Here is a 56,588-nt window from a genome sequence, read left to right on the forward strand (position 1 = left end):
CGGCCCCGTCGGCGCCGAACGCGCCCTCGGGGTCCTCGGTGATCGCGTGCAGGAGCGTGCGCCCGCCGGGCAGACGCGACGGATCGTCGACGTGCGCGCCGAACCACAGCTCGGCCTGCGGGTGCGGCGACGGGACCGGCTCGCCGAGCAGCGCCGGGATGTGGGTGCGCGACCCCCAGGCGTACGGCCGCACCGTCCCCTCGAGCAGTTCCACCGCTTCGTCCCCCTGAGTCGTTCCCTGTGCGCGTGTGGGTCGCGGGGGCCCGGGCCGGTCCGGCCCGCTCCCGCGTCGTGCCGCGGACGCCGCCGTCTCGGGCGTCCCCCGGTGTCGGTCCCGGTCGGGCCCACGGTCGGGCCGTCCGGTCCCGGGGTCAGGCGCCGATGCCCGGTACCGCGTCCGGATCCCGCTCGGCCTCGGGATCGGCCCCGAGCGAGCCGGTGGCGAGGCCGAGGTAGAGCGCCGCGAGGTCGAGTCGCAGCGCCAGCACCCCGGCCCGGACGGCGTCGCGTCCGACGCCGGGCCCGGCGAGCTCGAGGTCGTCGAGCTCCAGGCGGTCCGCGGCCGGCCAGCGCCGTTCGGCGTCCTGGGCCAGCCGCCGGGTCGGGACGTCCTCGGCGACGGTCACGACGACGAGCCGGGGCGGCGGACCGTCCGGGCCGGGGTCGTCGAACGGGTCGGCGAAGATCGAGTCGATGCCGGTGCCGCCGTCGAGGCGGGCGGCGAGGGCCGGCACCCCGACCGCGGCGCTCAGCCCGCCCGCGTGGGCGACGACGCCGGCGTGCGCGGCGAGGGCGACGGTCCCGTACCCCGCGACGGCGATCGCGGTCGGGTCGGTGCCCCAGAGCAGCGGGGTGTGCTCGGCCAGCCGGAGCGCGAGCGCCTTCGCGGGGGCGACGAACGCCTCGTGCCGCGGGCCGCTGCGCTCGGCCTCGTCGTCGAGCCGGTCGGCGAGGGCCTCCCCGTCGACGTCGAGGAGGTCCAGGGCGCGCGCGGTGGCGTAGGCGGCCGCGAGGTCGGTGGGCGCGGCCAGCCCGTCCATGACGGGGACCCGCGGGGCGACCTGGATGGCGCGACCGGCGGCGGCCGCGGGGGCCGGCCCGTCCGGCGGGCCGGTCAGCACCACGTGGGCGTTGCGGCGGACGGCGCGGTCCACGGCCTCCGCGATCGCCGCGTCCGCGGGATCGCGCTCCGAGCCGCGATGGGACACGACGACGACGTCGAGCGGCCCGAGCCACGGCGGCGCGGAGCCGGTCACGACCACCGGACAGGGGCAGGTGGGCTCGAGCAGCGCGGCGGTGATCGCCGCGACCGCCCGCTCGGGACCCGGCCGGGCGAGCAGGACCAGGGCGCGCGGGCGCAGCCCGGACAGGCCGGCGATCCCCGCCTCCTGCGCGGCCGCCCACGTCGCCCGCACCTGGGCGCCCGCCGTGGCCGCCCCGCGCAGGACCCCGACCCGGTCGGCGTCGAGCAGCCGGCCGGTGTCGTCGAGCAGCGCCTCGTCGAGCACCGGTCTCACCCGCCCGCGGTGTCGCTCGACCCGCCGTCGGGGCCGCCCGCGGCCTCGGAGAGCAGCAGCACCGGGATGCCGTCGCTGACCGGGTACTCCCGGCCGCAGACCTGGCAGGTGAGGGCGGGGGCACCCGCGTCGGCGGGGGTACCGGGCCGGAGCTCGCCGTGGTCGGGCGCGGGGCAGGCGAGGATCTCGAGCAGGGCCGGGTCGAGGCCGAGCGGGCCGGCGGTGCTCATCGGCGGACCACCGCGAGGACCTCGTCGCGCAGGGCGGCCACGGCATCGGCGTCGGAGGCCTCGACGTTCAGGCGCAGCAGCGGCTCGGTGTTCGACGGCCGCAGGTTGAACCAGTCGCCGTTCTCGAACATCACCGTCAGCCCGTCGAGGGTGTCGGTGGTGACATCGGGGCGGTCCCCGTAGAGCTGCTCCACCTCCGCCATCCTGGCCTGCGGGTCGGTCACCGTCGAGTTGACCTCGCCGGAGGCGGCGTAGCGCGAGTACGTGGCCATGAGCTCCGAGAGCGGCTTGTCCTGCTCCCCCAGCGCCGCCAGGACGTGGAGGGCCGCGAGCATCCCGGAGTCGGCGCGGAAGAAGTCACGGAAGTAGTAGTGGGCGGAGTGCTCGCCGCCGAAGATCGCGCCGGTCTGCGCCATCGTCGCCTTGATGAACGAGTGGCCCACCCGGGTGCGGACCGGCTTCCCGCCCGCCTCGGTGACGATCTCCGGCACCGCGCGCGAGGTGATCAGGTTGTGGATGATCGTCGACCCCGGCTCCTTGGCCAGCTCGCGGGAGGCGACGAGGGCGGTGATCGCGCTCGGGCTGACCGCCTCGCCGCGCTCGTCGACGAGGAAGACGCGGTCGGCGTCGCCGTCGAAGGCGAGCCCGGCGTCGGCGTGGCCGAGGTTCGAGACCTCCCGCTGCAGGTCGACCAGGTTGTCCGGGTCGAGCGGGTTGGCCTCGTGGTTGGGGAACGAGCCGTCGAGCTCGAAGTAGAGCGGGTGCACGTCGATCGGCAGCGGGTCGAGCACCGCCGGCACGGTGTAGCCGGCCATCCCGTTGCCGGCGTCGACCACCACGGACAGCGGGCGGATGCCCGACAGGTCGACCAGGCTGCGCAGGTACTCCGCGTAGCCCTCGCGCATGTCCTGCTGCGTGACGGTGCCCGTGGTGCCGGTGGAGCCGGGCACCTCGCCCGGCCCGCGGTCGAGCATCGCGGCGATCTCGTCGAGGCCGGTGTCCTGCCCGACGGGGCTCGCACCGGCCCGGCAGAGCTTGATGCCGTTGTAGGTGGCCGGGTTGTGGCTCGCGGTGAACATCGCGCCGGGGGCGTCGAGCACCCCGGAGGCGTAGTAGAGCATGTCCGTGCTGGCGAGTCCGATCTCGACGACGTCGACGCCGCGGCTGGTGACGCCCTCGGCGAACGCGGCGGCGAGCTCCGGCGAGGAGTCGCGCATGTCGTGGCCGATGACGATGCCGTTCGCGGGCGCGGCGCCGGCCTCGGAGGTCAACAGCTCGGCGAAGGCCGCCCCCACGTCCCGCACGAACGCCGCGTCGAGCTGCTCCCCGACCAGACCTCGCACGTCGTAGGCCTTGATCACCTGGCTGATGACGCGGGAGCGGGCGGCCTGCGCGGACTCGGTGGCTGCTGAACTGCTCACACCCGCAGCGTATCCGCCGGGTCCGACGGCATGCGGCTCGGCGGCCACCCGAAGGGGTGGCCGCGGGGACCTACGAGCCCGACGGGTCGGGCAGCACGCGTAGGTGGGCACGCCGACCGGTGCCGGCGACCGTGCCCTGACCGACGGCCTCCCCCGGGGGCTCCGCCCGGCCGGCCTCGCGCACGGCCTCGGCGAGCGCGGTCAGGTCGTCGGCGCTGGGCTCCGAGGGGAACTCGCCCTCGTAGCGCACGACCTCCCAGCCCCGGGGGGCGGTGAGGCGCAGGGCGTGGAACTCGCAGAGGTCGTACGAGTGCGGCTCCGCACTCCTCGCCAACGGACCCACGACGGCCGTCGAATCGGAATAGACGTACGTCAACGTGGCCACGGCCGCACGGCCGCACCCGGTCCGTGAGCACTTCCGTACTCCTCGCACGGGACGAGACGATAGACGCCTGCTCCGGCCCGCGTCGCGCAGGCTCGCTCGGCGCGTCGGGTGACGGCGTCGCGGACCCGTCCGGCGGTCGCCCGTGACCGAGGTGACCTCGGGCGACGGCCCCGGGGCGTAGGCTCGCCGCTCATGGCGAGGGGTGGTACCCGCACCGGCGGGCGCTCGGGTGGTGCACGGACCGGAGGCGCACTCCCGGGCCGGGCCCCGCGACGGCGCGACCGCCGCGGCCGCGGGATGCGGACGCCGCTCTACCCGGCCAGTGCGCCGGCGTCGCGGACGCGGGCGGAGCGCTTCGACGCGGTGGTGCTCGAGGCCCTCGAGCCGATCGAGGACCGGTGGGGCGCCGAGCTCGAGGATCTCGACGTCGCGGTGGACGACGTCCCCGACGTGTCGACCCCCGTGCCGGACGACGACGGCGTGGTGGGCGACGGCGACATCCCGCTCGCCCGGCTCGTGCCGGCGGGCGTGGACCGCCGGGGCGCCCCGACGCGGGCCCGCATCGTCCTCTACCGGCGCCCGCTCGAGGCGCGGGCACTCGACGGCGAGGACCTGGCCGACCTGCTCCACGACGTGCTGGTGGAGCAGATCGCCGAGTACCTCGGGGTGGAGCCCGACACCATCGACGACGGGTCGGACGAGGGTTCCTAGGAGCCGTCTAGAAGCCGTGGTGCACGGCCTCGACGTTGTGCCCGTCGGGGTCGCGGAGGAAGACGGCGTAGTAGCCGGGGTGGTACTCCGGCCACTCCCGCGGCGCGTGCAGCACCTCCACCCCGGCGGCCAGCGCGGCCTCGTGCACGGCGTCGACCGCCGCCCGGTCGGGCGCCGCGAACGCGACGTGCAGTTCCTGCGCGACCGGGCCGCCCGGGCTCAGCCAGAACTGCGGGATGCCGGCCGCCCCGGCGAGCCCGACGACGGCGCTCCCCTCGTGCGGGATGCGTATCGCCTCGACGAAGCCGAGCGGCGCGAAGACCTGCAGGTAGCGGGCCACGGCGGCGTCGACGTCGGCGACCGGGACCCCGAAGTGATCGAGCATGCCGCGACGCTAGCGGCGACCCCCGACAGTCTCGCCCGCGTCAGTCCAGCCGGGTGCGCGAGGGCAGGGCCGAGAGGGCGGTGAACAGCACGAGTGCGAGCTGCAGCAGGAGGAGCAGGCCGCGCAGCGTGGTGTCGCGGGTGACGACCACCGGGCCGCCGCCCGCCGGCACCGGCACCCCGACGAGGTGGCCCCAGGCCGGGACGATGTCGGCGGGCGCGCCGCCGACCGTCGCGGTCCACCCGGACTCCCGCTCGGCCGCGAGCACCATGAGCCGTCGGTCGGCGCCGGGCGAGATCAGCACCCCCACGTTCGGCGGACTCGCCGGCAGCACTCCGATGCCCTGCGGGCGGCGGGGGGCGGCCTTCGCGTCGGTGGCGTCGTCGGACACCGGCGGCTCGAGGAGGACGGCCCCCGCGACGGGCAGGCCGATGGTGAGGACCGACCGGCCGTCGGAGGTGGGTGCCGCGGGGCTCAGCAGCGGCGTCCCGGCGCTCACGGCGCGATCGGCGACCGCGGCGTCGGGCAGGACCACCGCCGCGGTGCCGGACGCCGCCAGCTCCGCCGCCCCGGCCTGCACGGTCGCGGGGTCGCCGGAGAGCAGGGCGGTGACGTCGCGGGTGAGCCGCGCGGGCGCGGCGCCGACCGGGACGAGGTCGTCGTCGCCGTAGCGGGGCAGCTCCGCACCGGCCCGGCGGGTGGTGTCGGTGTCGAGCGCGAAGCCCGGCCCGTCCGCCCGCGGGGCGAGCCCGATCGCGACCACGGTCGCCCCGGAGCCCGCCAGCCGGTCGGCCAGCTGGGCGTCGAGGACCGGGGCCGGACGCGTGGCGAGCGGGCCGCGGGGCCCGATGAGCACGGCGCAGACCGCGAGCGCGATCGCGGCGGCCGCGACGACCGGCACCGCGACGCCCCGGGCGCGCCCCGTGGAGGCCGCGCTCGACCGCACCCGCAGCCGGGACGAGAACGCGGTGCCCACCCGCGACGCCGCGGAGCGCGCGCCGCCGCCGACGCGGCTCAGCACGCCGTCGGGGCCGAGGTCGATCGCGGGATCGCCGAGCTGTCGCGGCGCGGGCCGGTGCCGCGGGCCCGAGCGGCCCGTGACGAGGGTGCCGAGCGGCGTCACCCGGGCCTCGGCCAGGAGCGCGAGCAGGCTCCACAGCGCCCCGCACGCGGCGAACGCGAGCGCCGGGCCGGTCCAGCCGGGCCGCGGCTCGCCGCCCGAGAGGGGGGCCAGCGCCACCGTGCCGACGATCCCCGCGGCGACGATCCCGAGCAGCATGATCCCGAGGCCGGGGACCATCGCGCGGCGCGGGGCGACCAGCGCCCCGCCGACGGCGACGACCAGCACGATCAGCCCGACGACGGGCAGCGACCCGGCGCCGCCGGGGTCCAGCGAGAGCACGTCGAGGGTGCCGGCGAACCGCTCGGTGACCGGCGACCCGGTGCCGTGCAGGAGCACCTGCGGCGCGCGCAGCAGCGTCGAGGGCCAGGGCAGGAGCAGCAGCACGGGCAGGACGACGACGGCGGCCAGGGCGACCGCCCGCCGCCGTGCCGCACCGGCCGGGGCGGGGACGGCGACGAACCCGACGACGACCACCACCAGCACCATGAGGTGCACCAGCGGCGCGAACGCCGACACGGCGGCGAGCAGCAGCGAGGTGCCGGCCGCGGCGCTCCACCACGAGGTCCGCCGGCCGCGGGTGCCCTCGTCGCCCGCCGCGGTGCGGCTGCCGCGCAGCACCGCGGCGACCCCGGCGAGCACGAGCGGCAGGAGCACGACGACCACGACCCCGTCGAGGCGGCCCTGCGCGACGGCGGCGCCGGTGATGCCGAGCAGCGCGTAGACCGACGCGGCGAGCGCCCGGAGCACCCGGCCCACCCGGACGGGGCGGGAGGCGACGTAGGCGGAGAGCCCCGCCAGCGGCAGGGCCCCGAGGAGCAGCAGGGACACCGCGACGGCGGGCCCGGACGACCCGGCGACCGGCCACAGCAGTCCGCCGAACAGCCCGATCACGGCGAGGGCGGCGGAGGCCGGCGCGGCCGTGCCCCCGGCGACGGGGTGCCACTCGGCGAGGTAGCTGCTCCAGAGCGGACCGAGCTCGGGCAGCGCGCGGAGGCGGCCGCCCGCGAGGTCGAGGCCGAGGCGGGAGCGCTGGGCGAGCAGCGACACCGCGGTGAGCGCCAGGACCATGAGCAGGGCCGGCGCGAGCAGCAGCTCCCGGAGCACGCGGCCGGGCGTGACGGGCACGACGACGAGCCGCGGGTCGGGCTCCGCCGGCGCCGCCTCGCGGGGATCGGGGATGCCGACGAGGGCGGTGGCCGCCTCCGGGTCCGGCGCGGCGGTGCGGTGCCGGCCGCTGCGGGCGCCGATCAGCTCGGTCGGTCCCGCCTCGCCGGACGTGGTGGGGCCCGCCAGGGAGACCGCGACGGACTCGCCGCCGGGGCGGCGCAGACCCGCCTTGCGGCGCGCGGTGCGCTTCGGTGCGGTGGCGCCGGCCGGCAGGGCGCCCTGCCCGACGAGCAGCGATCCCTCCTCGGGGCCCTCCGTGGCCGCGGCCGCGGACTGCGGGGCCCGCGACGGCCGGGCCGCCCAGTCCGGCAGCCGACCGAGGTCGAGGTCGTCGCGCACCCGGTTGCGGACGATGCTCGCGAGGCCACCGGAGACGGCGTTGCGCAGGCGGGTGGTGCGGCTGGTGAGCAGGCCGCGTACGTCCCCCGGCCCGGCGTCGGTGGTCCGACGGCGGCGCGCCTCCCGCAGGTCGCCGAGGTCGGCCAGGAGCCGCCCCATCGCGCCGAGCTCGGCGTTGGCGGCGCGGGGCCGGCGCAGCAGCAGGAAGCCGATCGCCCGCAGCACCGCGAGCAACGGCAGCCGCACCAGGCCGGTCGCGTAGGCGAACCCGGAGCCGTTGGCGAGGACCGTCGCCATGCCGTTGCGACGATCGGTGGTCCGCAGGCCGCCCTCGGTACCGCGTGCGTCGAGCCCGCGGGACCCGACGGTGACGGCCCGCGCGTGGTGCAGCCGGGCGGAGGGCACGCAGAGGACGAGCCCGCCGGCACGGTTGACCCGCCACCCGAGGTCGAGGTCCTCCCGCAGGAGCCCGTACCCCGAGTCGTACCCGCCGAGGGCGTCCCACTCCCGACGACGGATCAGCGCGCCGGCCGACCCGACGGCCAGCACCTCCGAGTTGGTGGCGAACTGCCCGAGGTCGAGCTCGTCGGAGCCGATACCGGTCTGGCGGTGGCCGGAGGCGTCGGTGGACAGGCCCGCCTCGACGACGAGGCGCGGATCGTCCCAGTCGAGCTGCAGCGGGCCGAGCATCGCCGCGGCGGGCGAGGTCTCGGCGACGGAGAGCAGGACGTCGAGACACGAGGGCTCGGGCGCCGCGTCGTCGTGCAGCACCCACAGCCAGTCGCCGGAGCTGCGCTCCCCGGACCGGCCCCACCGCCGGTCCGCGTCGGCCACGGCCGCCGCCACGGCGGTGCCGAACGGGGTGTCGCGCGGGAGGTCCAGCACGACGTCGACGCGGTTGGAGGACCGCAGCAGGTCGGGCGTGGAGTCCCGCGAGCCGGTGTCGACCGCGACGACCCGCCGCGGGCCGACCGAGAGCCGACCGAGTGCGCCGAGGGTCTCGGGCAGCCACGCCTCACCGTCGTGACAGACCAGGACCGCCAGCACGGGCGCCGTGGGGGCCACCGCCGTCCCTCCCGCCGTCGGGTCGTCCGGCTGTCGCCGGACGCGCCCGAGACTAGAAGGGGGGCCCGACAGCGTCGTCGGACAGGGTCACCACGCCCCGCGCCGGGGCCGTGGTGGGAGCGGACGGGTCAGACGACCCGGCGCTTGAGACGACGGCGCTCCCGCTCGGAGAGACCGCCCCAGATGCCGAAGCGCTCGTCGTGCCCGAGGGCGTACTCCAGGCACTCGGAACGCACCTCGCAGCTGTTGCAGATCTGCTTGGCCTCCCGGGTCGATCCGCCCTTCTCGGGGAAGAACGCCTCGGGATCGGTCTGCGCGCACAGGGCGCGTTCCTGCCATTCCTGCTCGTCCTCGTCCGTGACGGCGAACAGCTCCCCCAGGACGTCACGCGGCCTCCCGGCCCCGTGCGGTCCCCCTGCCGCCGTGGACGTCCCGTCGAACCTCACGCTGCCCAGCACCACCGACCCGCTCTCCGCACCGTTCACACGGCCTCCCTCACCGCTAGCACTCCCCAGCTGGCGGAGCGCCGGCCCCGCGCCGGCGTGTACGTCGGCAGGAATTACATCGGTGTCGTTCCATGTGGGTCAAGTCGGGTCCCACGGGTGGCCGCATGTCGCGACGGACGGTCGTCACGTGCGGTGAACGCGTTTTCGACGTTCATCGACGCTGCGTGGCCACCTCGCGGCCCCCGACCTGGGACACTGGGTCCGTGGCCAGCCTGCGCTCCGGTGGGAGCCTGACCCGGACCAGCCCCATCTTCCTGGGGCTCCTCGCCGCGACGGTGGCGGGGTGCGTCCTCACGCTCGTCTCCTCCGAGATCGCGATCACCGCCGGCGTGGTGATGATCATCCTGGCGGGCTGGTGCGTGTCGCTGTGCCTGCACGAGTTCGCCCACGCCCTGACCGCGCACCGCTGCGGCGACCCGTGGGTCAAGGCCCGCGGCTACCTCACGCTGGACATCACGAAGTACGCCAACCCCGGCCTGACCTTCGTGCTGCCGGTGCTGTTCCTGCTCATCGGCGGCATCCCGCTGCCCGGCGGCGCGGTCTACATCGCCCGCGGCACGCTGCGCGCCCGGTGGGCGATGAGCCTCGTCTCGCTCGCGGGCCCGCTGGTCAACCTCGTCCTCGCCGTGCTCCTGGCGCTCGTGGTCCCGCTGGTGCCGGTCTACCTCGGCGCCGGGCTGTCCTTCCTGGCCCTGATCCAGGTGCTCGCCTTCGTGCTGAACATCCTGCCGATCCCGGGACTGGACGGCTGGGGCGTCCTCGACCCCTACCTCTCCGAGCACACGCGGCAGCGGGTCGCCCCGTTCACCCCGTACGCCCCGCTGCTGCTGTTCGTGGTGCTGCTGCTGTTCTCCCCCGCCGCGCAGGCGCTGTTCGGGTTCGCCTCGTTCGTCTACTCCGGCACGGGCGGCGACCTGGCGCTCGCCGAGGCCGGCCGCTCGATCTTCTTCTTCTGGCAGCGCTAGGCGGGTCCCTTCGGAGACGCCGGGTCGTACCCCGACCCGGCACGCTGTCGGGGGCACGGGGCACGATCGTCGGCGTGAAGGTCACGGTTCTGGTCGGGGGCGTCGGCGGCGCACGGTTCCTGCAGGGGGTGCTGGCGGCCCTCGGGGACGGCGCGGACGTCTCGGCGGTGGTCAACGTCGGGGACGACATCTGGCTGCACGGGCTCCGGGTCTGTCCCGATCTCGACACCTGCATGTACACCCTCGGCGGCGGCATCGACACCGGGAAGGGCTGGGGCCGGGCCGCGGAGACGTGGTCGGTGAAGGCCGAGCTGGAGGCCTACGGCGCCGACCCGACGTGGTTCGGGCTGGGCGACCGGGACGTCGCCACCCACCTCGTGCGCACCCGCATGCTGCGCGCCGGCTACCCGCTCTCGCAGGTCACCGAGGCCCTGTGCAACCGGTGGCGGCCCGGGGTCGCGCTCATCCCCTCGAGCGACGACCGGATCGAGACCCACGTGGTGATCGACGACCCGGACTCCGGCGAGCGGCGCGCGGTCCACTTCCAGGAGTGGTGGGTCCGCTACCGCGCCGTCCCGCCCGCCCACGGGTTCGCCTCGGTGGGCCGGGACGCGGCGACGGCCGCCCCGGCCGCCCTCGCGGCGATCGCCGACGCCGACCTGGTGCTGCTCGCCCCGTCCAACCCCGTCGTCAGCGTCGGGACGATCGTCGACGTCCCGGGTCTCCGCGCGGCCCTCGCCGCGGCACGCGCACCCGTCGTCGGGATCAGCCCGATCATCGGCGGGCGCGCCGTCCGCGGGATGGCCGAGGCGTGCCTGGACGCGGTGGGCGTCGAGGTCTCCGCGGAGGGCGTCGGGCGGCACTACGGGGCGCGCTCCGCCGGTGGCCTGCTCGACGGGTGGCTCGTGCACTCCGACGACACCGCTGACCTGCCCGGGGTGGCCGTCCGCTCCGTCCCGCTGCTGATGACCGACCCGGAGGCCACCGCCGCGATGGTCCGGGCGGCGATGGACCTGGTGGGGCTCGGTGTCTGAGGTCCGGGCCGACCACGCCGCCACCGGGGGCATCACCGCCTGGGGCGTCCCGGGGCTGCCCGAGTTCCGCCCGGGGGACGACCTCGCCGCGGCGCTCACCGACGCCCTGCGGGGGCAGGTGGCCGACGGCGACGTCGTCGTCGTCACCTCCAAGGTGTTCTCGAAGGTCGAGGGACGGCTCGTCACCGTTCCGAGCGACCCGGAGGAGCGCGACGCGGCCCGCCGCCGGCTGATCGACGGCGAGTCGGTGCGGCTGCTCGCGACCAAGGGCCGCACGAAGATCGTCACCAACCGGCTGGGGATCGTGCAGGCCGCCGCCGGGGTCGACGGCTCCAACGTCGAGACCGACGAGGTCGCGCTGCTCCCGGTCGACCCCGACGGGTCCGCGGCGCGGCTGCGGCAGGACCTGTCGACCGCGCTGGGGGTCGACGTCGCGGTGGTCGTCACCGACACGATGGGCCGCTGCTGGCGGCTCGGGCAGACCGACGCCGCCATCGGCTCGGCCGGGCTCGTCGCGCTGCACGGCTACGGCGGCGCGGTCGACCGGCAGGGCAACGAACTGCTCGTCACCGAGGTCGCGGTCGCCGACGAGATCGCGGCGGCCGCCGACCTGGTCAAGGGCAAGCTGGGCGGCGTCCCGGTCGCGGTGGTCCGGGGCCTCGGGGCCCTGCACGGCGACGGCCCGACGGCGGGCGCGCTGGTCCGCCCCGTCGAGGAGGACCTGTTCTGGCTCGGCGCGAACGAGGCGATCGCCCGGGGCCGTCGGGAGGCGGTCCCCGCCCGCCGCTCGGTGCGTGCGTTCAGCGGGGACCCCGTCGACCCGGACGCGGTGCGCCGCGCCGTCGCCGCCGGCCTCACCGCGCCCGCGCCGCACCACTCCCGGCCCGTGCGGTTCGTCTGGCTGCGCGACCCGGCCCGGCGTCGGGAGCTCCTCGACGCGATGGCCACCGCCTGGCGCGCCGACCTCTCCGACGACGGGTTCACCGCCGCCCAGGTCGAGAAGCGCCTCGCCCGCGGTGACCTGCTGTACCGCGCGCCGGAGCTGGTCCTGCCCTTCCTGGTCCGGGGTCCCGACGGCGGGTCGCACGACTACCCCGACGCCCGGCGGTCCGCGTGCGAGGACACGATGTTCACCGTCGCCGGCGGGGCGGCGGTGCAGGGCCTGCTCGTCGCGCTCGCCGCGGAGGACCTGGGCTCGTGCTGGGTGGGCTCGACGATCTTCGCCGCCGACCTCGTGCGGTCGGTGCTGGACCTGCCGGAGACGTGGGAGCCGCTCGGCGCGGTCGCCGTCGGCCACCCCGCGGAGCCGCCCGCACCGCGTGGCGAGCCGACCGTCGACGACCGGTTGGTGGAGCGGTGAGCCCGGTGCACGACGACGCCGTGGCGGTGCTCGGGGCGTGGGACGCACCGAGCGCCGACCAGTCGGCGATCCGGTACGCCCTGCTCGCGTTCCTGGCCGCGCGCGAGGACGCGTGCGCCCGGGCGTGCGTCCCGGGGCACCTCACGGCGTCGGCGCTCGTGGTCGACGCCGCCGGGGAGCACACCCTGCTCACGCTGCACCCGCGGGTGGGTCGCTGGCTGCAGCTCGGCGGGCACATCGAGGCCGACGACCCGACGCTGCGTGCCGCGGCGCTCCGGGAGGCGACCGAGGAGTCCGGCATCGACGGCCTGGAGATCTCGGCCGCGCCGGTGCACCTCGACGTGCACCCGGTGACCTGCTCGCTCGGCGTGCCCACCCGCCACCTCGACGTCCGCTACCTGGTCCGCGCTCCGGAGGGGGCGACCGCGGTGCGCAGCGAGGAGTCGGTCGACCTGCGGTGGTGGCCCCTCGCGGAGCTGCCCGACGACGTGGCGTTCGCATGGTCGGTGCTCACGCCGCCGGGGCCGTCAGCACGCCCGTGAGGCTGCGCGTCACCCTGTCCGCCGCCACCGCTGTTCAGCCGGCGACGGCGAGCGCGTCCCGGGCGTAGGCGGCCACGCCGGCCGCGTGCCGGTCGAGGACGGCGGCGAGGGTCTCGCTGACGTCCGGGCCGGCGAGCGCGCGGTGCCGGTCGGCCACCGACCGGGCCGCCGGGGAGTCGACCGGCTCGCCCGCGGTCCAGGTCCGGGCCCACGCGAGCCCGAGCTCGTCGAGGTCGCGGTCCACCCGCAGCCGCTCACCGAAGCCCTCGAGGATCTCCTCGGGGGTGTCCCGCCGTCCCTCGGCCGTGCCGCGGACGCCCGCGATCTGCCGGTCGACCCGGTCGCGGACCGCCTCGAGCAGCGGCAGGAGCTCCACGGCGGAGCCGCACCCGTCGTCGGGAAGACCGAGCTCGCGGCACAGGAGCGTGCGTTGCAGGTCGACGACGTCCTCGCGGGACCAGAGGCCGGGGCGCAGCGCGGCGAGCGGCAGGCCGCTCGCCCGGGCGACCTCGCCGGCGCTGAAGCCGGTCATCACCACTCCCGGAAGTCGCGCGGGGAGTACCGCGGCCCGAAGCGGGGGCGGCGGAAGCCGGACGCCTCGATGTAGCGGACCGCGCGCTGGCGCTGCGGCGCGTAGCAGGCCAGCACCTCCATCATCCCGGCGTCGTCGAGCTTCCGGCCGACGAGCGCGTAGCCGACCGTGCTCGGGATGTGGAAGTCGCCGATGGAGACGGCGTCGGGGTCGCCCCACGCCCGCTGGGCGACCTCGGCCGCGGTCCAGACGCCGATGCCGGGGACCTTGCGCAGCAGCGAGCGTCCCTCGACCCCGCGGAGCTCCACCGCCTTCTCGAGCCGGTGGGCGACCGTGGCGCAGGCCAGGATCGCGCGGCGCCGGGACTGGTCGACCCCCGCCTTGTGCCACTCCCAGTCGGGGATCGCCTTCGTGTCCCGCGGCGTCGGCGGCACGCGCATGCCGCGCGGCGCCGGGCCGGGCGCGGGCCCGCCGAAGCGCCAGCACAGCTCGCGCCAGGAGCGGTGGGCCTCGGTGCCGGTGACCTTCTGCTCCAGGATCGCGGCGAACAGCTGGTCCCACACCGCGCCGCAGGCCCCGAGCCGCAACCCGGGTAGGCGGTGCCGGGCGTCGGCGACGAGCGGGTGGTGGCCGACGAACCCGGCGTCGTCGTCGTCCGCGCCGAGCAGCGCGGGCAGCCCGTCGAGCACCCAGTCGGCGCCCTCACCCCAGGCGTCGGCCACGACCTCGGCGCCGACGCGGCGGATCCGGGTGGTCGCCGGGCCCGCCGGGGTCGAGCCGACGCGCCAGACGACGCCGGTCTCGTCGATGCGGCACGTCGGGTCGCCCCGGCCGTGCCGCAGCGGCCCGACCAGGGCCGGGATGTCGAGGACGTAGTCCGGCTCCCACCGGCGGGTGCGATCGGGCTGCGCGTCCGCCCGCCCCGCCTCCAGTACCGCCTCAGCCACTCCCCGAGAATCGCAGACCGCCGTCGGGAATGCTCAGACCGGGCCAGAGCCGCACGCCCTCGCGCAGCTCGCAGTTCGCACCGATGGTGACGTCGTCCCCGACCACCGCGTCGCTGACCACGGTCTCGTCGCCGATCACGGCGCGCGGCCCGATGACGGAGCGGGTGACGACGACGTTGTCGCCGATGCGGGCGCCGTCCATCACGACCGACCCGATGACGCGGGAGCCGTCCCCGACGACGACGTCGCGGCCGAGGGTGGTGCCGTCGGACACCGACGCCGTCGCGGCCGTCTTGGCGCCGTCGAGCAGCAGGGAGGTGCCGATCGGGCCGGGCAGCGCCGACGTCGGGGCGATGCCCTGCACGAGGTCGGCGCAGCCGCGCACGAACGCGGCGGGCGTGCCGAGGTCGAGCCAGTAGGAGGACTCGACGTGGCCCTGCAGCCGGCGCCCCTCGCGCAGGAGGCCGGGGAAGGTCTCGCGCTCGACGCTGACCGGCCGCCCCTCGGGGATCGCGTCGATCACCGCCCGCCGGAACACGTAGCACCCGGCGTTGACCTGGTCGGTCGGCGGGTTGAGCGTCTTCTCCAGGAAGGCCTCGACCCGGCCGCTCGCGTCCGTCGGCACGCACCCGAAGGCGGTGGGGTCGGGCACGCGCACGAGGTGCAGCGTGGCGTCCGCGTCCGCCGCCCGGTGCTCGGCGAGCACGGCGCCCAGGTCCACCCCGGACAGGATGTCGCCGTTGAAGACCATGACCTCCTCGAACGCCGGGTCGAGCGCGGCCGCGGCGTGGCGGATGCCGCCGCCGGTGCCGAGCGGCTCGGGCTCCGGCACGCACTCGAGATCGAGCCCGAAGGCCGAGCCGTCGCCCAGGTAGTCGGCGAACACCTCGGCCCGGTAGCTGGTGCCCAGCACCACCCGGCGGATGCCGGCGGCGGCGATCCGCGAGAGGAGGTGGCCGATGAACGGCACCCCCGCGGTCGGCAGCATCGGCTTCGGCGTCGAGGACGTCAGCGGGCGCAACCGGCTGCCCTGCCCGCCGACGAGCACCACCGCCGCGGTGCCCTCGGCCGTTCCCCCCGTACTCGTCACGTTCGTGCCCTCCTGGGTACGTCCCGCGCCCCGGCGTGACGACGGCGTCGCGTCCGGGCGCTAGTCTGAGCTCCACTCGGATGTCACCGGTCCGGGTCCGTCGGGGCCCACCGGACGCCCTATCCGTCGCCGGGAGCAGGGCAGGAGAAGCGTGGTGGAGCCGTCGAACGCGTGGGACCGCGCCCAGGAGGCTATCGCCCGGGCGCAGCAGCGCAACGCCACCGTGGTGACTCCTGACAGCGCGCAGTCACCCTTCGACGCGTCGGCCACGCAGATGATCCCCCAGTCGGCCCTCCGTTCGAGCGACGATGCGGTGACGCAGCGCCACACCAGGCCGTCTCCCGGGGCACTGCACCACCAGGACGGGCGGCACCGCCAACCCCCCGGCTGGACTCCGCGGGAACCGGAGACCACCCCGGTGGAGATGTCCGATCCCGTCTCCCTGCGCCCGGTCCCGGCCGAGGCACCGACCGTCCGCACCTCCGCGACCCGGCCGCCCACGGCGCCGTTCCCCGCGCAGGACCGACCCCGCGGCGACCAGCCACGGCCGGACGACTCCCCCACCACCCCGCCGGTGGGCGTCAAGCTCCCGTTCTGGAAGCGCCTCTTCCGCCGCTGACCGGCCCTCCCCTCGTGACAGGAAAGCGTCGTTGCCGTCACTGGGTGACAGCAACGACGCTTTCCTGCCCCAGCGGGGCGGCGATCAGGCCGCGTGGCGGGTGCTCCAGCGCGCCCGGACCCCGAGGGCCGCGCGCAGCACGCCCCGCAGCGGCGCCCACCGGCGGCCCCGGTAGCGGTCGGCGAGGAACCGGTAGGCGCTGCGGTGGTGCTCGCGGAGCATGCGGGCCGAGGTCGGCACGTCGGCCTCCGTCGCGTGCCCGCCGGTGTGCACCACCTCGGCGTCCGGGACGTACACGTTCAGCCAGCCGGCGCGGCCGAGCCGGTCCCCGAGGTCGACGTCCTCGAAGTACATGAAGAAGCGCGGGTCGAACCCGTCCACCGACTCCCAGGCCTCGCGCCGCAGGAGCACGCACGAGCCCGAGAGCCATCCGGCGGTCCGTTCGGCGACCGACCCCTCCTGACGGTAGGAGCGGGTCCAGGGGTTGGCGGGCCACACGGTGCCGAACACGGCGTGCCCCACGCCCCGCCCCAGCGACGGGACCAGGCGCGCCGACGGGTAGACCTCGTCGTCGGTGCGGATGAGCGGGCCGAACGCTCCCCCACGGGGCCACCGGTCGGCCGCGGCGAGGAGCCGGTCGAGCGCCTCGGGGCCGAGGACGATGTCGGGGTTGGACACCAGGACCCACCCGACGTCCGGCGGCAGGCCGGCGACCGCACGGTTCGCGGCGGCGCCGTACCCGAGGTTCTCCCCCATCGGCAGCAGCTGCGCCCGGCCCGCCGCGGCCGCCGCCTCGGGCGCGCCGTCCACCGAGCCGTTGTCGGCCAGCACCACGGTGGGGCGACGCGTGGTCGCCCCGGCCAGGGAGTCGAGGAACGCGGGGAGCGAGTCACCCGGCGAGTAGGTCACGACGACGACGGCGAGGCCGTCCCCGGAGGTCGAGGTCGGGCTCGGCATGCGGCCCATCCTGGCCGCCGGCTACCGACGGGCCCGCGGGAGGGTCTAGCGACGCGTCTCGTCGGTCGCCGGCAGGGCGACCGGCCAGTACTGCCACGAGCCCGGGCCGAGGCCGCCGGTGTTGGGCGCCGGGCGCGCGGGCGGGGCGACGCGCGGAGGCGGCGGGGCGACGACCCGGCGCGTGGCGCGGTCCATCCGGGCGCGCAGCCGGTGCCGCTCCCGGCCCGCGTCGATCACGAGCCCGACCGCGACCACGCCCAGGAGGGCGAGCAGCACCGTCTCCAACGCCATACGAGCTCAACGCGTGTCGCGCCGAGAGGTGACGCCCCGTCGCCGACAGGCCCGGAAAAATCTTCGGTCCGCGCCCGAACGATCACCGTCACTCCGTGACTGCGCCGGGCGGGCTTCCCTGCTCCGTCAGCGGCTGAGCAGCTCCGGATGGCGCTCGACGGCGGTGTGCAGCGCGTCGCGCCAGTCGGGCAACGGCGCGAGTCCGGCGGCCGTCCAGGCGGCCGGGGAGAGCACGGACCAGGCCGGACGCGGCGCGGGCCGGGGGAACTGGTCGGTGCTGCACCCGTGCACGCGCTCCGGGTCGGCCCCGAGCTCGGCGAACACGGCCCGCGCGAAGCCGCACCAGGTGGTGGCGCCGCCGCCGGTCGCGTGGAGGGTGCCGAACGGTGCGTCGGAGCGCCCCAGCGCCACGAGGCCGGCCGCCAGGTCCGCCGACCACGTCGGCGACCCGTGCTGGTCGTCGACGACGTCGAGGGTGTCGCGCTGCCCGGCCAGGCGGACCATCGCCGCGACGAAGTTGCTGCCGGTGTCGCCGTAGACCCAGGCCGTCCGGACCACGTGGTGGGCGTCGAGGGCGTCGCGCACCCGCTGCTCGCCGAGCTCCTTCGTGCGTCCGTAGACGCTGCGGGCGCCGGTCCGGTCGTCGGGCTCGTAGCCCGCGCCGGGTCGGCCCTCCGGCCCGCTCCCGTCGAACACGTAGTCGGTGGAGACGTGCACCAGCCGTGCGCCGTGCCGGGCGCAGGCCGCGGCGAGCAGGCCGGGGGCGTCGGCGTTCACCGCGTGCGCGGCCCGGGCCGCGTCCGCGTCGGTCTCGGCGAGGTCGACCGCGGTGAAGGCGGCCGCGTTGAGCAGGACGGCGGGTTCGTCGACGCCGCCGGCCCAGTCGCCGACCGCGGCCTCGACCGCCCCGGCGTCGGTGATGTCGAGGTCGGCCCGCACGAACGCCCGGAACCGCTCACCGCTCGCGGTCAGCTCCCGGACGAGGTCCGTGCCGAGCGCCCCGCCCGCTCCCGTCACCATCCACCGCATCCGCAGCCTCCGAAGATCGATCCCGACCGCTCCGGCCGGGTGATGGTGTGTCATCCTCCGACGCGCCGTGGCGGGTCCGAACGGGTGGTGCCCGCGAAAGCCGGGTGAGCCCGTCTAGCCTGCCCTTGAGCCGGGCACCGGAGACGTCGATGTCTCCGACGAGGCCCCATCGACCGCCGCCGTGACCGACACTCGACACCGCCGCTGACTTCAGACCGTGAGGGGAGGCGCCACGTGGATGACCGTGACCGCCCCCGTCGCGATCCCGCGCGCCGGTTCGGGCCCTCCGCGGGACGTCCCGACGGCGAGCGGCGCCGCGAGTCCCCGCCGTCCCGCCCGGCCCCGCCCCCTCCGGCAGGCCCGGGGGCGCGTCTGCGCCGCGGCGACCTCCGCGAGATGCGCCCGTCCGGCGGAGCGCCGGCCGGCGGCGCAGCCGCCGCTGCTCCCGGCATCGGACGGCCCCCGTCGTCGGTGGCCCTGCGCGAGGGCCCGGCCCGGGCCCCGGGCGGGCGACCGCCCGGACCGCCCCCGGCCCGCCCGCGCCCGGCTCCGGCCCGCCCCGGCCCGCCGTCGCGCCCCGGTCCCCCGCCCACCGGGGCCGACCGCCGCCGTCCCTGGCGCATGCTGCGCATCGCGGTCACCGTCGCGTCGGTGCTGATCCTCGCCGTGAGCGGGACCGCCTGGGCGGCGCTGTCGGGCAGCTTCGCGACCTCGGGCGCCCTCGCGATGAAGGGCACCGCCGCCGACGGCGCCACCGACGTGCTGCTCGTCGGCACCGACAGCCGCAACGACGCCCAGGGCAACCCGCTCCCGCGCGACGTGCTCGCGGAGCTCGACGCCGGGTCGGCCGACGGCGAGCTGAACACCGACTCGATGATCCTGGTGCGGGTGCCCAACGACGGCAGCCGCGCGGTCGCCTTCTCCCTGCCCCGCGACAGCTACGTGTCGATCCCCGGGCAGTTCGCCAAGGGCAAGCTGAACTCGGTCTACCCGGGTGCGAAGGCCGCGATGGCCCAGCAGCTGGTCAACGGCGGCGACTCCGACCCGCGCGACGTCGACGTCCGCTCCTCCGAGGCCGGCCGCGCGGCGCTCATCGAGACCGTGCAGGAGCTCACGGGCATCGGGGTCGACCACTACGCCGAGATCAACCTGCTCGGCTTCTTCAACCTGACCAACGCGATCGGCGGCGTCGACGTCTGTCTCAAGAACGCGGTGGACGACGACTTCTCCGGCGCCCACTTCGCGGCCGGCCCGCGCTCGGTGAGCGGGCGTGACGCGCTCGCCTTCGTGCGCCAACGGCACGGCCTGCCGATGGGCGACCTCGACCGCGTGCGCCGCCAGCAGGCCTTCCTCGCCGGGCTCTCGCACAAGGTGCTCTCCGCGGGCACCCTCGCCGACCCGATCACCCTCGGTCGGCTGCTCGAGTCGGTGAAGCAGTCGGTGGTCCTCGACGGCGGCTGGGACCTGCTGGGCTTCGCGCAGCAGATGCAGGGCGTCAGCGGCGGCTCCGTCACCTTCATGACGATCCCCACCGAGGGCGGGGTGAGCACCGCCGTCGGGGACGCGCTGAAGGTGAACCAGAGCGAGGTCCGCCGGTTCGTCGCCGACGCGATCGGCCCGGAGGACGCCCCGGTCGTCCCGACCGGTCCCGCCCCGGCCCAGATCCCGGTCGACGTCCGCAACGCCTCGGGCACCGGCGGAGCGGCCGCCCGGGTGGTGCAGATCCTCGGCGCCCAGGGCTACACGCAGCTGCGCTCCGGCAACGCGGACCAGACGGCGACCACCTCGACCGTGCTCTTCGGGCCGGGCGGGGACGCCGGGGCCGGGGTCGTCGCCCGCGCGCTGGGCGGCCTGCCCACGCGGGCGGACCCCTCGGTCGCGCCGAACTCCACGCAGGTGGTCCTCGCCTCCGACTACCGCGGACCGGGTGCGGTCGTCGCGCCGTCCGACAGCGCGAACAGCGCGCCGCCGCCGCCCCCGCAGCCGCCCATCAGCGCGGACGGGATCCCCTGCGTCAACTGAGCGCCGACTAGGCTCGCCGCCCGATGACCGTCACCGACGCCCTACTGGCCCCCGTCCTCGCCGCCGACGCCCGCCGTCCGCTGATCACGTTCTACGACGACGCGACCGGCGAGCGTCTCGAGTTCTCCGGCGAGACCCTCGCGAACTGGGTGGCGAAGACCGCGAACCTGCTGCGCGACGAGTGCGACGTCGAGCCGGGGACGCGGGTGTCGGTGGCGCTGCCCGCGCACTGGCAGAAGGCTGTCGCGCTGCTGGGCGCGTGGTGGTGCGGGGCGCGGCTCGTCGACGCCGACGCGGCGGTCGCCCTCGTCGACGCCGAGCACCTCGACGTCCCCGCCGACCTGGTCGTCGGGTTCTCCCTCGACGCCTTCGGACGCCCGCTCGCGGACCTGCCGGCCGATGCGGTCGACTACGCGAGCGAGGTCCGGATGCACGGCGACCACTTCACGCCGGAGCCGGTGCCCGGGACCGATCCGGCGCTCGGCGACGTGACCGTCGACGAGCTCGTGGAGCTGTCCCGACGGCGGGCGGCGGAGCTCGGCTACGGCTCCGACACGCGGCTGCTGTCCACGGCCGACTGGCCGGTGACGGCCGACGGCGGCCTGGTGGACGGTCTGCTCGCCGTCCTCGCGGCCGGCGGGTCCCTCGTGCAGGTGCGCCACGCCGACCTCTCGGCCCTCGACCGGCGGGCCGGGGCCGAGAAGGTCAGCGGGCGGCTCTGACTCAGCCGCGCAGGACCTGGCGGCCCATGACCATGCGCTGGATCTGGTTCGTGCCCTCGTAGATCTGCGTGATCTTGGCGTCGCGCATCATGCGCTCGACCGGGAAGTCGGTGGTGTAGCCGGCGCCGCCGAACAGCTGCACGGCGTCCGTCGTCACCTCCATCGCGACGTCCGAGGCGAAGCACTTCGAGGCGGACGCGACGAGCCCGATGTTCTTCTCGCCGCGCTCGGCCTTGGCCGCGGCGACGTAGACGAGGTGACGGGCCGCCTCGATCTTCATCGCCATGTCGGCGAGCATGAACTGGACGCCCTGGAACTCGGCGACGGCCTTGCCGAACTGCTTGCGGTCCTTGACGTACTCGACGGCCGCGTCGAGCGCGCCCTGCGCGATGCCGACGGCCTGCGCGCCGATGGTCGGGCGGGTGTGGTCCAGGGTCGCGAACGCGGTCTTCAGACCGGTGCCGGGCTCGCCGATGATGCGACTACCGGGGATGCGGCAGTTCTCGAAGTAGATCTCGGTGGTGGGCGAGCCCTTGATGCCGAGCTTGTGCTCCTTCGGGCCGACCGAGAAGCCGGGGTCGTCCTTGTGGACCACGAAGGCCGAGATGCCGTTGGCGCCCTTGTCGGGGTCGGTCTTCGCCATCACCGTGTACCAGTCGGAGATGCCGCCGTTGGTGATCCAGCACTTGGTGCCGTTGAGGACCCAGTCGTCCCCGTCCTGCTGGGCCCGGGTGCGCATGGAGACCGTGTCGGAGCCGGCCTCGCGCTCGGAGAGCGCGTAGCTGATCATCGCCTGGCCGCCCGCGATGGTCGGCAGGACCTCCTGCTTCAGCTCCTCGGAGCCGGACAGGATGATCGGCATCGAGCCGAGCTTGTTCACCGCGGGGATCAGCGAGGCCGACGCGTCGACGCGCGCGACCTCCTCGATCACCATGCAGGCGACGATCGAGTCGGCGCCCTCGCCGGAGTAGCGCTCGGGGATGTGGATGGCGTGGAAGCCGGACGCGGTCAGCGCGTCACGGGCCTCCTGCGGGAACCGGGCCTGCTGGTCGACCTCCGCCGCGAACGGCGCGATCTCCTTCTCGCTCAGCGCGCGGATCGCCTCCCGCAGCGCAGCGCGCTCCTCGCCCAGGTCGTAGACGTCGAACTCCGGGTTCACCGCGTACTCCTCCCAACCGAAACTCACTCGTGACCCACGGTACAACTCGATGGTTGGACGTCCTACCGTTCGTGGGATGGCTCTCGCGCCCGAGGTCGGGCGCCGGGCGCTGACCGCGAGGTGCACGCCAGGCAGGTCCGCCGGCCCGCGCGCCTGCCCCATGTCACTCTCGCGACGACGGACCGGGTCGACGACGTGGCGGACCTGCCACGGGATGACAGCGACGACGCTCCGCTGCCACGGGGTGAGGGGACCGACCCGCCGTCAGGACGAGGAAGAACCCGGCCCGAGCTTGCGGACCGCCTCGTCCTTCCCCGCGACCGAGGTGCGCAGGTCGGCCTGGAAGTCGGCCATGCGCGCGGCGAGCCCGGCGTCGGCCGCGGCGAGGATGCGGACGGCGAGCAGGCCGCCGTTGCGGGCGCCGCCGATCGAGACCGTCGCGACCGGGACGCCCGCCGGCATCTGCACGATGGAGAGCAGCGAGTCCATGCCGTCGAGGTGCTTGAGCGGCACGGGCACGCCGATCACCGGGAGCACCGTCGCCGCCGCGACCATGCCCGGCAGGTGCGCCGCCCCGCCCGCGCCCGCGACGACCACGCGCAGCCCGCGCGACGCCGCCGACTCCGACCACTCGAGCATCGCCCGCGGGGTGCGGTGGGCCGAGAGCACGCGCGCCTCCCACGGCACCCCGAACTCGTCGAGGGCCGTCGCGGCGGCCTGCATCGTCGGCCAGTCGGAGTCCGACCCCATGACGATGCCCACGAGCGGGGGCAGCCGCGCGTCCGAGACCTGCGCGGAATCCGTCGTCGCGACGGCCTGACCGGGAACGAGCTCGGCAGAAGACATCTAGTGCGCACTCCATCCGTCGGTCCAGATCCCGGTGGCGAGGTGGTCGGCGGCCAGCCGGGCGCGCCGGCGGACCTCGGCCATGTCGTCACCGGTGATCGTCACGTGCCCGAGCTTGCGGCCCGGCCGTTCGGACTTGCCGTAGAGGTGCACCCGCGCCTCGGGGAACCGGGCGAAGGTGTGGTGCAGGCGCTCGTCGGGACCGGTGGACGGCACCGGGTCACCGCCCAGCACGTTCGCCATCACGCACGCCGGGCGCAGGGTCGCCGTGGAGCCCAGCGGGTAGTCGAGCACGGCCCGCAGGTGCTGCTCGAACTGCCCGGTGACGGCCCCGTCCATCGACCAGTGCGCCGAGTTGTGCGGTCGCATGGCGAGCTCGTTGACCAGCACCTCGCCGGCGGGGGTCTCGAAGAGCTCGACGGCGAGCAGGCCCACGACCCCCGTGGCGGCGGCGATCCGGAGTGCGAGCTCCTCGATCTCCTCCGCGAGGTCCTCGGACAGCCCGGGCGCGGGCGCGAGGACCTCGGTGTTGATGCCGTCCTGCTGCACGGTCTCGACGGCGGGGTAGACCGCGGCCTGCCCGAACGGCGACCGGGCCAGCACGACGGCGAGCTCGCGCGCCAGCTCGACCTTCACCTCGGCGAGCAGCGGCGTGCCCGCCCCGAGCAGCTCGGCCACCAACGGCCCGGCCTCCGCGGCGGAGTCGACGACCCACACCCCGCGGCCGTCGTACCCCCCGCGGGCGGCCTTGAGCACCACGGGCCAGCCGTGCTCGGCGGCGAACGCCTCGAGGTCGGCGGCCGAGGTCACCTCCGCGAACGGCGGGATCGGCTCGCCGAGCTCGGCGAGGCGGCGGCGCATCACGAGCTTGTCCTGGGCGTGGAGCAGCGCCTCCGGCCCGGGGTGCACCGTGACGCCGTCGGCGGCGAGCGCGGCGAGCAGCTCGCCGGGGACGTGCTCGTGGTCGAACGTCAGCGCCTCGGCGCCCTCGGCCACACGGCGCAGCGCCCCGAGGTCGCGGTGGTCGCCGATCTGCACCTCGGGGGTGACCATCGCCGCGGCCTCGTCGGGCGAGGTGGCCAGCACCCGCAGGGTCTGGCCGAGCGCGATCGCGGCCTGGTGGGTCATGCGGGCGAGCTGGCCGCCGCCGACCATGGCGACGACGGGCAGGCCGGTGCGCTCCTCCACGGCCGGGAAATCTAGTCGTCGACCCCGTCGGGGTCGCCCTCCGGGGCGATCACCGGGACGTCGAACCCGAGGATCCGGTCCCGCCGCGGCACGGCGGGTTCCGCGTCGCGCAGCTTGGCGAGGGTGTCGCCCACCCCGTCGAGGGAGGCGGGCAGGGCGACGATGCGGGCGCTCGGTGCGCCCATGACCCCGGAGGCGCCCGCGAGCCGGCGCGCCAGCATCCCGCGCAGCACCCGGACGCGGGCGGCGAGGCCCTCGCGCGGCGCGAGCACCACGACGGTGGACCGGCCGACCACCGCGATCGTCTCCCCGGCGTCGAACACGACCGCGGCCGCGTCCCCGGCTACGGTCAGCGGCGCGACCCGCGACCAGCCGGCGACCTGCAGCGTGACGACGACGAGGGCGTACCGGTCCCCCACCGACGTCCCGTGCGCGCGGGCCGCCCGGTAGACCTCGGCGAGCCGGGTCCGCAGGTAGCGGGCACTGGCCAGGCCCGAGAGCGGGTCGAGGGCGGCCGCCTCGGAGAGATCCCCGCAGGCCACGTCGGTCCAGCCCAGCGACACCACGCGGACCAGCCGCGAGCCCTCGGCCCCCGGCAGGCCCAGGCGGCGACGCTCCCCGAGAGCCCCCAGGGCACCGCTCACCGCGGTGTGCAGGGCCGCGAGATCGGACAGCGTCTCGTCGAGCCCGATCCCGGCGGCGGCGCGGGCCCCCGCCCAGCGGGTCAGGGCACGCTCCAGCGGCGGGCCGACCCGGCCGGAGAGGACGACGTCGCAGACCTCGTCGACCGCCGGGTCGGGCCACTCGCTCGCCACCGACCACCCGAGGGCGTTGCTGCACGCGAACCAGCGCTCCCGGAGCGCCGCGTGCCCGGGTCCCGGGCGACCGACGCCGGCGCCGCGGGCGAGGGGCTCGGGATCGGCGCCGACGGGTACGTCGTCGACCGCCTCGTCCCTGCGCTCGTCCGCGAGCGTCATCCCACGCACCTCCACCGTCGTTCGTGCCGCCGATCCACCGTCGGGTCGTCCGGTGACCGACGGTGTCGATCCGCCCGGTCGTCGTCGGCTCTCCCCCTGGCGACGCGCGAGACGGTCATCCGTGACGGTGACACTGCCGGGATCCTCCCCGAATCGGCCGCAGACTCGTCGCGGAGGGGGGAGGTGCGCCCAGATGGCCGATGTCGGCGATGTCGCGGCGGGCTCCGGCCTGCCCGGGCCCAGTGACGCCGACCTCCTCGCCGTCATCCGCGGCCGCCCCGCCGACACCGAGTCGACCGTCGCCTTCGGCACCCTCTACGACCGCCACCGCGACGCCGCACGCGCCCTCGCCCGGCAGCTGGCGCGCTCCCCCGCCGACGCCGACGACCTGGTCTCCGCCGCGTTCGCCCGCCTCCTCGAGATCCTGCGCGCGGGCGGTGGCCCCACCGAGGCGTTCCGTGCCTACCTGCTGACCTCGCTGCGCCACCTCGCCTACGACCGCACCCGCGCCGAGCGCCGCCTCGACCTCACCGAGGACATGGGCGAGGTCGTCGGCGTGGACCCCGCACGCACGGTCGTGCCGTTCGCCGACCCCGCCGTCGCCGGCCTCGAACGCTCGCTCGCCGCCCGCGCCTTCGCGACCCTCCCCGAACGCTGGCAGGCCGTCCTCTGGCACCTCGAGGTCGAGGGCGACTCGCCCGCCGACATCGCCCCGCTGTTCGGCCTCACCCCGAACGCCGTCTCCGCCCTCGGGTACCGCGCCCGCGAGGGGCTGCGCCAGGCCTACCTGCAGGAACACCTCTCCGGCGGTGGGCCCGGGGCGCCGCCGAAGGACCGCAGGCACCGGGAGACCGAGGAGAAGCTCGGCGCCTGGACCCGCGGCGGGCTCTCCAAGCGGGACGCCGTGAAGGTCGAGGAGCACCTGCGCGAGTGCGCCGAGTGCCGGGCCCTCGCGGCGGAACTGCGCGAGGTGAACTCCGGGATCGTGCGCACGGCGATCGCGCCCATGGTCCTCGGGGCGGCCCTCGTCGGGTACCTCGCCGCACGGCAGGGCGTGTGGGTCCCGGGCACCGCCGAGCTGGTCGTCGCCGGGAGCGGCGTCGTCGGGGTGCTCGGCGCGCTCGGCGGCCTCACCCGCACCGCGGAGGTCCCGCGCTCCCGGCGCCTCGGGGCGGCCGTCGTCGGCCTCGCGGGACTCGGCATCGCCACCGCGACCGCGCTCACCGCGGTCGGCCCGGACACCCCCGTCGCCGCTCCCCCCGCGGTCCTCCTTCCCGACGTCGGGTCGGTGCCGGTCCCGCCGCCCGCTCCCGCGCCCGTTCCCGACGGCGGGTCGGCGCCGGGCCCGGGGTCCGGCGCTGCGGGGACGGGCTCCGCGAGGTCGCCCGGCATGGGGTCGGGCGTCCGCGCGGGGTCGGCCGACGCGGGGTCGGGCGCCCGTGCGGGGTCGGCCGACGCGGCCGGTCGGGACCCCGGTGCGAGATGGTCCGAGGGGTCCCCTCGCCCTGACGGGTCGCCCGGCTCCGACGGTCCCCCGCGCTCCGACGGTCCCCCGCGCTCACACGGTTCCCCGGGCTCCGGCGGGTCGCCCGGCTCCGGCGGAACCCCGGGCCGGGGGTCGTCGCGCCCGACCACCACCGTCCCGTCGTCGGGAACGGTGACCTCGGGCCACTGGGGCACCGACGGGAGCAGCCTCACCGCCGGCGGCCGGCTCGTGGACCTGGACGCCCTCGAGCGGGACCTCGTCAGCGACCGCCTCCCCCGCAAGGGCCTGCTGGAACCGGTCCTGGACGTGCTCCTCCACTGATCACCGGATGTCCGGTGCCGTCGGGCCCCCGACGCAACCGCACTGGGCACCCGCTCGACCGGCCCGCCCCGCCCGGGACCTGGATCCGCGACGTTCCGGTGATCGCGGTCGACCAGCCGTGCGTCGATGGCGCCATCGACGCGTCCGGTGACACGGATCGGCCACCGACGCCGGAGCGAGCGTGGCGGGCTGCTGACACTCGACGTCAGCGGTGGCACGCGGCTGACAAAGCGGTCGGCGGCGCGGGAGAGTGCACGCCATGAGCGACCCGACCCCTGCCGTCCGCGCGTCGGACGTCGAACGCGAGCAGGTGGCCGACCTCGTCCGGCGGGCCGTCGGGGACGGACGGCTCACGATGGTCGAGGGTGACGAGCGGCAGCGGGCCGCCTACGCCGCGACCTTCCGGCACGAGTTGGCGCCGATCACGGCGGACCTGGAGCCGACCAGGGAAGCCGCCCGACCCGCCGTCGGGAAGGAGCTCGTGCAGCGGCCGGACTCGACCGGGTCGATCGCCGTGATGAGCGGGGCCGACCGGGCCGGGACGTGGACGCCGGGGCTCACGCACCGCGCGGTGAGCGTGATGGGCGGGACGAACCTCGACCTGCGGCACGCGCAGCTGGACGGCCGCGGCGTGACGCTGCAGATCGTGTCGATCATGGGCGGGGCGAACGTCGACCTGCGCGGGGTCGGTCAGGACGTCACGGTGCAGGCGTTCGCGCTGATGGGCGGGTGCGAGGTCGTCGTCGACCCGGACACCGTCGTGGAGGTCACGGGCGTGGGGTTCATGGGCGGCTTCGCCGACCAGGCCGGCGCGCCCGCGCGGCCGGGAGGGCCCCGTGTCCGGGTCACCGGCTTCGCGATGATGGGCGGCGTCTCGGTCTCCCGCCGCCCGCTCGCCGTCGAGGGCGCTCAGTAGCGGCGCCCCACCTCCAGCTCCGAGGCGCGGGAGGCCCCGGCCAGCCCGACGGTGAGGTCGAGCTCGGCGAGCACGTCCGCGACCACCTGCTCGACGCCGTCCGCGCCGGCGAGGGCGAGCCCCCAGACGAAGGGCCGCCCGAGGCACACCGCGCGGGCCCCGAGGGCCAGGGCGACCGCGACGTCCGCGCCGGTGCGCACCCCCGAGTCGAGCAGCACCGGCAGCCGGTCGGCCACCGCCCCGACCACACCGGGCAGCGCGTCGAGCGCGGCGACCGCGTGGTCGACCTGCCGCCCTCCGTGGTTGGACACCAGCACCGCGTCGACCCCGGCGTCGACCGCCCGTCGGGCGTCGTCGGGGTGCAGGACGCCCTTGAGCACCACCGGGAGCGAGGTCCGCGACCGGAGTGTCGCGACGTCGGCCCAGCTCAGGTGCGGGCGGGAGTAGACGTCGAGGAACGTCTCGACGGCGGCCCGGGGCAGCGGGGAGCGCAGGTTCTCCAGCGGCGACCCCGGGAAGTTCCGCGTGATCTCCAGCAGCGTCCGGACGGCCTGAGGGGTGACGCGCGGGGCCGGACCCGACCGCGGGGCCGCCGCCCGCTCCCGCGCGAGCCGCGAGAACACCGGGTCGGACGTGTACTGCGCGATGCCGAGCCCGCGACTGAACGGCAGGTGCCCGAGGTCGAGGTCCCGCGGGCGCCAGCCGAGCATCGTCGTGTCGAGGGTGACGACGACGGCCTCGCACCCGGTCGCCTCGGCCCGCGCGAGGAAGCTGTCGACGAGGTCGTCGGAGGTCGACCAGTAGAGCTGGAACCACCGCCGTCCGATCCCGGCGAGCGACTCCATCGAGGCGCCCGCCTGATTGCTGACGATCATCGGCACCCCCGCGGCGGCCGCACCCCGGGCCACCGCGAGGTCCGCGCCCCGGCGCACGAGGTCGAGGGCGCCGATCGGCGCGAGCAGCAGCGGGTGCTCGAGACGGCGACCGAACAGCTCGACGGAGAGGTCCCGGGACCCGACGTCGCGCAGGACCCGCGGGACGGTCTGCCACCGCTCGAAGGCCGCCCGGTTGGCCCGGACCGTGGCCTCGGCGCCCGCCCCACCGGTCACGTACGCGTCGGCGCGCCGCGACATCGCCCGCCGTGCGCGCTGCTCGAGCTCGCCCGTCGTCGTCGGGACCCGGGGCCGGGCGCCCGAGACGCCGTCGCGGTAGACCTGCTCCTGGCGGGCGCGGCCCGCGCCGATCGTCATGGCACGGTCGTCTAGCACGAACCGCGGCCCGATGCCGTGCGAGCACGGACGGTGTCGGACCTCTCACGCTCCGCTTGTGCGGGACCCGGGGTCCCGCGATGCTGATTGTTGACGCTAACAATCGGTTCTCGAGGAGGCGGACGTGACGGACAGCCGTTTCGAGCAGTGGGACGTGGTGTCGAGCGTGGGTCTGACGGCGCTGGTCGTCGCGGCGGGACGGGCGGTCGACACGCACCGGCCCGACGGCCTCATCTCCGACCCGTACGCCGAGGCGTTCGTGCACGCCGCGAACCCGCCGCAGCCGCTCGCGACCCGGCCGACCGAGCCGACCGACGACTCCGAGGACCAGCTCTGGCAGATGATGTCGGGCTACATGGGGACGCGGACCCGGTTCTTCGACGAGTTCTTCGCCGGCGCCGGGCAGCGGGGTCTCCGCCAGGTCGTCGTGCTCGCGTCGGGCCTGGACACCCGCGCCCAGCGGCTCGACTGGCCCGCCGGGACCGTGCTCTACGAGGTCGACCAGGCCAAGATGATCGAGTTCAAGGACGCCGTGCTCGACCAGGAGGGCGCCACCCCGCGCTGCGACCGCCGCACGGTGCTCGCCGACCTGCGCGACGACTGGCCCGCCGCCCTGGCCGCGGCCGGGTTCGACCGGGACACCCCGACCGCCTGGCTCACCGAGGGCCTGCTCCCCTACCTGCCCGCCGAGGCCCAGACCGCTCTCGTGGACGCGATCGACGAGCTCTCGGTCCCGGGCTCGGAGTGGGCGATCGAGGACTTCACGAACATCACCCAGCAGTTCGACGACCCCGCCTTCCGCCGGGTCGCGGCCACGATGGGTGTCGACATGCGGCAGTTGCTCTACAGCGACGAGCGCCCCGACCCTGCGGCGACGCTGCGGTCCCGGGGGTGGACCACCGAGTCGTTCGTGGCCACCGAGGTCGCGAAGTCCTACGGCCGCACCCTCGATCCGCTCACCCAGCGCCTCAACGGGCAGAGCTCGCTGGTCACGGCGACGAAGGGACGGTGATCGCGGTCAGCACGTCCTCGTCGCCGGCGAACACGCCCTCGCGGCGTGGCCACGCGACGGCGACGTCGGTGAAGCCGAGCTCGCCCGCCCGACCCACCACGTCGTCGAACAGGCCTGCCGAGGACAGCGGGTAGACCGGTGCGCCGTCGGTGTTGAGGACGCGCCGTCCGGACGCCGGGTCGTGCCCGGCCCGCGCGCGGGCCTCGCCGTACGCCGTGCCGAGGTCCGCGACACCGGCCCACCACCCGTCGAGGTCGTCCCCGCCGCGCCCCGTGGTCACCCAGCCCTCGCCGAGCCGGGCGGCGAGGTCGACGGTCCGCGGCCCGTCGGCGGCGAGGACGAAGGGCACCCGCGGCCGCTGCACACAGCCCGGAGCGGTGCGGGCCTCGACCGCCTCGTAGTACGTCCCGTGGTGGGTGACCCGCTCCTCGGTGAGCAGGCGGTCGAGCAGCACCGTGAACTCCTCGAACCGGGCGAGCCGGCTGCCCGGCCGCGGCAGGCCGAGCACCTCGGTGTCGTAGCCGCGCGGGGTCCCCGCGCCCAGCGCTGCGGTGAAGCGCCCCCGGGAGAGGTCGTCCAGGGTGATCACGTCGCGGGCGAACGGGACCGGCGAGCGCACGTTCGGGCTCACGACGAACGGCCCGATCTCGATCCGCTCGGTGACCAGCGCGGCCAGCGCCAGGGTCGGGACCGCCCCGTACCAGGGCCCGTCGACGAGGGTGCGCCAGCCGAGGTGGTCGTAGGTCCAGCCGGTGGCGAAGCCGAGCTCCTCGACCGCGCGCCAGCGCCGGGTCGCCTCGTCGCGCGGGTGCTCGGGCAGGACGGTCAGGCCGATGCGCACGACGCGGGAGTCTGCCCGGACGTGAACAGCAGGTGAGGACGGGGGCAAGGGCCGATCGGGCGAAGGTCAGGCACGCCTTGGTCACGGCGGTCGGGGCGATGACCCGATCCGGTGACACATGTCGCGATCGAGTCCGCCGCCCACGGTCGCGGCGGGTCCTCCGGCGCTATCACCGCAGGTCAGGGCCGCGTCTTCCCGACGGCAGGTGGAGGTGAGTGGAGCCTTCGCTTGCTGTTGGGACCCGGGAGAACCGGACATCCTGACCACATGACTTCGATGCGCGAGTTGCCGACCGTCCAGTCCTGCGCCGCGACCAGCTGTTCGTACAACGAGGGCTCCTCCTGCCACGCCGGCGCCATCACCGTGGGCGGCTCGGCCTGCGGCACCTTCGTCGAGATCTCGTTCCGTGGCGGCGTCGAGGCCGGTGGCCTCGTCGGTGCCTGCCACCGGTCCGAGTGCAAGTTCAACGACAAGCTCGAGTGCACCGCCTCGTCGGTCGAGATCGGCCAGGGCGCCGACGTCGCCGACTGCCTGACCTACGAGGCCAGGTAGGACTCGCCCAGGCGTTCCAGGGCGAGGGCGCCGGTCCGGTCGGCCCGCAGCGCCCCGTCCGCCACCGCGACCGCCGCGACCGGGTCGACGTCGTCCACGAGGACGGCGGCCCCGGTCGCGGCCAGGTCGCGCAGACCGGCGAGCACCGTGCGTCGGTCCGCCGCGTCGAGGCCGTCGGTGAGCCGGTCCGCGAGCACGATCGCGGCGCCGGCCGCCGAGGCCACGGTCGCCCGTCGCGCCTCCGGCGACTCGTCCTTCGCGGCCGTCAGCCGCACCACGCCGGGGACGCACCCGTCGTCGAGCGCCGCCATCACCCGGCGCCGGACCAGACCCGGACCGAGCAGGGTGGTCACCTCGCCCACCGGCAGCCGCAGCGACATCGCGTCCTCCCTCGATCGTGACTGAGGTGAGCCTAAGCTTGCCTTCTCGACCTGTCGATCCCCCGGTCTCCGTCGTCGGCGAGGTCCTAGACTCGGCCCCGATGAGCCCTGCCGCCGGGTCCCGCCTGTCGCGCCTGTCCCTGGCGTGGCACCGGCACGGCGAGCTGGTGCGCTTCGCCCTCGTCGGGGCGAGCACCTTCGTGGTGGACACCGCAGTGTTCGTGCTGCTCAAGAGCACGGTGCTGGAGCCGAAGCCGGTCACCGCGAAGATCCTGGCCGTGCTCGTGGCCACGGTCGTCGGCTACGTCGCGAACCGCGAGTGGTCGTTCCGCGCCCGGGGCGGGTTGGCCCGTCGTCGGGAAGCGGTCCTGTACTTCCTCGTGAGCGGCGCCGCCCTCGCGGTCAACGCCGCCCCGCTCGGGGTGTCGCGCTACGTCCTCGACCTCGCCACCCCGGCCGTCACGCCGTTCACCGAGCAGGTCGCCGACCTCGTGAGCGCGCAGGTCGTGGGCACCCTGCTCGCGATGGGCTTCCGCTGGTGGGCCTTCCGCCGCTGGGTCTTCCCGACGGCGCTGTCGGGCTGACGGCCCCTCCCCTCGTGGCAGGAAAGCATCGATGCTGTCTCCGGGCGACAGCAACGACGCTCTCCTGCCATGGGGAGGGCCGTCGGCGCGGGGTAGGTCGATCAGCGCGGCCCGGTCGCGGGCAACGGGCGCGGTGCGGCCACCGCCTGGTCGGTGCGGGGCACCGGCAGGAACAGGGCGAACACGGCGGGCTTCGTGCGGGCCAGCTCGAGGCGCCCGCCGTCGGCCTCGACGAGGGCCCGGGCGAGAGCCAGCCCGACCCCGGTGGACGCGGCTCCGGACACCCCGCGGTCGAACACGTGCGGGGCGAGCTCGGACGGTACGCCGTCGCCGTGGTCGGAGACCTCCACGACGATCGTGTCGTGGTCGGAGTGCCGGGCCGCGATCGTGATGGTGCCGCCGCCGTGGCGCAGGGCGTTGTCCACCAGGACGCCGAGGGCCTCCCGGAGCCGCGCGGAGGTCGCCCGCGCCACGAGGCCGTCCGCGACCCGCACCCGCAGGGCGCGCCCCTGACCGGCGGCCGCGTCCTGCCACTCGTCGGCCACGGCCGCGAGCTCGCCGTCGAGTTCCAGGGGCGACGCGCTCGCCGCGCGGGCGGCCCGGGCCGAGCTCAACAGCTCGTCGAGGACCTCGGCGAGCCGTTCGGCCTGCTCCAGGGCGGCGCCGCCCTCCGCCGAGACCTCGGGGTCGGGGTGCGAGGACAGCTCGTCGAGCCGCAGCTGCAGGGCCGTGAGCCGGCTCCGCAGCTGGTGGGAGACGTCGCCGACGAGGTCCCGTTCGCGTTGCACGAGCTCGGCCAGCGCCACCGCGGACGAGTCGAGGACGTCGGCGACCCGGTCCAGCTCCGGGATGCCGTGCCGCAGCGGCGCCTGCCGGAAGTCGCCGGCGCCGAGCCGCGCGGCCCGGCCCGCCACCTGCTGCAGCGGGTCGGCGAGCCGCCGGGCGGTGAGCGTCGCGACCACCGCCCCGACCGCCACCGACAGCACGATCGCCGTGAGCACGAGGGCCGTCGCCTGCAGCTGCCGCGAGCGCATCTCGGCCGCGGGTTCGGCGATCACCGCGGAGCCGTTGATGCCGAACGAGGCGCTCTCGGCGATCTGGCCGGGGTCGGCGGTGTCGCCGATCGCGCTCGTCCCGCGGGGCGTGCGCACCACCAGTGAGCCGCCCGGCGGCACGGCGATCGCGACCGCCGACAGGTCCACCGGCCGGTCGGTCTGCAGCTGCGAGTCGAGCGTGGCCACCACCTGGCGGAGCCGTCCGGCGAGCTCGGCGTGGGTGAAGTCCTCCACGAGCCGCCAGGTGGTCAGGGCCAGCGGGCCGCCGAGGACGGTGACGGTGATCGCGACGACGAGCAGCGTCGAGATCAGGATGCGGCGCCTCACGGGGGTCCAGGCCTACGTGTTGAAGCGGAACCCGACCCCGCGCACCGTCGAGATGCGCTTGCCACCCGACGGTCCGCCGTCGGTGTCGCCGAGCTTGCGGCGCAGCCACGACATGTGCATGTCGAGGGTCTTGGAGGTCTTCATCTCCGGGTCGTTCCAGACCTCGCGCAGGATCTCCTCCCGCGACACCACCTGGCCGGCGTGGGCGAGCAGCACCCGGAGGAGCTCGAACTCCTTGTTGGCCAGGCCGACCTCGGTGCCGTCCACCAGCACGCGGCGGGCCGAGGGCTCCATCCGCACGCCCCCGGCGTCGAGGATCTCCGGGGCCCGACGGCGGAGGAGCGCCCGCACCCGCGCCAGCAGCTCGGCCAGGCGGAAGGGCTTGCCGACGTAGTCGTCGGCGCCCGCGTCGAGACCGACGACGAAGTCGACCTCGTCGGTGCGGGCGGTGAGCATCAGCACCGGCAGGTCCGGCTTCCCGGCACGCACCCGGCGGCAGACCTCGAGACCGTCCATCCCGGGGAGCCCGAGGTCGAGGACCATGAGGTCGACCTCGCCCTCGCCGGCGCGGGTCACCGCGGTCGGGCCGTCGTCCACCACGGCCACCTCGTACCCCTCGCGGGTGAGGGCCCGGGACAGCGGCCCGGCGATCGCCGCATCGTCCTCGACGAGGAGCACCGTGGTCATGAACGACCAGCGTAGACCGCCCCGTGCACGATCCGTGTAGGACGTTCACCCGGCAGGATGGGCGGGTGACCGATGACCTCGAAGCGGACCTCGACCTCGCCCGGCGGATCGCCGACGCCGCCGACCGTGTGACCCTGTCCCGGTTCCGCGCGAGCGACCTGCAGGTGGACCGCAAGCCGGACCGGACCCCCGTCACCGACGCCGACGTCGCGTGCGAGGACGAGGTCCGCCGCCTCATCGCCGCGGAGCGTCCCGACGACGCGGTGCTCGGCGAGGAGCGCGGGTCGTCGGTGGAGGACCCCGCCGCCCGGCACTGGATCGTCGACCCCATCGACGGCACGAAGAACTACTCCCGCGGCGTGCCCGTGTTCGCGACCCTGCTCGCGCTGATGAGCGGCAGGGAGCCCGTCGTCGGGGTGGTGAGCGCCCCCGCCCTCGGGCGTCGGTGGTGGGCCGCGCGCGGGCAGGGCGCGTTCACTTCCGACGTGGCGCGCGGGATCACCGCGGCTCCGCTGTCGGTCTCGGGCGTGGCCGACCTGGCGGACGCCTACGTCTCCACCACCGACCTCGACTACTGGCGCGAGATCGGCACCCGCGACCGCTGGCTCGCCCTCACCGAGGCCACCTGGGAGAGCCGCGCGTTCGGCGACTTCCACCACCACATGCTCGTCGCCGAGGGCCTGATGGACGCGGCCGTCGAGCCCGGGGCGAGCGCCTGGGACCTGGCCGCCCCCGCGATCGTCGTCCGCGAGGCCGGCGGGCGGCTCACCGACTTCTCCGGTGGCGAGCGCATCGACGGCGGCGAGGCGCTGTCGACCAACGGCGTGCTGCACGACGCGGTACTGGGGATCATCCGACCCTGAGCGACCCCCGCATCATCTGCGTCCACGCCAGCCGGCCGAAGACGTGGAAGCAGGCCGCGGACTCCTCCTCGAACCGCGTCCACGAGTACCGCTCGCCGCCCTCGAACCAGTAGACCTCCCACGTGCGCTCCGGGCCGGGGTGGACCACCCACACCCGGTCGACCCGGCCCGGCGTCCCGACCACGACCGTGCCCGGGGCCAGCCCGAGCGCCTCGATCCACCCCGGCAACGCGTCCACTCCCACACGGGTGCTGACGGTGCCGGGCGGTGATCGGTTCCGTCGCCGTCCCCGCGTTCCGAGCGAGAGTGCCGTTCGCAGCATCTATGTGCGCGAGAGTGCCGTTCGCTCAGAACGGGGCGAGTGCGCGAGAGTGCCGTTCGCAGCATCTATGTGCGCGAGAGTGCCGTTCGCTCAGAACGGGAGCGCCTCAGCGGCCGGCGGGGAGTTCCCGACGACGGGAGGAGAGGCGCCGCAGGCGCGGGAAGCGTTCCGGTTCCGGCTCGTCGTCCCACTCGGCGTCCTCGACGTCGTCGGAGTCGTGGTCGGCCCCGTCCCGGTCGTCCCACTCGTCGTCGAGGTCGGTCGCGGTCCAGTCGTCGGCCTCGTCGTCGGGGTCGGCATCGTCGTCGTCCCAGCCGCCCCAGCGGTCGGGGTCGAGGCCGCCGCGCCGCTCGGCCATGCGTTCGACCTCGGCCGCCACCCGCTCGACCCGGCCGAGCCCGTCGAAGCGCCACGGCTCCCGGGTGTCGTCGACGCCGACCACGAGCGTGCCCGCGCCGAGCAGCCGGTCGATGCCGGTCCGGACGGTGCGCACGGTCGTGATGCTGCGCCCGACGACCACGATCCCGGAGCGCGAGAAGACGCCCTCGCGCACCAGCACCCGTCGGTCGGTGACGACGAAGTGCGTGGCCCGCCAGCGGGCGACCGGGGCCACCGAGAACCACCCGAGCAGCCCCACCGCGACGACCCCGACCGCGATGAGCACGGCCGTCGACCACGACGTCGGGCGCGCGACCGCGACCAGCCACGCGCCGACGAACGCCACCACGGGCGGCAGGAGCGCGGGGACCACGAGCATCCGCCAGTGCGGCCGGACGTGGCGCACGACGCGCTCACCGGCGACGAGCAGCCGTTCCGGGTACGCCACGGCGCTCCCCCTCCCGCCGTCGGTGCGCCGATCGAGGGTATCCGCGCGACGGCCGGTGTTCGAGGTCCCGCGCCGCGACCGGGCCCCGGACGGGTGAGCTCAGGCGGCGCGGACGTGCACCACGTCGCCGGCGGCGACGGTGGTCGTGCCGCCGCCGGGCTCGCGGACCACGAGGCGGCCGTCGTCGTCGACGTCCTCGGCCACCCCGAGCAGCTCGCGGTCGCCGGGCAGCAGCACCCGCACCTCGCGGCCCAGCGTCGCGCACCGGCTCCGGTAGCCCGAGAGCAGGCCGGAGCGGGCGGCGTCGCCGCGGGCGGCCCGCCAGTCGTCCTCCAGCGAGGCGAACACCGCGAGCACGTCCCCGAGGACGTCCGGCCGGGTCCGCCGCACGCTCTGCGCGAGCAGCGAGGTGCCGCCCTCGGGCAGCTCGGCCTCCGGGGTGGACACGTTCAGACCGATCCCGACGACGAGCGCGTTGCCGGCCTCGCCGCCGGGCACGACCTCGGAGAGGATGCCCGCACCCTTGCGCTGGTCGGGGCCGAGGAGCAGGTCGTTCGGCCACTTCAGGGCGGCCTCGAGGGTCGCGACGGACGCCGGGGCGCGGTAGTCCTCCAGGGCCACCACGAGCGCGAGGCCCGCGAGCAGCGGCGCCCAGCCCCAGTGCTCGGCGGGGACCTGCGTGGGCCGCAGCAGCAGCGAGAAGGTCAGCCCCTCCGCCGGGCCCGACTCCCACGTGCGCGACCGGCGACCCCGACCCGCCGTCTGGTGGTGGGCGACGAGGACCGACCGGTCGGGGGCCCCCGCCGCGGCGGCCGCGGCGAGGTCGGCGTTGGTCGAGCCCGTGGCGTCCACCACGTCGAGGCGCGCCCACGCGCCGACGGGGGCGACGGCGGTGGTCTGCAGCGCCTTCCAGGCGGCGGCGTCCTTCACTCCCGGGATCACCCCGAGCACGGTAGAGGAGTGCCCCGAATCACCCCCGCGCACCAGTGGGTGCGGCACCGTGGACCTCGCTATGGTCCGGCCCATGACCGCCGCGACGAAGCCGCCCCCCGAGCCCGACGAGGCCGCGGACGAGCCCGACGTCCACACCTCCGCCGGCAAGCTCGCGGACTGGCACCGGCGCCAGGACGACGTCGTCCACGCCGGCTCGGAGCGGGCCGTCGAGCGGCAGCACGCCAAGGGCCGCAAGACCGCCCGCGAGCGCCTGGAGCTGCTGCTCGACGAGGGCAGCTTCCTCGAGTTCGACGCGATGGCCCGCCACCGCTCCACCAACTTCGGCCTCGAGGCCAACCGGCCCTACGGCGACGGCGTGGTCACCGGCCAGGGCACCGTCGACGGCCGCCCGGTGTGCGTGTTCTCCCAGGACGCGACCGTCTTCGGCGGGGCGCTCGGCGAGGTCTACGGCGAGAAGATCGTCAAGGTCATGGACGTGGCCATGAAGATCGGCTGCCCCGTCGTCGGGATCAACGACGGCGGCGGCGCGCGCATCCAGGAGGGTGTCGTCGCGCTCGGGCTCTACGGCGAGATCTTCCGCCGCAACTCGCACGCCTCCGGCGTCGTCCCGCAGATCTCCCTGGTGATGGGTCCGGCGGCCGGCGGTGCGGTGTACTCCCCCGCGCTCACCGACTTCACGGTGATGGTCGACGAGACCTCGTTCATGTTCATCACCGGGCCCGACGTCATCAAGACCGTCACCGGCGAGGACGTCGAGTTCGAGACCCTCGGCGGCGCCCGGACCCACAACACCACCTCCGGCAACGCGCACTACCTCGCCTCCGACGAGGACGACGCGATCGCCTACGTGCAGGAGCTCCTGGGCTACCTGCCGTCGAACAACCTCTCCGAGCCGCCGCGGCTGCCCGCCGACGAGGAGTCGGGCGCGATCGAGGAGAGCCTCTCCGAGGCCGACCTCGAGCTGGACGCGCTGGTGCCGGACTCCCCGAACCAGCCCTACGACATCCGCGAGGTCATCCGCCGGGTCGTCGACGACGAGGAGTTCCTGGAGGTCCAGGAGCTCTACGCGGCGAACATCGTGGTCGGCTACGGCCGCATCGAGGGCCGCCCGGTCGGCTTCGTCGCGAACCAGCCCTCCCAGCTCGCCGGCTGCCTGGACATCGGCGCCAGCGAGAAGGCCGCACGCTTCGTGCGCACCTGCGACGCGTTCAACGTGCCCGTGGTGACCTTCGTCGACGTGCCGGGCTTCCTGCCCGGGACCGACCAGGAGTACAACGGCATCATCCGGCGCGGCGCGAAGCTGATCTACGCGTACGCCGAGGCGACCGTCCCGCTGATCACCGTCATCTGCCGCAAGGCCTACGGCGGGGCCTACGACGTCATGGGGTCCAAGCACCTCGGCGCCGACCTCAACCTCGCCTGGCCGACCGCCCAGATCGCCGTCACCGGCGCGTCCGGCGCCGTGAGCATCCTGTACCGCAAGGAGCTCAAGAAGGTCGAGGACTCCGGCGGGGACGTCGCGGCCCGCCGGGCGGAGCTGCAGCAGGAGTACGAGGACACCCTCGCCAACCCCTACGTCGCCGCCGAGCGCGGGTACGTCGACGCGGTCGTCCCGCCGTCGTGGACCCGCGGCTACATCGCCCGCGCGCTGCGCTCGTTCTCGACCAAGCGCGAGACGCTGCCGGCCAAGAAGCACGGGAACATCCCGCTGTGACGGGCCCTGAGGACGAGGTTCCGGACGACGGGCCGCAGCGGCCCGTGCTGCGCATCGTCCGGGGCGACCCGTCGCCCGAGGAGGTGGCCGCGCTCGCCGTCGTGCTGGCGGCCGCCTCCGGGGGCGGCGGCGCGGAGGAGGACACCGGCCCCCGCTCGGTGTGGACCGAGCGGTCGGCCCTGGTGCGCCGCCCGCTGCACCCGGGTCCGGGCGCCTGGCAGGCGTCGGCGCTGCCGCGCTGAGGCCTGAGTAGCACCACGGATCCTGCTTCTACCCGTCGTCGGGAAGCCTCGGCGGCATGACGGGACACGTGGCGCGGACGGTCGGTCGACAGCTGTACGGGATCACGCTGCTGGTGCTGAGCCCGGTGCTCGTCCTCCTGCTGGTCCTCCGGGCCCTGGTGCGGCCGCCGAAGCGCAGGGTGGCGATGAACGCGCAGGCCGCCGCCGACCGGGTCCTCCCGGGCGTCGTGCGCGTGCTGGGAGTGCAGGGCATGGGCGAGGCGGGCGGTTTCGGGGTGCGCGCCGTCCTGGTCGAGGACCCCGACGTCGCCGTCTCCTGGGGCTGCGACCACTGGTCCAGGCCGGGTTCGCCGTACGAACGGGCCATCGTCCCCGCCGTCGCGGCGGCGCGGGCGGCGACGGCCGGGCCTGCCGGGCCTGCCGGGACGCAGCCCGGCCCCTAGGGTCGCGCCCCGTGCGTCTCGTCCTCGGTTCCGCGTCCCCCGCCCGCCTCGGTGTGCTGCGCTCGGCGGGCGTGGAGCCCGACGTCATCGTCTCGGAGGTCGACGAGGACGCCCTGCTCGCCCAGCTCGACGACGCGACCTCGGCGGAGAAGGTCACCGCCCTCGCGCTGGCGAAGGCGCGGGCGGTGGCCGGTCAGGTGCCGGTCGAGGAGGGCGACGTCGTCGTCATCGGGTGCGACTCGATGCTCGACATCGACGGCGAGCTGGTCGGCAAGCCGCACACCGTGGAGAACGCCCGCGCCCGCTGGGAGCGGATGGCGGGCCGGCACGGCGAGCTCGTCACCGGGCACGCCCTCGTGCGGCTGCGCGCCGGCGTGGTCGAGGCCGAGATCTCGGGGCACGCGACGACGTTCGTGACCTTCGCCGAGCCCACCCCGGCCCAGCTGGAGGCCTACCTGGCGTCGGGTGAACCGCTGGCGGTCGCAGGGGCGTTCACCCTCGACGGCCTCGGGGGGTGGCTCGTGGAGGGCATCCAGGGCGACCCGTCGAACGTGATCGGCATCAGCCTGCCGCTCGTCCGCAAGCTCCTGGCGGAGCTCGGCGTCGAGGTCAGCGACCTGTGGCGGGTGCCGACGTCGGGCTGACCCGGGCACCCGGCGTGGGCGAGGCCGGCGGGGTGCTCGTCCGTCCGCTCGTCGCGCCCGTCGAGGAGAGCGACCGGACGATGCGGTCGGCGGCGGTCGCGTCCGCGCCCTGGGTGCGGCCCGGAGTCGCCACCGCCAGGAGCGCCAGCCCGGGCCCCCCGCGGGCGCCGGCGACCGTCGTGACGCGCACGAGCGTGCCGTCCGGGGTGCGCCGGACGGAGGTGAAGGCGTCGCGGCCGTCGAGGGACGACGCGGTGTCCGAGACCGTGGCGATGCGGCCGGTCCCGTCGCCGCGGATGCCGTCGGCGAACGCCCCGACCAGCCGCCGGGCCTCGTCGGCCAGCGCGTCCTCGCCGAACCCACGCGCCGGGTCGAGCCGGCCCACGAGCACGGCAGCCCGGGTCCGGTCCCCGCCCAGGGTCAGCACGGTCGGGAACCGGCCCGGCGTCACGGGGACGAGGTCCTGGTCGCGGGCGGACGCCCAGCCCGGCTCCGTCGCGACCGTGGCGCCCAGCGTCGGGTCGCCGACCCGTCCGGGCCGGGTGGTCACCGCGGGAGCGGTGGGGGTCGCGGCGGCCGGCGCGGCCACCGGGGAGACCGGCCCTCCGGACGCGCTCGTGGCCCGCTCGTCCCGCTGGGCGGCATCGGCGTCCGCACCGGCGGCGGTCGCGACCGCCGCCACCGTCCCGGCCAGGGCCGCGACGGACGCGCACACCGCGGCCGCGGGGCCCCACCATCGTCCGCGTCGGCTCATCGGGAGACGACGGTAGCGACCGGCCCACGCGGGCCGGTCACCGCCCGTCGTCGGGAAGGTCCGCGCTGTGGCCATGACCACGCGCGACGCGGTGTCGCGGGGCCGTGAGGTGCGGGAGAGTCGCCGAGAACGGTCACGCCCGACCGTTCCCGCACCACTCGATCGATCTTCCGTGCGCGGCAGCCCTACACTGCGCCCGATTCCCCTGCCCGACTCCACCGCCGCGACGACGCGACCGCCCCCCGGGAGGCTCCTCCGATGGCTCCGCAGGCTCAGCAGGACGCCCTGCACACCGTGCTCATCGCCAACCGGGGTGAGATCGCGGTCCGTGTGGCGCGGGCGTGCAAGGACGCAGGCCTGACGAGTGTCGCGGTGTACGCCGACCCGGACCGGGACGCCCCGCACGTGCGGATCGCCGACCAGGCCTTCGGCCTCGGCGGGGAGTCCGCCGCGGACTCCTACCTGAACATCGAGAAGCTCCTCGACGCCGCGAAGCAGTCCGGCGCGAACGGCATCCACCCCGGCTACGGGTTCCTCTCGGAGAACTCCGACTTCGCCCAGGCCGTCATCGACGCCGGGCTGATCTGGATCGGCCCGTCCCCGCAGGCCATCCGCGACCTCGGTGACAAGGTCACCGCCCGCAAGATCGCCGAACGCGCCGGCGCGCCGCTGGTCCCGGGCACCAAGGACCCCGTCGCCGACGCCGACGAGGTCATCGCCTTCGCCGACGAGCACGGCCTGCCGGTCGCGATCAAGGCCGCGTTCGGCGGCGGCGGGCGCGGCATGCGCGTCGCCCGGGAGCGCTCCGAGATCGCCGAGATGTTCGACGCCGCCGTCCGCGAGGCGGTCTCGGCATTCGGGCGCGGCGAGTCGTTCGTGGAGCGCTATCTCGACCGGCCCCGCCACGTCGAGGCCCAGGTCCTGGCCGACCAGCACGGCAACTGCATCGTCGTCGGCACCCGGGACTGCTCGCTGCAGCGGCGCCACCAGAAGCTGGTCGAGGAGGCCCCCGCGCCGTTCCTGTCCGACGAGCAGCGCAAGCGCATCCACACCTCCGCCCGCGACATCTGCCTCGAGGCCGGTTACTCCGGCGCCGGGACCGTGGAGTTCCTCGTCGGCGAGGACGGCACGATCTCCTTCCTGGAGGTCAACACCCGCCTGCAGGTCGAACACCCCGTCTCCGAGGAGACCTCCGGCCTCGACCTCGTGCGCGAGCAGTTCCGGATCGCCAACGGTGAACACCTGCGGATCACCGAGGACCCCGAGCCGCGCGGGCACTCCATCGAGTTCCGGCTCAACGGCGAGGACGCCGGCCGCGGGTTCCTGCCCGCGCCGGGCACCGTGACCCGCTTCGTCGCCCCCTCCGGGCCCGGCGTGCGCGTCGACGCCGGCGTCGAGAACGGCTCGGTCATCGGCGGGAACTTCGACTCCATGGTCGGCAAGCTGATCGTCACCGGCGAGGACCGCCAGCAGGCCCTCGAGCGCTCCCGCCGCGCCCTCGACGAGATCGTCGTCGACGGCCTCCCCACCGTCATCCCCTTCCACCGCCTCGTCGTCACCGACCCCGCCTTCACCGCCCCCGACGGCGCCTCCTCGTTCACCGTCCACACCCGCTGGATCGAGACCGAGTGGGACAACACCGTCGAGCCCTACGTCTTCGAGGGTGCCGACGACGACGAGGACGAGGCCGCCCCGCGGCAGACCGTCGTCGTCGAGGTCGGCGGCAAGCGCCTCGAGGTCTCGCTGCCGGGTGACCTGGCCATCGGCGGCGGGGGCGGCGGCGCCGCGGCCCCGGCCGCGAAGAAGAAGTCGCGCAAGCGGGCCGGCGGCGGCGCGAAGGTCTCCGGCGACGCCGTGACCTCGCCGATGCAGGGCACCGTCGTCAAGGTCGCGGTCTCCGAGGGCGACACCGTCTCCGCGGGCGACCAGATCGTCGTCGTCGAGGCCATGAAGATGGAGAACCCGGTGACCGCGCACAAGGACGGCACCGTGACCGGCCTGTCGGTCGAGGCGGGCGCCTCGGTGAACCAGGGCGCCGTGATCTGCGAGATCGCCGACTGAGTCCTCGCCCTGGTGGCAGGAAAGCGTCGTTGCTGTCATCCGGCGCCAGGAAAGCCACATCGTCGGGCGCGGCCTATCGTGGATCCGTGGGCGAACTGCGGATCGGCAACCGCGAGCGCGAGCTCGCGATGGCCGCGCTCGACGAGCACCTCCGCGAGGGCCGGCTCGAGCCCGGCGAGTACGCCGAGCGTTCGGCCGTCGCCTCGACCGCCCGGTTCCGTTCGGAGCTCGACGGGCTGTTCACCGACCTCCCCGAGCCGCGCCCGGCCTTCCCCCGCTCTCTTCCCGACGCCGGGTCGGTGCCGGTGGGCGGCCCTGCCCCACCTCCGGCCGCCGCTCCCGCGCGGGACGACCTGCCCGAGCTCGTCGCCCCGATCGGGGCCAGGCTCGGGCGGCACGCGGGGTTGTTGTCCGCCCTCGCCCCGGCGATCGCCCTCGTCCTGTTCCTCGTGACCGGGCTGCGGTTCCCGCAGGTCTTCCTGCTGGTCCCCGTGGCGATCGGGGTCCTCGCCTACCTCGGACACCGCCACGGCGGGTGATTCCTCTCCCGACCGCCGGTAAAGCGGTCGGACGTCGTCAGGGGTCCGTGGTTACCTGGTGACACGGCATCGACGCCGGCCGCCCCGAAGCCCGCCCTTGGAAAGGTGCGTCACCCATGGCCACGGCCCCGACCACACCGGACGCCCCCGCGGCGGCCGACGACGCCGCCGCGCCCGATCCCGGGAGCACGCGCGCGGGCGTGGTGATCGCGGTACTCGTCGTGTCCGCGTTCGTCATGATCCTCAACGAGACGATCCTGTCGGTCGCGCTGAACGACCTGACGCGGGACCTCGGCGTCTCCACCACCACGGTGCAGTGGCTGACCAGCGGGTTCCTCCTCACGATGGCCGTCGTCATCCCGACGACGGGCTTCCTGCTCGAGCGGTTCACCCCGCGGCAGGTGTTCCTCGCGTCGCTGACGCTGTTCAGCATCGGCACGCTGGTCAGTGCGCTCGCGCCCGGCTTCGGCGTGCTCCTCGTCGGGCGCGTGGTGCAGGCGTGCGGGACGGCGCTGATCATCCCGCTGCTGATGACCTCGGTGATGCGGCTCGTGCCGGAGCACAAGCGCGGCTCGATGATGGGGACGATCTCGATCGTCATCGCCGTGGCGCCGGCCATCGGCCCCACGATCGGCGGCGCCGTCCTGGCCTCGCTCGGCTGGCGCTGGATGTTCTGGATCGTCCTGCCGCTCGCGATCCTGGCGCTCCTGCTCGGCGCGGCCCTCATGCGGCTGCCCTCGCAGACCCGCTCGGTCCCGCTCGACGTGCTCTCGGTCCTGCTGTCGGCGCTCGGCTTCGGCGGCATCCTCTACGGGTTCTCCGCGATCGGGGAGTCCGGCGGCTCCGGCCCGCACGTGGCGCCGTGGATCCCGCTGGTCGTCGGCGCGGTGAGCCTCGTGCTGTTCGTGCTGCGCCAGCTCTCCCTGCAGAAGCGGCACGCCGCCCTGCTCGACCTGCGGCCGTTCACCCACCGCACCTTCGTGGTGTCGCTGATCCTCGCCGCGCTGCTGTTCATGGCGCTGCTCGGCGCGGCCGCGATCCTGCTGCCCCTCTACCTGCAGACGGTGCTGCAGCAGGGCACCTTCGTCACCGGACTCGCGGTGTTGCCCGGTGGTCTCGTGCTCGGTCTGCTGGGCCGGCCGGTCGGGGCGCTCTTCGACCGCTACGGCGCGCGGCCGCTGGTCATCCCGGGTGCCCTGGCGATGGCCGCCTCGCTCTGGGGCTTCGCCTCGCTGAGCGCTGCGTCGCCGCTGTGGCTCGTGATCGTCATCCACATGGTGCTCATGGCGGGCCTCGGGCTGATGATGACGCCGCTGATGACGTCGTCGCTGGCGGTCCTCCCGGGGCCGCTCTACTCCCACGGCAGCGCGATCCTGGCCACGCTGCAGCAGGTGGCGGGCGCGTTCGGCACGGCCGCGTTCGTCACGATCTCGGCGATCGCGTCGGCCACGGCGGGTGGCTCGCCCGACGCGCAGGGCCTGCGGACCGGGTTCATGGCGGCCGGTGTCGTCGGTGTCCTCGCGCTGATCGTGTCGTTCTTCCTGCCCCGCCGGATCGTCGCGGCGTCCGATGCCGACGCGCCCGACGCCGGGACGGCCGAGGTCGAGACGGCCGCCGACGCCCCGGAGGTCGACCCGCGCGCCGGGTCCGCCTCCGCGGTCGAACCCGGCGACGCCGCCGACCGAGCCACCGACACGGGCCCGGTGCCCGTCGCGGCGGGTGCCTCGAACGGCTCCGCGCACGGGGCGAAGGTCGTCGGGCAGGTCACGTTGGCCCGCCGCGGCGAGGCGGTCGTGACGCTCGTCGACGAGCACGGCGTCCAGCACGGGCGGGCCGAGACGTCGGACGGGTCCTACGACCTCGCGCTCCCCGGCTCGGGCGCGTGGCTCGTCGTCATCAGCGCGCCGGGGCACGCCCCGCGCGCCGACCGGGTCGTGGTCGGCGGGCACACGCCGGAGCTGCGACACGACGTGACGCTCCTCGGCTCGGAGCCGCTCGCCGACGACGCCCTCTCCCCGGAGCCGCTGACCTCGCAGAGCTGACGGTGTCCAGGACGACAGAACGGCCCCACCCGACTCGGGTGGGGCCGTTCTGTCGTTCGGTCCGTCCGCCGCGAGGGTGACACCAGGCAGGCCCACGGGGCTCCCGGGCTGCCTCACGTACATCTCGCGGTCGGACGCCTCGAGCCCGTCGTCGCAAGGGTGACACCAGGCAGGCCAGCGGGCCTCGCGGGCTGCCTGATGTACCCCTCGCGGGGGGCTCAGCCCGTTCCGAGCGGCTCGAGCTGCTCGCGCCGAGGGTCGGGCGCGGCGAGCCGGAGCTTGTCGGCCTCCTCGTCGCTCTCCACCGTCTGCGACCGCCGCTCCGCCTCGACCCGCTCGACGTAGGAGCGAACCTCCTCGTCGCGGGTCTCGGTGCTCCAGCCGAGCAGCGGCGCCATCTGGTCGGCCACCGACTCCGCCGAGTCGACGCCGCGGTGGGCGTACTCGATGGAGATGCGGGTGCGGCGGGTCAGCACGTCGTCGAGGTGCAGCGCGCCCTCGTAGGCCACCGCGTAGGCGATCTCCACGCGCAGGTAGTCGGGCGAGCCCGGGACCGGCTCGCGCAACGTCGGGTCGTCCTCGGTCATCGCGAGCAGTCCGTGCAGCAGCGAGCCGTACCGGTCGAGCAGGTGCCGCACGCGGTGCGGGTGGAGGTCGTACTGCCGCCCGATGTGCTCGGCCTGGTTGACCAGCGCGAAGTAGCCGTCCGCGCCGATCAGCGGGACCCGGTCGGTGATCGACGGCGCGACCCGGGCCGGGATGTCCTGGACGGCGAGGTCGAGGGCGTCCTTGGCCATGACGCGGTAGGTCGTGTACTTGCCGCCGGCGATCGACACCATGCCCGGCATCACCCGCGACACGGCGTGCTCGCGGGAGAGCTTCGAGGTCTCCTCGCTCTCGCCGGCGAGCAGGGGCCGCAGCCCGGCGTAGACGCCCTCGATGTCGTCGTGGGACAGCGGGGTGACCAGCACGGCGTTGATGTGCTCGAGCAGGTAGTCGATGTCGTGGCGGGTCGCCGCCGGGTGGGCGAGGTCGAGCCGCCAGGTGGTGTCGGTGGTCCCGACGATCCAGTGGTTGCGCCACGGGATGACGAACAGCACCGACTTCTCGGTCCGCAGGATCATGCCCACGTCCGACGGGATCTTGTCGCGGGCGACCAGGAAGTGCACGCCCTTCGAGGCGTTCACCTTGAACCGGCCGCGGGTGCCCGCGGCGTGCTGCATCTGGTCGGTCCACACCCCGGTGCAGTTCACGACGACGTGCGCGCGCACGTCGGTCTGCCGCCCGGTCTCGACGTCGCGGACCCGCACCCCGGCGATCCGGTCGACCTCGTGGATGAAGTCGACGACCTGGGTGGACGTGCGGACGACCGCGCCGTACTGGGCGGCGGTGCGGCCCACCATCATCGTGTGGCGGGCGTCGTCGGCCTGGGCGTCGTAGTAGCGCACCGCGCCGACGAGCGCGTCGCGCTTGAGCGCCGGCGCCATCCGCAGGGCGCCCGAGCGGGTCAGCTGCTTCTGCTTGGGCAGCGAGCTCTTGCCGCCCATCGTGTCGTAGAGCGTGATGCCGGCGGTGACGTACGGGCGCTCCCACACGTGATGGGTCAGCGGGTACAGGAACGGCACCGGCTTGATCAGGTGCGGGGCGAGCCGGGTCATGTTCAGCTCACGCTCGAACAGCGCCTCACGGACCAGCCCGAAGTCGAGCTGCTCGAGGTAGCGCAGACCGCCGTGGAAGAGCTTCGACGACCGGCTCGACGTCCCGGCCGCCAGGTCGCGCGCCTCGACGAGGGCGACCGAGAGACCACGGGTGGCGGCGTCGAGCGCGGCACCCACGCCGACCACTCCCCCGCCCACGACGACGACGTCGAACAGCTCGTTCTGCAGGCGGTCCCACGACCGCTCGCGCTCGGCCGGGCCGAGCCGGGCGGGTTCGGTGACGGCGTCCAGCGACTCGGCCTCCGGCGTGCGGGCGCCGGCCGCCGTGGGCTCGCTCGCACCGTTCTCGGCGGACTTGGCAGCCACGTCGGGCCTCCTCGTACGTTCGGTGTCAGGCCTCTGCTCCGTGCGGCGCAACAGGGGCTCACCCCGTCGTCACCTGCGGCAACGCACCCGGGGTCCCCCGCCGCGGCACCTCTCACGCTACCCGCGCGAGGGTGTCCCCGAGGGTGATCGACCCGCCGTCGGGAAAGCGCTTTCGTCCTGATCCAAGACCATAGACACATGTGACGTGCACGACTAGCGTCCGCCGCGCTCATCGACGCCGAACGGGCTGCGTCGAGGGCACGACGGGGGAGGTCGACGTGACTCCGGTCCTCAGTGGCGGCGAGATCATCCTGTGGGAGTTCCTCGGCACGGCGGTCCTGCTGCTCTTCGGCGTCGGGGTGGTCGCGAACGTGATCCTGCCCCGGTCGAACCAGGACGGGGACACGGCGCCGTGGGTGCTGATCGTCATCGGCTGGGGCGTCGGTGTCTTCGCCGGCGCGAGCATCGCCAACCCCACCGGGGGACACATCAACCCCGCCGTCACCCTCGGCCTCGCGATCGCCGGGAAGACGCCGTGGGCCGAGGTGCCCTTCTACCTGATCGGCCAGTTCCTCGGTGCGTTCGTCGGCGCGGGGCTGGCCTGGCTGCTCTACAAGCTGCAGTTCGACCACAACCGGGAGCACAACGCCGAGACGGTCGGCATCTTCGCGACCAACCCGCCGATCAAGAAGCCGATCTGGAACCTGATCAGCGAGACGATCGCGACCTTCGTGCTGCTGCTGTTCCTCCTCGAGGCGCCCTACGACTCCCCCGCGAACTACGCGGCGGTGACCGCCCTCGTCGTCGGGATCGGCGCGGCCCTCGGTGGCCCGACCGGCTACGCCATCAACCCCGCCCGTGACCTCGGGCCGCGCGCCGCGTACGCGGTCCTGCCCATCCCCGGCAAGGGCACCGCCGACTGGGGCTACTCCTGGGTGCCGATCGTCGGCCCTTTCCTCGGCGCGGCGCTCGCCGCCCTGGTGGCCCTCGTCCTGCCCGCCTCCAGCTGACACGATCGCGTCCCCCCCACCCCGAACAGGAGCAGGCTCGATGACCCAGTACGTCGCGGCGATCGACCAGGGCACCACCTCGACGCGGTGCATGATCTTCGACCACTCGGGTCGGGTCGTGGCCGTCGACCAGCTCGAGCACCAGCAGATCTTCCCGAGGGCCGGCTGGGTGGAGCACGACGCCGCCGAGATCTGGGGCAACACGCGCCAGGTCTGCGGCGGTGCGCTCGCCCGGGCCGACCTCGACGCCTCGAGCATCGCCGCCGTCGGCATCACCAACCAGCGCGAGACCACGGTCATCTGGGACAAGGCCACCGGCGAGCCGATCTACAACGCGATCGTCTGGCAGGACACCCGCACCCAGGAGATCTGCGACGAGCTCGGCGCCCTCGGCGGCGGCGCCGAGCGGTACCGCGCCAAGACCGGCCTCCCGCTGGCGACCTACTTCGCCGGCCCGAAGGCCCGCTGGATCCTCGACCACGTCGAGGGCGCCCGGGAGCGGGCGGAGCGCGGCGAGCTCGCCTTCGGGACGATGGACACCTGGGTCCTGTGGAACGCCACCGGCGGCAGCGACGGCGGCCTGCACGTCACGGACCCGACCAACGCGTCGCGCACGCTGCTGATGAACATCGACACCCTGGAGTGGGACCCGGAACTCTGCGAGGAGATCGGGGTGCCGATGGCGATGCTGCCGGAGATCCGGTCGTCGTCGGAGAGCTACGGCAACATCCGGGCCCGCGGCACGTTCCGGGACGTCCCGGTCGCCGGGATCCTCGGCGACCAGCAGGCCGCGACGTTCGGGCAGGCGTGCCTGGAGGTCGGCGAGGCCAAGAACACCTACGGCACCGGCAACTTCGTCCTGCTGAACACGGGCACGGAGAAGGTCGAGTCGAAGAACGGTCTGCTCACGACGGTCTGCTACAAGATCGGCGACCAGCCGCAGGTCTACGCCCTCGAGGGCTCGATCGCGGTCACCGGATCCCTCGTGCAGTGGCTGCGGGACAACCTCGGGATGATCTCCTCGGCCCCCGAGGTGGAGGAGCTCGCGAAGTCGGTCGACGACAACGGCGGCGCCTACATCGTCCCCGCGTTCTCCGGGCTGTTTGCCCCGTACTGGCGCTCCGACGCCCGGGGCGTGGTCGTCGGCCTCACCCGCTTCGTGAACAAGGGCCACCTGGCCCGGGCGGTCCTCGAGGCCACGGCGTTCCAGACCCGCGAGGTCATCGACGCCATGAACGCCGACTCCGGGGTGCCGCTGACCACGCTGAAGGTCGACGGCGGGATGGTCGGCAACGAGGTCCTCATGCAGTTCCAGGCCGACCTGCTCGGTGTGGAGGTGGTCCGCCCGGTGGTCTCGGAGACCACCGCGCTCGGCGCGGCCTACGCGGCCGGCCTCGCGGTCGGGTTCTGGGAGTCCGAGCAGGACATCCGGGACAACTGGGCGCAGGACAAGGTCTGGGAGCCGAACATGGACCCGAGCGAGCGCGACCGGGTCTACGCCGAGTGGAAGAAGGCGGTCACCCGCACCTTCGACTGGGCCTAGGTGGCCTGCGGCCCTGTGAGTACTTGTCCGTGCTCGAGCACGGAGAAGTACTCACAGGGCGGAGCCACCTAGTCCAGGTCGTCGTGCTGCATGAGGCGACGGCCCGCCTCGGTGACCGACCCCGAGAGCGACGGGTAGATCGAGAACGTGTGGGCGAGGTCGTCCACCGTGAGGTTGTTCTGCACGGCCATCGCGAGCGGGAGGACGAGCTCGCTGGCCACCGGCGCGACGATCACGCCGCCGATGACGACGCCGGTCGCCGGGCGACAGAAGATCTTCACGAACCCGCGGTCGAGGCCCTGCATCTTGGCGCGCGGGTTGGTGCCCAGCGGCAGCAGCACCTCGCGGGCCGCGAACTCCCCGGACTCGACCTGCTTGTGGCCGATGCCGACGGTCGCCACCTCGGGGCGGGTGAACACGGCCGAGGCGACCGTCTTGAGCCGCAGCGGGGAGACGCCCTCCCCCAGCGCGTGCCACATCGCGATGCGGCCCTGCATGGCCGCGACCGAGGCGAGGGGCAGCAGGCCCGTGCAGTCGCCCGCCGCGTACACGCCCGGCACCGAGGTGCGGGACACCCGGTCGACGGTGATGTGCCCGGTCTCGCGCAGCTCCAGGCCCACCGCGTCGCAACCGAGGTCGCCGGTGTTCGGGATGGACCCGACGGTCATCAGCGCGTGCGAGCCGGTGACCTCGCGGCCGTCGGAGAGCGTGACCCGCACGCCCTCGGCGGACGCCACCACCTTGTCGGCGCGTGAACGCGGCTCGATCGTGACGCCGCGCTCGGTGAAGACCTCCTCGAGGGTCGCCGCGGCGTCCGGGTCCTCGTGGGGCAGCACGCGGTCGCGGCTGGAGATCAACGTGACCGGCACGCCCAGCTCGGAGTAGGCCGAGACGAACTCGGCGCCGGTCACACCGGAGCCCACGACGACGAGGTGCTCGGGCAGCTCCTGGAGGTCGTAGAGCTGACGCCAGGTGAGGATGCGCTTCCCGTCGGGGACCGCGTCGGGCAGGACGCGCGGCGAGGCCCCGGTGGCGATGAGGACGACGTCGGCAGTGACGACCTCCGTCGCGCTCCCGTTCGACGGCGTGATCTCGATGTCGTGCGTGGCGCTGTTGTCCTCCGCGGCGCGGAACCGGCCCCGGCCGTCGATCACCCGCACTCCGGCGCGCTGGATGGTCGCCTTGATGTCGCCGGACTGGGCGAGCGCGAGGCCCTTGACCCGGCTGTTGACCCGGGGCAGGTCGACGACGGCCTCCTCCTCGACCTCGATGCCCATGTCGGCGTTGCGCCGGAACCCGGCCCGCACCCCGGCGGAGGCGATGAAGGTCTTCGAGGGCACGCAGTCGTAGGCGACGCAGTACCCGCCGACGCTGTCCTCCTCGACGAGGACGACGGAGGCCTCGTGCTGTGCGGCGACCAGGGCCGCCTCGTACCCGGCGGGTCCGCCGCCGAGGATCACGATGCGCGTCATGGGTGGACGTCCCTCCGTGGTGGTGCCTGTGCGTGGTGGTGCCGGGATGACCGGTCGGGTCCATCCTGCCCGTTCCGGACCCACCCGTCCGTGGCGACGTCGTCGACGACTCAGGTCGACCATTGACAACGAACGGCCCACTCCTGGCTACCCTGTGCGCCGTGCCGCTCTACGCCGCGTACGGGTCGAACATGGATCCCGCGCAGATGATGCAACGCGCGCCCCACTCGCCTGTCTCGGGCACCGGCTGGCTCGAGGGCTGGCGGATCACCTTCGGGGGCGAGGACCTCGGGTGGGAGGGCGCGCTCTCCACCGTCGTCGAGGACCCGTCGTCCCGGGTGTTCGTGGTGCTCTACGACGTGAGCCCGGACGACGTGGACGGGCTCGACCGCTGGGAGGGCGGCGAGCTCGGGATGCACAAGAAGCTGCGCCTGCGCATCCAGACCATGGACGGCCCGCAGCTCGCGTGGGTCTACGTGCTCGACGCCTACGAGGGCGGGCTGCCCTCCGCCCGCTACATCGGCGTGCTCTCCGACGCCGCCGAGGCCGCGGGGGCGCCGGACGACTACGTCCGGGCTCTCCGCGAGCGGCCCTGCAAGTCGGTGGGGCCGGGCTCCGCCTCGATGTAGGGCTTCCCGACGACGGGTCGGGGTCGGCTCGCGCGGCGAGGTCCACACCAGGCAGGTTCCGCGTCCTCGGAACCTGCCTCCCGTGAACCTCGCGACCGCCGCCCAATCCGCCCCGCCGCGAGACGCACACCAGGCAGCTTCCGCGGCCCGGAAAACGGCCCCACGTGAACCTCGCGGCGGTGCGGGGCTTACTTGTCCAGGCCCGCCCGACGCAGGGCGTCCGCCATCGCACCGCCCGCGGCCGGCCGCCGGTCGCGGCCCGGCTGGCCACCCTTGCCCGACTGGCCACCCTTCCCCTGCTGGCCAACCTTCCCCTGCTGGCCACCCTTGCCCGGCTGGCCGCCCCGACCCTGCTGACCCCCACGCTGCTGACCGCCACGGCCCTGCGACCCGCCGCGCTCCCGGCCGTCACCCTTGCCGCCGCCGCCCGGCTCGTCGTCCAGGCGCATGGTGAGCGAGATGCGCTTGCGGGGCACGTCGACCTCGAGCACCTTCACGCGCACCACGGCGCCCGGCCCGACCACGGCCCGCGGGTCGGACACGAACTCCTTCGACATCGCCGAGATGTGGACCAGGCCGTCCTGGTGCACGCCCACGTCGACGAACGCGCCGAACGCGGCCACGTTGGTGACCACGCCCTCCAGCACCATCCCGGGGTTCAGGTCGGTGATCTTCTCGACGCCCTCGGCGAACGTGGCGGTCTCGAAGGCCGGGCGCGGGTCGCGGCCCGGCTTGTCGAGCTCGGCGATGATGTCGGTGACAGTGGGGACGCCGAACGTGTCGTCGGTGAACTCGCGCGGGTCGAGCCGGCCCAGCAGCGAGGAGTTGCCCACCAGCGAGGCGACGTCCGTCCCCGTCTTCTCCACGATCCGCCGCACCACCGGGTAGGCCTCGGGGTGGACGCCCGACCGGTCGAGCGGGTCGGCGGCGTCGGGGATGCGGAGGAAGCCCGCGCACTGCTCGAACGCCTTGGCCCCGAGCCGCGGGACCTTCGTCAGCGCCTTCCGCGAGGCGAACGGGCCGTGCTCGTCGCGGAACCCGACGATCGTGGTGGCGAGCCCGGTCGAGATGCCGGAGACGCGACGGAGCAGTGGCGCGGAGGCCGTGTTCACGTCGACGCCGACGGCGTTCACGCAGTCCTCCACCACGCCGTCGAGCGAGCGGGAGAGCAGGCTGCCCGACACGTCGTGCTGGTACTGCCCGACGCCGATGGACTTCGGGTCGATCTTGACGAGCTCGGCCAGCGGGTCCTGCAGACGGCGGGCGATGGAGACGGCACCGCGGATCGACACGTCGAGGTCGGGCAGCTCCTTCGAGGCCTCCTCCGACGCCGAGTACACCGACGCACCCGCCTCGGACACCATCGCCGGGATCAACCCGGGCTGGGCCTTCGCGAGTTCGACGGCGAGCTTGTGCGTCTCCCGGCTGGCGGTGCCGTTGCCGATCGCGACCAGCTGGACGCCGTGCTGCTGCGCCAGCCGCCCGAGGGTGGCCAGGGACTGGTCCCACTGGTTGCGCGGCACGTGCGGGTAGATCGTGTCGTGCGCGACGACCTTGCCGGTGCCGTCGACGACCGCGACCTTCACCCCGGTGCGCAGGCCGGGGTCGAGCCCCATCGTCGGGCGGGCGCCGGCCGGGGCGGCGAGCAGCAGGTCACGCAGGTTTCCGGCGAACACGCCGACGGCGCCCTCCTCGGCCACCTCCCGCAGCCGCACCCGCAGGTCGACGGCGAGCCGCGACGAGATGCGGGTACGCCACGCCCACCGTGCGACGCCGAGCAACCACGCGTCGGCGGGACGGCCGCGGTCGGCGATGCCCGCGACGGAGGCGATCCGACCCTCGTAGACGGAGGTGTCGCCCTCGTCGTCGTGCGAGCACGGGTCGAACGTGAGCTGCAGGACCTCCTCGGTCTCGCCGCGCAGCAGGGCGAGGATCCGGTGCGAGGGCAGCCGTGTGAACGGCTCGTCGAAGGCGAAGTAGTCGGAGAACTTGGCCGCCTCGGCGTCCTCCTTCTTCCCCTCGCGCACGACGGCCGTGAGCCGCCCACGCGTCCACATCCGCTCGCGCAGCTCGCCCACGAGGTCGGCGTCCTCGGCGAGGCGCTCGACGAGGATCGCGCGGGCCCCCTCCAGCGCGGCGTCCGCGTCGGCCACGCCCTTCTCCGCGTCGACGAACGCGGCCGCGGCGGCCCGCGGGTCGACGGTCGGGTCGCCCAGCAGACCGTCGGCCAGCGGCTCCAGGCCGGCCTCGCGCGCGATCATCGCCTTCGTGCGGCGCTTCGGCTTGTAGGGCAGGTAGACGTCCTCGAGCCGGCTCTTGGTCTCGGCGCCCAGGAGCTGCGCGTGCAGCTCGTCGGTGAGCTTGCCCTGCTCGCGCACCGAGTCGATCACGGCCGTCCGCCGCTCCTCGAGCTCGCGCAGGTAGCCGAGGCGCTCGTGGAGCGTGCGCAGCTGCGCGTCGTCCAGCCCGCCGGTGGCCTCCTTGCGGTACCGGGCGACGAAGGGGACCGTCGCCCCGCCGTCGAGCAGCTCGATCGCGGACCGGACCTGCCCCTCGCCGACCGCCAACTCGGAGGCGATGCGGCTCGGGACGGGCGGCAGCGGCGCGGGCGCGGGAGCGGTCACGGGAGCCATCGTGCAACACCCCACCGACAGCCTCGCCGGGCCCCGCGACCCGGCGTCAGGAAGGCCTGTGGCAGGCGCGGCGACGATGCGGCGTCCCTGCCACTGGATGACAGCAACGACGCTTTCCTGCCACGCAGGAAGCTCAGCCCTCCAGCGAGAGCAGCGCCGCCTGCACCATGGTCCGCACGCCGACGGGCAGCGCCCGCTCGTCGAGCCGGAACGTGGGCTGGTGGATGTCGGACTGCGGGCCCTCGCCGGACCAGACGCCCAGGCGACCCATGGCGCCCGGCACGTGCTCGAGGTACCAGCCGAAGTCCTCGCCGCCCGACGACTGCTCGGTGTCGGTCGCCGCGCCCGGACCCACCGCGCGCTCGGCCGCCCGCACGAGCAGGTCGGCGGAGACGGCGTCGTTGACCACGGGCGGCACCCCGCGGCGGTGCTCCAGGACGTAACCGACCCCGGTCGGCGCGAGCAGCGCCGTCACGAGCTGGCGGACCAGCGGCTCGAGCTCGTTCCAGGTCTGGTGCTGGGCGGTGCGCAGCGTTCCGGACAGCGTGCCCACCTCGGGCACCGCGTTCGCGGCGTGCCCGGCGTCGACCTGCCCCCAGACGAGGACGGTGCCCGAGCGCGGGTCGATGCGGCGCGACAGCAGGTCCGGCAGGCCGGTGATGACGGTGCCGAGGGCGTGCACCAGGTCGGCGGTGAGGTGCGGCCGCGAGGTGTGCCCGCCGGGCGAGGTGAGGCGCAGCTCGAGCATGTCGCAGGCCGAGGTGATCGGCCCGACCCGCGTCCCGACGCGGCCGACCTCCAGCCGCGGGTCGCAGTGCAGCGCGAAGATGCGGTCGACGTCGGCGAGGCCGTCGGCCGCGATGACCTCGAGCGCCCCACCGGGCTGGACCTCCTCGGCCGGCTGGAACACCAGACGGACCCGCCCCGGCAGCCGGTCGGCGGCCGACGCGAGCGCCACGCCGGCGCCGAGCAGCACGGCGGTGTGCGCGTCGTGCCCGCACATGTGGGCGATCCCGGGCGTGCGGGAGGCGAAGGGGAGGTCGCTGTGCTCGTGGAGCGGCAGGGCGTCCATGTCGGCGCGCAGCGCGACGGTGCGCGGACCGGAGCCGATGTCACAGACGAGTCCGGTGCCGGGCAGCAGCCGCGGCTTCAGGCCCACGGAGCGGAGCACGGTCGCGCAGAGGTCGGTGGTCATCCGCTCGGCACGGGCCAGCTCGGGGTGCGCGTGGATCGCACGCCGCCAGCCGACCACGTCGGCGGTGTGCTCGGCGAGCCAGGCGTCGAGCCACTGCGGGCCGGAACCGGCCCCGAGGTC

The 56,588-nt window shown here is 75.0% G+C and carries 54 protein-coding genes and 1 pseudogene (2 of these 55 cut by a window edge); 24 read left to right on the forward strand and 31 right to left on the reverse strand.

Annotated features, from left to right (window positions below; translation table 11 throughout):
* The 5 genes from manA to BJ983_RS15410 all read right to left on the reverse strand — a co-directional run.
* Window positions 1-214 carry the start of a mannose-6-phosphate isomerase, class I gene (gene manA, locus BJ983_RS15390; protein WP_179794578.1) on the reverse strand. The gene continues 995 nt to the left of window position 1, outside the view, so the window shows 214 of its 1,209 coding nt (coding positions 1-214); the start codon lies at window positions 212-214; its stop codon lies beyond the left edge, outside the window.
* A gap of 157 nt (window positions 215-371) precedes the next feature.
* Window positions 372-1,517, reverse strand: coding sequence for a hypothetical protein (locus tag BJ983_RS15395; protein WP_343054203.1), 1,146 nt, complete (start codon window positions 1,515-1,517; stop codon window positions 372-374).
* A complete protein-coding gene (locus tag BJ983_RS15400; protein WP_179794579.1) occupies window positions 1,514-1,747 on the reverse strand; it encodes a Trm112 family protein in 234 nt (77 codons plus the stop codon). The genes BJ983_RS15395 and BJ983_RS15400 overlap by 4 nt, the downstream gene beginning before the upstream one ends.
* Window positions 1,744-3,168 (reverse strand): phosphomannomutase/phosphoglucomutase, encoded by a 1,425-nt coding sequence (locus tag BJ983_RS15405; protein WP_179794580.1) that lies wholly within the window; start codon window positions 3,166-3,168, stop codon window positions 1,744-1,746. The genes BJ983_RS15400 and BJ983_RS15405 overlap by 4 nt, the downstream gene beginning before the upstream one ends.
* A gap of 70 nt (window positions 3,169-3,238) precedes the next feature.
* Window positions 3,239-3,601, reverse strand: a complete 363-nt coding sequence (locus BJ983_RS15410; protein ID WP_179794581.1) for a DUF3499 family protein — start codon at window positions 3,599-3,601, stop codon at window positions 3,239-3,241.
* 144 nt (window positions 3,602-3,745) lie between these two features.
* Between BJ983_RS15410 and BJ983_RS15415 the strand changes: the two genes are divergently transcribed.
* The gene (locus BJ983_RS15415; protein ID WP_179794582.1) at window positions 3,746-4,264 is read left to right on the forward strand and encodes a metallopeptidase family protein; all 519 of its coding nucleotides are present in this window, start codon (window positions 3,746-3,748) and stop codon (window positions 4,262-4,264) included.
* Window positions 4,265-4,271: 7 nt separating this feature from the next.
* Here BJ983_RS15415 and BJ983_RS15420 read toward each other — a convergent pair whose 3' ends face one another.
* The 3 genes from BJ983_RS15420 to BJ983_RS15430 all read right to left on the reverse strand — a co-directional run bounded on the left by BJ983_RS15420 (window position 4,272) and on the right by BJ983_RS15430 (window position 8,723).
* Window positions 4,272-4,649: a VOC family protein gene (locus BJ983_RS15420; protein WP_179794583.1), complete on the reverse strand. Its 378-nt coding sequence runs from the start codon at window positions 4,647-4,649 to the stop codon at window positions 4,272-4,274.
* Window positions 4,650-4,689: 40 nt separating this feature from the next.
* Entirely contained in the window at window positions 4,690-8,343 is a 3,654-nt protein-coding gene (locus BJ983_RS15425; protein WP_179794584.1) for a glycosyltransferase, read from the reverse strand.
* A gap of 128 nt (window positions 8,344-8,471) precedes the next feature.
* A complete protein-coding gene (locus BJ983_RS15430) occupies window positions 8,472-8,723 on the reverse strand; it encodes a WhiB family transcriptional regulator (RefSeq protein ID WP_179797870.1) in 252 nt (83 codons plus the stop codon).
* A 329-nt stretch (window positions 8,724-9,052) separates the two neighbouring features.
* Between BJ983_RS15430 and BJ983_RS15435 the strand changes: the two genes are divergently transcribed.
* From BJ983_RS15435 to BJ983_RS15450, 4 genes are all read left to right on the forward strand, one after another.
* Window positions 9,053-9,814 (forward strand): site-2 protease family protein, encoded by a 762-nt coding sequence (locus BJ983_RS15435; protein WP_179794585.1) that lies wholly within the window; start codon window positions 9,053-9,055, stop codon window positions 9,812-9,814.
* Between the two features lie 74 nt (window positions 9,815-9,888).
* A complete protein-coding gene (cofD, locus tag BJ983_RS15440) occupies window positions 9,889-10,848 on the forward strand; it encodes a 2-phospho-L-lactate transferase (RefSeq protein ID WP_179794586.1) in 960 nt (319 codons plus the stop codon).
* Window positions 10,841-12,208 carry a coenzyme F420-0:L-glutamate ligase gene (locus BJ983_RS15445; RefSeq protein ID WP_179794587.1) on the forward strand — a complete coding sequence of 456 codons (1,368 nt, stop codon included), beginning with the start codon at window positions 10,841-10,843 and terminating at the stop codon, window positions 12,206-12,208. The genes cofD and BJ983_RS15445 overlap by 8 nt, the downstream gene beginning before the upstream one ends.
* Window positions 12,205-12,750 carry an NUDIX hydrolase gene (locus BJ983_RS15450; RefSeq protein WP_179794588.1) on the forward strand — a complete coding sequence of 182 codons (546 nt, stop codon included), beginning with the start codon at window positions 12,205-12,207 and terminating at the stop codon, window positions 12,748-12,750. Before BJ983_RS15445 ends, BJ983_RS15450 begins: the two co-directional genes overlap by 4 nt.
* Window positions 12,751-12,784: 34 nt before the next feature.
* On the opposite strand, the gene BJ983_RS15455 is transcribed toward BJ983_RS15450, so the two are convergent.
* Genes BJ983_RS15455 through manB form a run of 3 tightly spaced genes read right to left on the reverse strand, consistent with a single transcriptional unit; the run spans window position 12,785 to window position 15,319 of the window.
* Window positions 12,785-13,282, reverse strand: a complete 498-nt coding sequence (locus tag BJ983_RS15455; RefSeq protein ID WP_179794589.1) for a MerR family transcriptional regulator — start codon at window positions 13,280-13,282, stop codon at window positions 12,785-12,787.
* Entirely contained in the window at window positions 13,282-14,229 is a 948-nt protein-coding gene (locus BJ983_RS15460; RefSeq protein WP_343054205.1) for a DNA-3-methyladenine glycosylase family protein, read from the reverse strand. Before BJ983_RS15460 ends, BJ983_RS15455 begins: the two co-directional genes overlap by 1 nt.
* A complete protein-coding gene (gene manB, locus BJ983_RS15465; RefSeq protein ID WP_343054206.1) occupies window positions 14,222-15,319 on the reverse strand; it encodes a mannose-1-phosphate guanylyltransferase in 1,098 nt (365 codons plus the stop codon). Before manB ends, BJ983_RS15460 begins: the two co-directional genes overlap by 8 nt.
* A 151-nt stretch (window positions 15,320-15,470) precedes the next feature.
* Here manB and BJ983_RS15470 point away from each other — a divergent pair, with 151 nt between their 5' ends.
* Entirely contained in the window at window positions 15,471-15,938 is a 468-nt protein-coding gene (locus BJ983_RS15470) for a hypothetical protein (protein ID WP_179794590.1), read from the forward strand.
* 84 nt (window positions 15,939-16,022) lie between these two features.
* Here the strand turns inward: BJ983_RS15470 and BJ983_RS15475 are convergent, their stop codons facing one another.
* The 3 genes from BJ983_RS15475 to rfbD form a co-directional block, all read right to left on the reverse strand.
* The gene (locus tag BJ983_RS15475) at window positions 16,023-16,904 is read right to left on the reverse strand and encodes a glycosyltransferase family 2 protein (protein ID WP_179794591.1); all 882 of its coding nucleotides are present in this window, start codon (window positions 16,902-16,904) and stop codon (window positions 16,023-16,025) included.
* A gap of 36 nt (window positions 16,905-16,940) precedes the next feature.
* Window positions 16,941-17,186 carry a hypothetical protein gene (locus tag BJ983_RS15480; protein ID WP_179794592.1) on the reverse strand — a complete coding sequence of 82 codons (246 nt, stop codon included), beginning with the start codon at window positions 17,184-17,186 and terminating at the stop codon, window positions 16,941-16,943.
* A 126-nt stretch (window positions 17,187-17,312) separates the two neighbouring features.
* Window positions 17,313-18,206: a dTDP-4-dehydrorhamnose reductase gene (rfbD, locus tag BJ983_RS15485; protein WP_218890294.1), complete on the reverse strand. Its 894-nt coding sequence runs from the start codon at window positions 18,204-18,206 to the stop codon at window positions 17,313-17,315.
* 243 nt (window positions 18,207-18,449) lie between these two features.
* Here rfbD and BJ983_RS32300 point away from each other — a divergent pair, with 243 nt between their 5' ends.
* Window positions 18,450-20,237, forward strand: a complete 1,788-nt coding sequence (locus BJ983_RS32300) for an LCP family glycopolymer transferase (RefSeq protein WP_179794594.1) — start codon at window positions 18,450-18,452, stop codon at window positions 20,235-20,237.
* A gap of 23 nt (window positions 20,238-20,260) precedes the next feature.
* Complete coding sequence (locus BJ983_RS15495) at window positions 20,261-20,959, forward strand: TIGR03089 family protein (protein WP_179794595.1); 699 nt, start codon at window positions 20,261-20,263, stop codon at window positions 20,957-20,959.
* Between the two features lies 1 nt (window position 20,960).
* On the opposite strand, the gene BJ983_RS15500 is transcribed toward BJ983_RS15495, so the two are convergent.
* From BJ983_RS15500 to BJ983_RS15515, 4 genes are all read right to left on the reverse strand, one after another.
* On the reverse strand, window positions 20,961-22,118 hold the full coding sequence (locus BJ983_RS15500; protein ID WP_179797876.1) for an acyl-CoA dehydrogenase family protein: 1,158 nt from the start codon (window positions 22,116-22,118) through the stop codon (window positions 20,961-20,963).
* 264 nt (window positions 22,119-22,382) lie between these two features.
* Window positions 22,383-22,892, reverse strand: a complete 510-nt coding sequence (purE, locus tag BJ983_RS15505; RefSeq protein WP_179797878.1) for a 5-(carboxyamino)imidazole ribonucleotide mutase — start codon at window positions 22,890-22,892, stop codon at window positions 22,383-22,385.
* Between the two features lie 72 nt (window positions 22,893-22,964).
* Window positions 22,965-24,152, reverse strand: a complete 1,188-nt coding sequence (locus BJ983_RS15510; protein ID WP_179794596.1) for a 5-(carboxyamino)imidazole ribonucleotide synthase — start codon at window positions 24,150-24,152, stop codon at window positions 22,965-22,967.
* Between the two features lie 11 nt (window positions 24,153-24,163).
* Window positions 24,164-25,129 carry a GGDEF domain-containing protein gene (locus BJ983_RS15515; protein ID WP_179794597.1) on the reverse strand — a complete coding sequence of 322 codons (966 nt, stop codon included), beginning with the start codon at window positions 25,127-25,129 and terminating at the stop codon, window positions 24,164-24,166.
* A 193-nt stretch (window positions 25,130-25,322) separates the two neighbouring features.
* On the opposite strand from BJ983_RS15515, the gene BJ983_RS15520 reads away from it, so the two are divergent.
* Both BJ983_RS15520 and BJ983_RS15525 read left to right on the forward strand, forming a co-directional pair.
* Window positions 25,323-26,936 carry a sigma-70 family RNA polymerase sigma factor gene (locus tag BJ983_RS15520; RefSeq protein WP_179794598.1) on the forward strand — a complete coding sequence of 538 codons (1,614 nt, stop codon included), beginning with the start codon at window positions 25,323-25,325 and terminating at the stop codon, window positions 26,934-26,936.
* Between the two features lie 259 nt (window positions 26,937-27,195).
* Window positions 27,196-27,852 (forward strand): DUF1707 SHOCT-like domain-containing protein, encoded by a 657-nt coding sequence (locus BJ983_RS15525; protein ID WP_179794599.1) that lies wholly within the window; start codon window positions 27,196-27,198, stop codon window positions 27,850-27,852.
* Here BJ983_RS15525 and BJ983_RS15530 read toward each other — a convergent pair.
* The gene (locus tag BJ983_RS15530; protein WP_179794600.1) at window positions 27,846-29,102 is read right to left on the reverse strand and encodes an alpha-hydroxy-acid oxidizing protein; all 1,257 of its coding nucleotides are present in this window, start codon (window positions 29,100-29,102) and stop codon (window positions 27,846-27,848) included. The genes BJ983_RS15525 and BJ983_RS15530 overlap by 7 nt on opposite strands.
* 142 nt (window positions 29,103-29,244) lie before the next feature.
* Here BJ983_RS15530 and BJ983_RS15535 point away from each other — a divergent pair, with 142 nt between their 5' ends.
* The gene (locus BJ983_RS15535; protein ID WP_179794601.1) at window positions 29,245-30,132 is read left to right on the forward strand and encodes an SAM-dependent methyltransferase; all 888 of its coding nucleotides are present in this window, start codon (window positions 29,245-29,247) and stop codon (window positions 30,130-30,132) included.
* Here BJ983_RS15535 and BJ983_RS15540 read toward each other — a convergent pair.
* On the reverse strand, window positions 30,110-30,973 hold the full coding sequence (locus tag BJ983_RS15540; RefSeq protein WP_179794602.1) for an LLM class flavin-dependent oxidoreductase: 864 nt from the start codon (window positions 30,971-30,973) through the stop codon (window positions 30,110-30,112). The genes BJ983_RS15535 and BJ983_RS15540 overlap by 23 nt on opposite strands.
* A 267-nt stretch (window positions 30,974-31,240) precedes the next feature.
* Between BJ983_RS15540 and BJ983_RS15545 the strand changes: the two genes are divergently transcribed.
* On the forward strand, window positions 31,241-31,525 hold the full coding sequence (locus tag BJ983_RS15545; protein ID WP_179794603.1) for a DUF1540 domain-containing protein: 285 nt from the start codon (window positions 31,241-31,243) through the stop codon (window positions 31,523-31,525).
* On the opposite strand, the gene BJ983_RS15550 is transcribed toward BJ983_RS15545, so the two are convergent.
* Complete coding sequence (locus BJ983_RS15550; protein ID WP_179794604.1) at window positions 31,510-31,905, reverse strand: hypothetical protein; 396 nt, start codon at window positions 31,903-31,905, stop codon at window positions 31,510-31,512. The two genes, BJ983_RS15545 and BJ983_RS15550, sit on opposite strands and share 16 nt — an antisense overlap.
* 101 nt (window positions 31,906-32,006) lie before the next feature.
* Between BJ983_RS15550 and BJ983_RS15555 the strand changes: the two genes are divergently transcribed.
* Window positions 32,007-32,489: a GtrA family protein gene (locus tag BJ983_RS15555; protein ID WP_179794605.1), complete on the forward strand. Its 483-nt coding sequence runs from the start codon at window positions 32,007-32,009 to the stop codon at window positions 32,487-32,489.
* A gap of 101 nt (window positions 32,490-32,590) precedes the next feature.
* On the opposite strand, the gene BJ983_RS15560 is transcribed toward BJ983_RS15555, so the two are convergent.
* Window positions 32,591-33,871 (reverse strand): ATP-binding protein, encoded by a 1,281-nt coding sequence (locus BJ983_RS15560; RefSeq protein ID WP_179794606.1) that lies wholly within the window; start codon window positions 33,869-33,871, stop codon window positions 32,591-32,593.
* A 12-nt stretch (window positions 33,872-33,883) separates the two neighbouring features.
* Window positions 33,884-34,558 (reverse strand): response regulator transcription factor, encoded by a 675-nt coding sequence (locus BJ983_RS15565; RefSeq protein ID WP_179794607.1) that lies wholly within the window; start codon window positions 34,556-34,558, stop codon window positions 33,884-33,886.
* A 65-nt stretch (window positions 34,559-34,623) separates the two neighbouring features.
* Here BJ983_RS15565 and BJ983_RS15570 point away from each other — a divergent pair, with 65 nt between their 5' ends.
* Window positions 34,624-35,421 carry an inositol monophosphatase family protein gene (locus BJ983_RS15570; RefSeq protein WP_179794608.1) on the forward strand — a complete coding sequence of 266 codons (798 nt, stop codon included), beginning with the start codon at window positions 34,624-34,626 and terminating at the stop codon, window positions 35,419-35,421.
* On the opposite strand, the gene BJ983_RS15575 is transcribed toward BJ983_RS15570, so the two are convergent.
* From BJ983_RS15575 to BJ983_RS15585, 3 genes are all read right to left on the reverse strand, one after another.
* Window positions 35,408-35,659 carry a hypothetical protein gene (locus tag BJ983_RS15575; protein ID WP_179794609.1) on the reverse strand — a complete coding sequence of 84 codons (252 nt, stop codon included), beginning with the start codon at window positions 35,657-35,659 and terminating at the stop codon, window positions 35,408-35,410. The two genes, BJ983_RS15570 and BJ983_RS15575, sit on opposite strands and share 14 nt — an antisense overlap.
* Before the next feature lie 190 nt (window positions 35,660-35,849).
* Window positions 35,850-36,569, reverse strand: a complete 720-nt coding sequence (locus BJ983_RS15580) for a PH domain-containing protein (RefSeq protein WP_179794610.1) — start codon at window positions 36,567-36,569, stop codon at window positions 35,850-35,852.
* 99 nt (window positions 36,570-36,668) lie between these two features.
* Window positions 36,669-37,511 (reverse strand): biotin--[acetyl-CoA-carboxylase] ligase, encoded by an 843-nt coding sequence (locus BJ983_RS15585; RefSeq protein ID WP_343054207.1) that lies wholly within the window; start codon window positions 37,509-37,511, stop codon window positions 36,669-36,671.
* 82 nt (window positions 37,512-37,593) lie between these two features.
* On the opposite strand from BJ983_RS15585, the gene BJ983_RS15590 reads away from it, so the two are divergent.
* The 4 genes from BJ983_RS15590 to BJ983_RS15605 are packed head-to-tail and all read left to right on the forward strand — an operon-like array spanning window position 37,594 to window position 40,566.
* On the forward strand, window positions 37,594-39,237 hold the full coding sequence (locus BJ983_RS15590; RefSeq protein WP_179794612.1) for an acyl-CoA carboxylase subunit beta: 1,644 nt from the start codon (window positions 37,594-37,596) through the stop codon (window positions 39,235-39,237).
* Entirely contained in the window at window positions 39,234-39,479 is a 246-nt protein-coding gene (locus BJ983_RS15595; RefSeq protein ID WP_179794613.1) for an acyl-CoA carboxylase epsilon subunit, read from the forward strand. The genes BJ983_RS15590 and BJ983_RS15595 overlap by 4 nt, the downstream gene beginning before the upstream one ends.
* 56 nt (window positions 39,480-39,535) lie before the next feature.
* The gene (locus BJ983_RS15600; RefSeq protein ID WP_179794614.1) at window positions 39,536-39,922 is read left to right on the forward strand and encodes a hypothetical protein; all 387 of its coding nucleotides are present in this window, start codon (window positions 39,536-39,538) and stop codon (window positions 39,920-39,922) included.
* An 11-nt stretch (window positions 39,923-39,933) separates the two neighbouring features.
* Entirely contained in the window at window positions 39,934-40,566 is a 633-nt protein-coding gene (locus BJ983_RS15605) for a Maf family nucleotide pyrophosphatase (protein WP_179794615.1), read from the forward strand.
* On the opposite strand, the gene BJ983_RS15610 is transcribed toward BJ983_RS15605, so the two are convergent.
* Window positions 40,532-41,320 carry a hypothetical protein gene (locus tag BJ983_RS15610; RefSeq protein WP_179794616.1) on the reverse strand — a complete coding sequence of 263 codons (789 nt, stop codon included), beginning with the start codon at window positions 41,318-41,320 and terminating at the stop codon, window positions 40,532-40,534. The two genes, BJ983_RS15605 and BJ983_RS15610, sit on opposite strands and share 35 nt — an antisense overlap.
* 258 nt (window positions 41,321-41,578) lie before the next feature.
* Here BJ983_RS15610 and BJ983_RS15615 point away from each other — a divergent pair, with 258 nt between their 5' ends.
* The 3 genes and pseudogenes from BJ983_RS15615 to BJ983_RS15625 all read left to right on the forward strand — a co-directional run.
* Window positions 41,579-43,381: an acetyl/propionyl/methylcrotonyl-CoA carboxylase subunit alpha gene (locus tag BJ983_RS15615; protein WP_179794617.1), complete on the forward strand. Its 1,803-nt coding sequence runs from the start codon at window positions 41,579-41,581 to the stop codon at window positions 43,379-43,381.
* Between the two features lie 86 nt (window positions 43,382-43,467).
* Complete coding sequence (locus BJ983_RS15620) at window positions 43,468-43,920, forward strand: DUF1707 domain-containing protein (protein WP_179794618.1); 453 nt, start codon at window positions 43,468-43,470, stop codon at window positions 43,918-43,920.
* 116 nt (window positions 43,921-44,036) lie between these two features.
* Window positions 44,037-45,500 (forward strand): annotated as a pseudogene (locus BJ983_RS15625) (DHA2 family efflux MFS transporter permease subunit); the annotation flags it as partial.
* A gap of 680 nt (window positions 45,501-46,180) precedes the next feature.
* Here BJ983_RS15625 and BJ983_RS15630 read toward each other — a convergent pair.
* Window positions 46,181-47,911, reverse strand: a complete 1,731-nt coding sequence (locus BJ983_RS15630) for a glycerol-3-phosphate dehydrogenase/oxidase (protein WP_179797880.1) — start codon at window positions 47,909-47,911, stop codon at window positions 46,181-46,183.
* 353 nt (window positions 47,912-48,264) lie between these two features.
* On the opposite strand from BJ983_RS15630, the gene BJ983_RS15635 reads away from it, so the two are divergent.
* Both BJ983_RS15635 and glpK read left to right on the forward strand, forming a co-directional pair.
* Complete coding sequence (locus BJ983_RS15635; RefSeq protein WP_179794620.1) at window positions 48,265-48,996, forward strand: aquaporin; 732 nt, start codon at window positions 48,265-48,267, stop codon at window positions 48,994-48,996.
* A gap of 40 nt (window positions 48,997-49,036) precedes the next feature.
* Entirely contained in the window at window positions 49,037-50,539 is a 1,503-nt protein-coding gene (gene glpK, locus BJ983_RS15640) for a glycerol kinase GlpK (protein WP_179794621.1), read from the forward strand.
* A 68-nt stretch (window positions 50,540-50,607) separates the two neighbouring features.
* Here the strand turns inward: glpK and BJ983_RS15645 are convergent, their stop codons facing one another.
* Window positions 50,608-52,011, reverse strand: coding sequence for an NAD(P)H-quinone dehydrogenase (locus BJ983_RS15645; RefSeq protein WP_179794622.1), 1,404 nt, complete (start codon window positions 52,009-52,011; stop codon window positions 50,608-50,610).
* Between the two features lie 161 nt (window positions 52,012-52,172).
* Between BJ983_RS15645 and BJ983_RS15650 the strand changes: the two genes are divergently transcribed.
* Complete coding sequence (locus BJ983_RS15650; protein WP_179794623.1) at window positions 52,173-52,640, forward strand: gamma-glutamylcyclotransferase; 468 nt, start codon at window positions 52,173-52,175, stop codon at window positions 52,638-52,640.
* Between the two features lie 188 nt (window positions 52,641-52,828).
* On the opposite strand, the gene BJ983_RS15655 is transcribed toward BJ983_RS15650, so the two are convergent.
* The gene (locus BJ983_RS15655) at window positions 52,829-55,264 is read right to left on the reverse strand and encodes a Tex family protein (protein WP_343054208.1); all 2,436 of its coding nucleotides are present in this window, start codon (window positions 55,262-55,264) and stop codon (window positions 52,829-52,831) included.
* 142 nt (window positions 55,265-55,406) lie between these two features.
* Window positions 55,407-56,588 carry the 3' portion of an amidohydrolase gene (locus BJ983_RS15660; RefSeq protein ID WP_179794625.1) on the reverse strand. 42 nt of this gene lie beyond the right edge of the window, so 1,182 of the gene's 1,224 nt are visible here — the last part of the coding sequence; the start codon falls outside the window, past its right edge — the gene reads right to left on this strand; it ends in the stop codon at window positions 55,407-55,409.

Source organism: Actinomycetospora corticicola, assembly GCF_013409505.1.
Lineage (GTDB): Bacteria > Actinomycetota > Actinomycetes > Mycobacteriales > Pseudonocardiaceae > Actinomycetospora > Actinomycetospora corticicola.

Coding starts and splice junctions, on each gene's coding strand:
- BJ983_RS15400 (WP_179794579.1), bottom strand. CDS start 1,747: ATGAGCACCGCCGGCCCGCTCGGCCTCGACCCGGCCCTGCTCGAGATC.
- BJ983_RS15415 (WP_179794582.1), top strand. CDS start 3,746: ATGGCGAGGGGTGGTACCCGCACCGGCGGGCGCTCGGGTGGTGCACGG.
- BJ983_RS15420 (WP_179794583.1), bottom strand. CDS start 4,649: ATGCTCGATCACTTCGGGGTCCCGGTCGCCGACGTCGACGCCGCCGTG.
- BJ983_RS15455 (WP_179794589.1), bottom strand. CDS start 13,282: ATGACCGGCTTCAGCGCCGGCGAGGTCGCCCGGGCGAGCGGCCTGCCG.
- BJ983_RS15475 (WP_179794591.1), bottom strand. CDS start 16,904: ATGGGCCGCATGCCGAGCCCGACCTCGACCTCCGGGGACGGCCTCGCC.
- BJ983_RS15480 (WP_179794592.1), bottom strand. CDS start 17,186: ATGGCGTTGGAGACGGTGCTGCTCGCCCTCCTGGGCGTGGTCGCGGTC.
- rfbD (WP_218890294.1), bottom strand. CDS start 18,206: ATGGTGACGGGAGCGGGCGGGGCGCTCGGCACGGACCTCGTCCGGGAG.
- BJ983_RS15495 (WP_179794595.1), top strand. CDS start 20,261: ATGACCGTCACCGACGCCCTACTGGCCCCCGTCCTCGCCGCCGACGCC.
- BJ983_RS15515 (WP_179794597.1), bottom strand. CDS start 25,129: ATGACGCTCGCGGACGAGCGCAGGGACGAGGCGGTCGACGACGTACCC.
- BJ983_RS15520 (WP_179794598.1), top strand. CDS start 25,323: ATGGCCGATGTCGGCGATGTCGCGGCGGGCTCCGGCCTGCCCGGGCCC.
- BJ983_RS15525 (WP_179794599.1), top strand. CDS start 27,196: ATGAGCGACCCGACCCCTGCCGTCCGCGCGTCGGACGTCGAACGCGAG.
- BJ983_RS15530 (WP_179794600.1), bottom strand. CDS start 29,102: ATGACGATCGGCGCGGGCCGCGCCCGCCAGGAGCAGGTCTACCGCGAC.
- BJ983_RS15545 (WP_179794603.1), top strand. CDS start 31,241: ATGACTTCGATGCGCGAGTTGCCGACCGTCCAGTCCTGCGCCGCGACC.
- BJ983_RS15550 (WP_179794604.1), bottom strand. CDS start 31,905: ATGTCGCTGCGGCTGCCGGTGGGCGAGGTGACCACCCTGCTCGGTCCG.
- BJ983_RS15555 (WP_179794605.1), top strand. CDS start 32,007: ATGAGCCCTGCCGCCGGGTCCCGCCTGTCGCGCCTGTCCCTGGCGTGG.
- BJ983_RS15565 (WP_179794607.1), bottom strand. CDS start 34,558: ATGACCACGGTGCTCCTCGTCGAGGACGATGCGGCGATCGCCGGGCCG.
- BJ983_RS15590 (WP_179794612.1), top strand. CDS start 37,594: ATGACCGCCGCGACGAAGCCGCCCCCCGAGCCCGACGAGGCCGCGGAC.
- BJ983_RS15600 (WP_179794614.1), top strand. CDS start 39,536: ATGACGGGACACGTGGCGCGGACGGTCGGTCGACAGCTGTACGGGATC.
- BJ983_RS15610 (WP_179794616.1), bottom strand. CDS start 41,320: ATGAGCCGACGCGGACGATGGTGGGGCCCCGCGGCCGCGGTGTGCGCG.
- BJ983_RS15615 (WP_179794617.1), top strand. CDS start 41,579: ATGGCTCCGCAGGCTCAGCAGGACGCCCTGCACACCGTGCTCATCGCC.
- glpK (WP_179794621.1), top strand. CDS start 49,037: ATGACCCAGTACGTCGCGGCGATCGACCAGGGCACCACCTCGACGCGG.
- BJ983_RS15645 (WP_179794622.1), bottom strand. CDS start 52,011: ATGACGCGCATCGTGATCCTCGGCGGCGGACCCGCCGGGTACGAGGCG.